General features: G+C 70.8%; 45 protein-coding genes and 2 pseudogenes. 28 read left to right on the plus strand and 19 right to left on the minus strand.

The window, feature by feature from the left end; translation table 11 throughout:
* Positions 1 to 92: 92 nt before the first annotated feature.
* Positions 93 to 566, minus strand: a pseudogene (locus ACZ6QQ_RS25250) (LysE/ArgO family amino acid transporter); the annotation flags it as partial.
* A 72-nt stretch (positions 567 to 638) separates the two neighbouring features.
* On the opposite strand from ACZ6QQ_RS25250, the gene ACZ6QQ_RS25255 reads away from it, so the two are divergent.
* The 4 genes from ACZ6QQ_RS25255 (at position 639) to ACZ6QQ_RS25270 (ending at position 4,675) form a co-directional block, all read left to right on the plus strand.
* Positions 639 to 1,532 (plus strand): LysR family transcriptional regulator ArgP, encoded by an 894-nt coding sequence (locus ACZ6QQ_RS25255; RefSeq protein ID WP_465879582.1) that lies wholly within the window; start codon positions 639 to 641, stop codon positions 1,530 to 1,532.
* 44 nt (positions 1,533 to 1,576) lie between these two features.
* Positions 1,577 to 2,575 carry a sigma-70 family RNA polymerase sigma factor gene (locus ACZ6QQ_RS25260; protein ID WP_465879583.1) on the plus strand — a complete coding sequence of 333 codons (999 nt, stop codon included), beginning with the start codon at positions 1,577 to 1,579 and terminating at the stop codon, positions 2,573 to 2,575.
* A 30-nt stretch (positions 2,576 to 2,605) separates the two neighbouring features.
* Positions 2,606 to 3,928, plus strand: coding sequence for a hypothetical protein (locus ACZ6QQ_RS25265; RefSeq protein WP_465879585.1), 1,323 nt, complete (start codon positions 2,606 to 2,608; stop codon positions 3,926 to 3,928).
* A gap of 63 nt (positions 3,929 to 3,991) precedes the next feature.
* Positions 3,992 to 4,675, plus strand: a complete 684-nt coding sequence (locus ACZ6QQ_RS25270; RefSeq protein ID WP_465879587.1) for an alpha/beta fold hydrolase — start codon at positions 3,992 to 3,994, stop codon at positions 4,673 to 4,675.
* A 35-nt stretch (positions 4,676 to 4,710) separates the two neighbouring features.
* Here the strand turns inward: ACZ6QQ_RS25270 and ACZ6QQ_RS25275 are convergent, their stop codons facing one another.
* Positions 4,711 to 5,739, minus strand: a complete 1,029-nt coding sequence (locus ACZ6QQ_RS25275) for a hypothetical protein (protein ID WP_465879590.1) — start codon at positions 5,737 to 5,739, stop codon at positions 4,711 to 4,713.
* 194 nt (positions 5,740 to 5,933) lie between these two features.
* Between ACZ6QQ_RS25275 and ACZ6QQ_RS25280 the strand changes: the two genes are divergently transcribed.
* From ACZ6QQ_RS25280 to ACZ6QQ_RS25305, 6 genes are all read left to right on the plus strand, one after another.
* Positions 5,934 to 6,275 carry a hypothetical protein gene (locus ACZ6QQ_RS25280; RefSeq protein WP_465879593.1) on the plus strand — a complete coding sequence of 114 codons (342 nt, stop codon included), beginning with the start codon at positions 5,934 to 5,936 and terminating at the stop codon, positions 6,273 to 6,275.
* 99 nt (positions 6,276 to 6,374) lie between these two features.
* Positions 6,375 to 6,767 (plus strand): YybH family protein, encoded by a 393-nt coding sequence (locus ACZ6QQ_RS25285; RefSeq protein ID WP_465879594.1) that lies wholly within the window; start codon positions 6,375 to 6,377, stop codon positions 6,765 to 6,767.
* A 736-nt stretch (positions 6,768 to 7,503) separates the two neighbouring features.
* On the plus strand, positions 7,504 to 8,505 hold the full coding sequence (locus ACZ6QQ_RS25290) for an ABC transporter substrate-binding protein (RefSeq protein ID WP_465879596.1): 1,002 nt from the start codon (positions 7,504 to 7,506) through the stop codon (positions 8,503 to 8,505).
* Between the two features lie 7 nt (positions 8,506 to 8,512).
* Positions 8,513 to 9,442 (plus strand): ABC transporter permease, encoded by a 930-nt coding sequence (locus tag ACZ6QQ_RS25295; protein ID WP_465879597.1) that lies wholly within the window; start codon positions 8,513 to 8,515, stop codon positions 9,440 to 9,442.
* Entirely contained in the window at positions 9,430 to 10,254 is an 825-nt protein-coding gene (locus tag ACZ6QQ_RS25300) for an ABC transporter permease (RefSeq protein WP_465879598.1), read from the plus strand. The genes ACZ6QQ_RS25295 and ACZ6QQ_RS25300 overlap by 13 nt, the downstream gene beginning before the upstream one ends.
* Complete coding sequence (locus tag ACZ6QQ_RS25305; protein WP_465879599.1) at positions 10,251 to 11,348, plus strand: ABC transporter ATP-binding protein; 1,098 nt, start codon at positions 10,251 to 10,253, stop codon at positions 11,346 to 11,348. The genes ACZ6QQ_RS25300 and ACZ6QQ_RS25305 overlap by 4 nt, the downstream gene beginning before the upstream one ends.
* Before the next feature lie 225 nt (positions 11,349 to 11,573).
* Here ACZ6QQ_RS25305 and ACZ6QQ_RS25310 read toward each other — a convergent pair whose 3' ends face one another.
* The 5 genes from ACZ6QQ_RS25310 to ACZ6QQ_RS25330 form a co-directional block, all read right to left on the minus strand.
* Positions 11,574 to 12,488, minus strand: a complete 915-nt coding sequence (locus ACZ6QQ_RS25310) for an NADP-dependent oxidoreductase (RefSeq protein WP_465879601.1) — start codon at positions 12,486 to 12,488, stop codon at positions 11,574 to 11,576.
* Positions 12,489 to 12,546: 58 nt separating this feature from the next.
* Positions 12,547 to 13,302 carry an NUDIX domain-containing protein gene (locus ACZ6QQ_RS25315; RefSeq protein WP_465879834.1) on the minus strand — a complete coding sequence of 252 codons (756 nt, stop codon included), beginning with the start codon at positions 13,300 to 13,302 and terminating at the stop codon, positions 12,547 to 12,549.
* A 92-nt stretch (positions 13,303 to 13,394) separates the two neighbouring features.
* On the minus strand, positions 13,395 to 14,180 hold the full coding sequence (locus tag ACZ6QQ_RS25320) for a hypothetical protein (protein WP_465879603.1): 786 nt from the start codon (positions 14,178 to 14,180) through the stop codon (positions 13,395 to 13,397).
* Positions 14,181 to 14,251: 71 nt separating this feature from the next.
* Entirely contained in the window at positions 14,252 to 15,205 is a 954-nt protein-coding gene (locus ACZ6QQ_RS25325; RefSeq protein ID WP_465879605.1) for a 5'-methylthioadenosine/S-adenosylhomocysteine nucleosidase family protein, read from the minus strand.
* Positions 15,205 to 16,968, minus strand: coding sequence for a hypothetical protein (locus ACZ6QQ_RS25330; protein ID WP_465879607.1), 1,764 nt, complete (start codon positions 16,966 to 16,968; stop codon positions 15,205 to 15,207). The genes ACZ6QQ_RS25325 and ACZ6QQ_RS25330 overlap by 1 nt, the downstream gene beginning before the upstream one ends.
* 631 nt (positions 16,969 to 17,599) lie before the next feature.
* Between ACZ6QQ_RS25330 and ACZ6QQ_RS25335 the strand changes: the two genes are divergently transcribed.
* Positions 17,600 to 18,886: an SGNH/GDSL hydrolase family protein gene (locus ACZ6QQ_RS25335; RefSeq protein ID WP_465879609.1), complete on the plus strand. Its 1,287-nt coding sequence runs from the start codon at positions 17,600 to 17,602 to the stop codon at positions 18,884 to 18,886.
* A 112-nt stretch (positions 18,887 to 18,998) separates the two neighbouring features.
* Here ACZ6QQ_RS25335 and ACZ6QQ_RS25340 read toward each other — a convergent pair whose 3' ends face one another.
* From ACZ6QQ_RS25340 to ACZ6QQ_RS25360, 5 genes are all read right to left on the minus strand, one after another.
* Entirely contained in the window at positions 18,999 to 20,696 is a 1,698-nt protein-coding gene (locus ACZ6QQ_RS25340; protein ID WP_465879611.1) for a S8 family peptidase, read from the minus strand.
* Between the two features lie 209 nt (positions 20,697 to 20,905).
* Complete coding sequence (locus tag ACZ6QQ_RS25345) at positions 20,906 to 21,730, minus strand: SWIM zinc finger family protein (protein WP_465879612.1); 825 nt, start codon at positions 21,728 to 21,730, stop codon at positions 20,906 to 20,908.
* The gene (locus tag ACZ6QQ_RS25350; protein WP_465879613.1) at positions 21,727 to 24,558 is read right to left on the minus strand and encodes a DEAD/DEAH box helicase; all 2,832 of its coding nucleotides are present in this window, start codon (positions 24,556 to 24,558) and stop codon (positions 21,727 to 21,729) included. Before ACZ6QQ_RS25350 ends, ACZ6QQ_RS25345 begins: the two co-directional genes overlap by 4 nt.
* Complete coding sequence (locus tag ACZ6QQ_RS25355) at positions 24,555 to 25,349, minus strand: ABC transporter permease (RefSeq protein WP_465879835.1); 795 nt, start codon at positions 25,347 to 25,349, stop codon at positions 24,555 to 24,557. The genes ACZ6QQ_RS25350 and ACZ6QQ_RS25355 overlap by 4 nt, the downstream gene beginning before the upstream one ends.
* Positions 25,350 to 25,378: 29 nt before the next feature.
* Positions 25,379 to 26,362, minus strand: coding sequence for an ATP-binding cassette domain-containing protein (locus tag ACZ6QQ_RS25360; RefSeq protein WP_465879615.1), 984 nt, complete (start codon positions 26,360 to 26,362; stop codon positions 25,379 to 25,381).
* Positions 26,363 to 26,457: 95 nt separating this feature from the next.
* Between ACZ6QQ_RS25360 and ACZ6QQ_RS25365 the strand changes: the two genes are divergently transcribed.
* Entirely contained in the window at positions 26,458 to 27,255 is a 798-nt protein-coding gene (locus ACZ6QQ_RS25365) for a TetR/AcrR family transcriptional regulator (RefSeq protein ID WP_465879837.1), read from the plus strand.
* Here ACZ6QQ_RS25365 and ACZ6QQ_RS25370 read toward each other — a convergent pair.
* From ACZ6QQ_RS25370 to ACZ6QQ_RS25380, 3 genes are all read right to left on the minus strand, one after another.
* Positions 27,197 to 28,867 (minus strand): M16 family metallopeptidase, encoded by a 1,671-nt coding sequence (locus tag ACZ6QQ_RS25370; protein ID WP_465879616.1) that lies wholly within the window; start codon positions 28,865 to 28,867, stop codon positions 27,197 to 27,199. The genes ACZ6QQ_RS25365 and ACZ6QQ_RS25370 overlap by 59 nt on opposite strands.
* A complete protein-coding gene (locus ACZ6QQ_RS25375) occupies positions 28,864 to 29,814 on the minus strand; it encodes a hypothetical protein (RefSeq protein ID WP_465879618.1) in 951 nt (316 codons plus the stop codon). Before ACZ6QQ_RS25375 ends, ACZ6QQ_RS25370 begins: the two co-directional genes overlap by 4 nt.
* A gap of 79 nt (positions 29,815 to 29,893) precedes the next feature.
* Positions 29,894 to 31,117: a cytochrome P450 family protein gene (locus tag ACZ6QQ_RS25380; RefSeq protein ID WP_465879620.1), complete on the minus strand. Its 1,224-nt coding sequence runs from the start codon at positions 31,115 to 31,117 to the stop codon at positions 29,894 to 29,896.
* A gap of 118 nt (positions 31,118 to 31,235) precedes the next feature.
* On the opposite strand from ACZ6QQ_RS25380, the gene ACZ6QQ_RS25385 reads away from it, so the two are divergent.
* Complete coding sequence (locus ACZ6QQ_RS25385) at positions 31,236 to 32,315, plus strand: TetR/AcrR family transcriptional regulator (RefSeq protein ID WP_465879621.1); 1,080 nt, start codon at positions 31,236 to 31,238, stop codon at positions 32,313 to 32,315.
* Positions 32,316 to 32,332: 17 nt separating this feature from the next.
* Here ACZ6QQ_RS25385 and ACZ6QQ_RS25390 read toward each other — a convergent pair whose 3' ends face one another.
* Together ACZ6QQ_RS25390 and ACZ6QQ_RS25395 are read right to left on the minus strand one after the other, a co-directional pair.
* Complete coding sequence (locus ACZ6QQ_RS25390) at positions 32,333 to 33,052, minus strand: hypothetical protein (RefSeq protein ID WP_465879623.1); 720 nt, start codon at positions 33,050 to 33,052, stop codon at positions 32,333 to 32,335.
* Positions 33,053 to 33,180: 128 nt separating this feature from the next.
* The gene (locus tag ACZ6QQ_RS25395) at positions 33,181 to 33,924 is read right to left on the minus strand and encodes a hypothetical protein (protein ID WP_465879624.1); all 744 of its coding nucleotides are present in this window, start codon (positions 33,922 to 33,924) and stop codon (positions 33,181 to 33,183) included.
* A gap of 104 nt (positions 33,925 to 34,028) precedes the next feature.
* On the opposite strand from ACZ6QQ_RS25395, the gene ACZ6QQ_RS25400 reads away from it, so the two are divergent.
* From ACZ6QQ_RS25400 to ACZ6QQ_RS25420, 5 genes are all read left to right on the plus strand, one after another.
* Positions 34,029 to 34,787 (plus strand): hypothetical protein, encoded by a 759-nt coding sequence (locus tag ACZ6QQ_RS25400; RefSeq protein WP_465879625.1) that lies wholly within the window; start codon positions 34,029 to 34,031, stop codon positions 34,785 to 34,787.
* A gap of 86 nt (positions 34,788 to 34,873) precedes the next feature.
* Complete coding sequence (locus ACZ6QQ_RS25405) at positions 34,874 to 35,413, plus strand: hypothetical protein (RefSeq protein WP_465879627.1); 540 nt, start codon at positions 34,874 to 34,876, stop codon at positions 35,411 to 35,413.
* A 463-nt stretch (positions 35,414 to 35,876) separates the two neighbouring features.
* The gene (locus ACZ6QQ_RS25410; RefSeq protein ID WP_465879628.1) at positions 35,877 to 37,070 is read left to right on the plus strand and encodes a helix-turn-helix domain-containing protein; all 1,194 of its coding nucleotides are present in this window, start codon (positions 35,877 to 35,879) and stop codon (positions 37,068 to 37,070) included.
* Positions 37,067 to 37,363, plus strand: a complete 297-nt coding sequence (locus ACZ6QQ_RS25415; protein ID WP_465879630.1) for a hypothetical protein — start codon at positions 37,067 to 37,069, stop codon at positions 37,361 to 37,363. Before ACZ6QQ_RS25410 ends, ACZ6QQ_RS25415 begins: the two co-directional genes overlap by 4 nt.
* Before the next feature lie 240 nt (positions 37,364 to 37,603).
* Complete coding sequence (locus ACZ6QQ_RS25420; protein ID WP_465879631.1) at positions 37,604 to 38,788, plus strand: lactonase family protein; 1,185 nt, start codon at positions 37,604 to 37,606, stop codon at positions 38,786 to 38,788.
* 492 nt (positions 38,789 to 39,280) lie between these two features.
* On the opposite strand, the gene ACZ6QQ_RS25425 is transcribed toward ACZ6QQ_RS25420, so the two are convergent.
* Complete coding sequence (locus tag ACZ6QQ_RS25425) at positions 39,281 to 40,294, minus strand: helix-turn-helix transcriptional regulator (RefSeq protein WP_465879632.1); 1,014 nt, start codon at positions 40,292 to 40,294, stop codon at positions 39,281 to 39,283.
* Positions 40,295 to 40,353: 59 nt separating this feature from the next.
* Between ACZ6QQ_RS25425 and ACZ6QQ_RS25430 the strand changes: the two genes are divergently transcribed.
* The gene (locus ACZ6QQ_RS25430) at positions 40,354 to 40,716 is read left to right on the plus strand and encodes a nuclear transport factor 2 family protein (RefSeq protein ID WP_465879633.1); all 363 of its coding nucleotides are present in this window, start codon (positions 40,354 to 40,356) and stop codon (positions 40,714 to 40,716) included.
* A gap of 56 nt (positions 40,717 to 40,772) precedes the next feature.
* On the plus strand, positions 40,773 to 41,414 hold the full coding sequence (locus ACZ6QQ_RS25435; RefSeq protein ID WP_465879634.1) for an NAD(P)-dependent oxidoreductase: 642 nt from the start codon (positions 40,773 to 40,775) through the stop codon (positions 41,412 to 41,414).
* A gap of 530 nt (positions 41,415 to 41,944) precedes the next feature.
* On the opposite strand, the gene ACZ6QQ_RS25440 is transcribed toward ACZ6QQ_RS25435, so the two are convergent.
* Complete coding sequence (locus ACZ6QQ_RS25440; RefSeq protein ID WP_465879635.1) at positions 41,945 to 42,412, minus strand: nuclear transport factor 2 family protein; 468 nt, start codon at positions 42,410 to 42,412, stop codon at positions 41,945 to 41,947.
* Positions 42,413 to 42,694: 282 nt separating this feature from the next.
* Between ACZ6QQ_RS25440 and ACZ6QQ_RS25445 the strand changes: the two genes are divergently transcribed.
* The 8 genes and pseudogenes from ACZ6QQ_RS25445 to ACZ6QQ_RS25480 form a co-directional block, all read left to right on the plus strand.
* Positions 42,695 to 42,973 (plus strand): hypothetical protein, encoded by a 279-nt coding sequence (locus ACZ6QQ_RS25445; protein WP_465879636.1) that lies wholly within the window; start codon positions 42,695 to 42,697, stop codon positions 42,971 to 42,973.
* 14 nt (positions 42,974 to 42,987) lie between these two features.
* Positions 42,988 to 44,172 carry a sensor histidine kinase gene (locus ACZ6QQ_RS25450; protein WP_465879638.1) on the plus strand — a complete coding sequence of 395 codons (1,185 nt, stop codon included), beginning with the start codon at positions 42,988 to 42,990 and terminating at the stop codon, positions 44,170 to 44,172.
* Positions 44,169 to 44,846: a response regulator gene (locus ACZ6QQ_RS25455; RefSeq protein WP_465879639.1), complete on the plus strand. Its 678-nt coding sequence runs from the start codon at positions 44,169 to 44,171 to the stop codon at positions 44,844 to 44,846. Before ACZ6QQ_RS25450 ends, ACZ6QQ_RS25455 begins: the two co-directional genes overlap by 4 nt.
* 138 nt (positions 44,847 to 44,984) lie before the next feature.
* Complete coding sequence (locus tag ACZ6QQ_RS25460; protein WP_465879640.1) at positions 44,985 to 45,920, plus strand: ABC transporter ATP-binding protein; 936 nt, start codon at positions 44,985 to 44,987, stop codon at positions 45,918 to 45,920.
* A complete protein-coding gene (locus ACZ6QQ_RS25465) occupies positions 45,920 to 46,771 on the plus strand; it encodes an ABC transporter permease (protein ID WP_465879641.1) in 852 nt (283 codons plus the stop codon). Before ACZ6QQ_RS25460 ends, ACZ6QQ_RS25465 begins: the two co-directional genes overlap by 1 nt.
* 283 nt (positions 46,772 to 47,054) lie before the next feature.
* Positions 47,055 to 47,693 carry a zinc metalloprotease gene (locus tag ACZ6QQ_RS25470; RefSeq protein WP_465879642.1) on the plus strand — a complete coding sequence of 213 codons (639 nt, stop codon included), beginning with the start codon at positions 47,055 to 47,057 and terminating at the stop codon, positions 47,691 to 47,693.
* 166 nt (positions 47,694 to 47,859) lie between these two features.
* Entirely contained in the window at positions 47,860 to 48,018 is a 159-nt protein-coding gene (locus tag ACZ6QQ_RS25475) for a hypothetical protein (RefSeq protein WP_465879644.1), read from the plus strand.
* 290 nt (positions 48,019 to 48,308) lie between these two features.
* A pseudogene (locus tag ACZ6QQ_RS25480) lies at positions 48,309 to 48,569 on the plus strand (RICIN domain-containing protein); the annotation flags it as partial.
* Positions 48,570 to 48,698 lie beyond the last annotated feature (129 nt).

A 48,698-nucleotide genomic window follows, 5' to 3' on the forward strand; every position in this document is an offset into this window, starting at 1 on the left:
TGCCACCCCGACAGCCTTGACCCACGCCGGGTCCGCGCCGGGACCCCGGCCGGCGTGTCACCCAACCCGGCCAACGTTTGTGGCCACAGCACTAGGGCTGTCATCAGGGTGGCGATCAGGGCGTCGAGGATCCGCCAGGCGTCGGGGCGGGCCAGTGTGGGGGCGAGGCGGTGCGCGCCGAAGCCGAGGGCGGTGAACCATATGGCGCTGGCCGCGACCGCGCCGGTGCCGAACAGCCACCGGCTGTCGTACTGGTTGGCGACCGAGCCCAGCAGCAGCACCGTGTCCAGGTACACGTGCGGGTTCAGGTAGGTGAAGGCGAGACACATCGCGATCGTCGTACGGAGTGCGACCGGTGGGCGGTCGGTCGGCGCCAGGGTGCCGGGGCGCAGCGCCCGCCGGGCCGCGAACAGGGCGTAACACAGCAGGAACACGGCACCGGCGAAGCGGACCGCCAGCACGTGCTGCCGGCGCAGCCCCTGACGGAGGACGAAGGCGTTCTGGGCACCGATGGCGGCGATGAGCCCGATAGAGGCGGTGAAACCGGCAAGCGTCGAGGTGAGCACCGAACCGACGGTACGGACCACCCGTACCGCACTCCAGCTGAAGAAATTCGTGCCCGATTAGCATTGCTTAACATGGCGCTCGACTCCGGCCAGTTGGCGACCCTGCAGGCGGTGGTCGACGAGGGCAGCTTCGAGGCCGCGGCCCGCGCCCTGCACATCACCCCGTCGGCGGTCAGCCAACGGATCAAGGCACTCGAACAGGCCGCCGGTCAGGTCCTGGTTCGGCGTACGAAGCCCTGTCAGCCCACCGAGGCGGGACGGCCACTGGTCCGGTTGGCCGGTCAACTCGCCCTGCTGGAACGGGAGGCGCTGGACGCGGCGCGTGGTCCGCTGGGCGGGCGGCAACCCCGTACCCGGATCGCGGTGGTGGTGAACGCCGACTCGCTCGCCACCTGGTTCCTGCGTGCGCTCGCGCGACTGCCGAGCGACCTCGCGTACTGCTTCGACCTGCACCAGGACGACCAGGACCACACCGCGGACCTGCTCCGCGACGGATCGGTGATGGCGGCGGTGACCGCCCAGCGGGTCGCCGTGCAGGGGTGTCGGGTGCACCGGCTCGGCGCCATGCGCTACCTGGCGATGGCCTCGCCCGAGCTGCACCGCACCCACTTCGCGGCCACCGACATCGTCTCCGCGCTGGCCACCGCGCCCATGCTCCGGCTCGACCGCAAGGACGAGTTGCAGCACCGCTTCGTCGGCCGGCTGACCCGTCGACGGCTCGACCCGGCGATCCACTACCTGCCGGCGGTGGCGGCGTTCGTCGAGGCGATCCGGCTCGGGCTGGGCTGGGCCATGGTGCCCGAACAGATCGCCCGGGAGGACATGGCAACCGGCCGGCTGGTCGAGATCACCCCCGGCCGGCATCTCGACGTGCCCCTCTACTGGCAGTCCTGGCGACTGGAGTCGACCGCGCTGACCGTCCTGACCGGGGCCGTCCAGGCGGCAGCGGCGACCGCGCTGCGCTGAGCGGCCGGCGGGAAGTGTCGGAGAGCGGTCGTAGGGTCGACCAGATGGACGCGAACCCGCTGGAGGCGAAGCTGCTGGCGGCGGCCCGGTCGGGTGACCCGGACGCCTTCGGGCAGCTGGTCGATCCGTTCCGCAACGAGTTGCAGACACACTGCTACCGGATGCTCGGGTCGGTGCACGACGCCGAGGACGCGATGCAGGAGTCGCTGGTCCGCGCCTGGCAGGCGCTGGGACGGTTCGACGACCACGGCTCGATCCGGCCCTGGCTCTACCGGATCACCACGAACCGGTGCCTCACCCTGCTGGAACGGCGACGCCGCCGGGAACTGGTCACCGATCTGCGACCCGGTGCGGTGCCACTGGCGGAGACCGCGTGGCTGGAGCCGTACCCGGACGCGCGGATCGGCTGGGCCGACCGGGACCCGGAGGCGCGCTACGTCGCGCGCGAGGGGGTCGAGCTGGCCTTCGTCGCCGCGCTCCAGCATCTGTCGGCCGGTCAGCGGGCGGTGCTGATCCTGCGCGAGGTGCTCGGCTTCTCCGCGCGTGAGGTCGCCGACCTGCTGGAAACCACGGCCGCCGCCGTCAACAGCGCGCTGCAACGGGCCAGGAAGGCGCTCGACGGTCGGGCACCCCGGATCACCCAGCAGGCCACCCTGGCCTCGCTGGGCGACCCGACCGTACGGCAGCTCGCCGACCGGTACGCGACCGCGTGGGAGAACGGGGACGTGGAGGCGATCGTGGCGATGCTGACCGACGACGCCCGGTACTCCATGCCGCCGCTCGCGCAGTGGTACGAGGGACCGGACCGGATCAGGGCGTTCCTGCTCGAAAAGCCGCTGACCCTGCGGTGGCGGTTCCTGCCGGCGTACGCGAACGGGCAGCTCGCGTACGGCACCTACCTCTGGGACGACGAGCGGGGCGTCTTCGTGGCGGCGGCACTCGACCTGATCCAGTTGCGGGGTACGCGGATCGCCGAGGTTGTCTCGTTCCTCATGCCGGAGATCTTCGGCCGATTCGGCCTGCCCGACGAGGTGCCGGAGTAGTCGGCCGTTCAGGAGAGGAAGTGGGAAGCCGTGGAGCACTTCGAGCGGCTGTTCGTGTCGTACCACCAGCTTCAGGTCGCCACCGGGACCCGGCTCGCCGACCTGCCGCTCTACGCGGTCGGCGACGACCTGGTGCAGTTCACGGGCGAGAACGTGCTGACCGTGCTGACCGGGCCGCACACCGGCTGGGTCCACGTCCGGGCCACGGCGATGTCCCGACCGCCGGACGACCGCGCCGACGGTTGGGCGGCGGTGAGCGAGGCGACACTGTGGTGCCCGGAGGGGCTGATGTGGGTTTGCGGCCTGATGGGGGACTCCCCCGAACCGCTGCGGGAGATCGGGCTGCCCCGACCGGGACTCGTCCGGGTGCAGGTCCGGGCCCGACACCGCAGCCGAGTCGAGGGTGACGCCCGGCCGCCGGAACCCCGCGAGGAGTACGAGATCCTCGCCTGGCCGGTGACCGAGGACGTCGGCGTACGCACCGTGCGCGCCGACGACCTGCGGCCGGTGACCTGGATGCCGGGACCGGACCGGGCCGCCGGGCCGGCGATGGTACGGATGGTCGACCGGGCCAATCCGAGCGCCCGGGAGGCGAACCTGCTTGCCCACTCGGGGATCACCGAGCGGCGGTACGACCGGGTCGACGTACGCCGTGCCCGAATGCTGCCGGCGACGGCGGCCGAGACACTGGTACGCCGCCCGGCGGACTTCCTCGGTGCAGTGGCGGTCGGCGGCGCGCTCGTCCTGCCGGCCGGCCCGGTCGAGGCCAGGCTGATCCCCGTTGCCGAGTCGGCTGAGTCGACTCAGCCGGCCGAGTCGGCTGAGCCGCCGGTGGCGGCCCAGCTCGCCCGCGACCGGCACGAGGCCCTGCGGTGGGGTGGTCGACTGCCGTCGAGGCGGGTGCGGGAGTTGCCGGCCAACGCCCTGGGGCTGGCCCGGCTCGACCGTGGACTGTTGGACGCCCTCGCCGAGGCGACACCCGTACGGCAGCGTCACCTCGCCCGCTGGGCCGCCCGCCGCGCGTGTACGGTCGCCGGGCTGGTCGGCGTCGACTGGATCGCCGCCGGGCTGCGGGCGGTCGAGCAGGGGCTTCCGCTGCCCGCGCCGCTCGACGACGAGGTCCACGCGTGGCAGGTTCTGTGGGCGGACGACCGGGTGCCGGCAACGACGGTCACGAGTCCCGACGGCACCCCGAACTACTCCCAGCAGGCCCTCGCTCTGCCCGCCCTGTTCGCGGCCACCCGTGACGATCCCCTGGTCGCCGCCGTCGACGCGGTGCACGCGGCGGCGTGCGCGCACGGCGACGACCATCGCGACCTGCTCGCCGCCGCCGGGGCCGTCCTGGCCGGCTGAGGCCGCCGCCTCCGGTCAGCCCACGGTCGTCGGCGACGGGACGCGGCGAGCAGAGTGGGGATCATGTCCGCGATGCACACCCCGAAGCTCTTCACCGCCCTGCGGGACAGCCGAAACATCCTGGTCGCCGGTGCCGGTGGCGGCTCGACGTGTACGCCGGACTCCCGCTCGCCCTGGCACTACGCGACACCGGCGGGCCGGGCCCATGTGGTCGGGCTCTCCCTGGGCGGGTACGTCACCGTGCGGCTCGCCGCCGACTGGCCGGACGTGCTGGAGAGCGCCCTGGTAAGTGGAGTCAACGTGCTGCCGTTCCCCCGGCCGGGGCTGATCCGGCTGGCTGGTCTGGTGATGGCACCGCTCATGACCAGCGGCCCGGTGCTGCGCGCCAACGCGAAGGCGCTCCGGGTGCCGGCCGAGGACTTCGCCGAGTACGCGGCGTCGGCGCGGGCGGTGGTGCGGGGAACGTTCCGGCGGGTCGGGGACGAGGGGGTCGCGTTCCGGGTGCCGACCACCGCGGCCACCTCACCGTGCCGACTGCTGGCGGTCGCGGGCGAACACGAGCAGGACCTCATCCTGCGGTCGCTGCTGGAACTGGCGCACGTCTTCCCGAACGGACAGGCCCGGATCGCACCCGGTGTCGGGCACGGCTGGGTGGGCGAGGCACCCGAACTGTTCGCCGAGATGGTGCGGGCCCAGGTGGCGGGCGTCGAACCACCGGCCGGGTTGCGCACGGCACCGACCAGGTAGGCGCGGCGCCGGCCCTGCCCAGCACGCTGCTCCGGTCATCCGCTGACCGGCAGTGGTGCCCGCTCGGCCGGCGGTTGGCGGTCCCGCCGGAGCCGTCGCACACTCACCAGAATCAGGGCGATCGCCGTGACCGTGAAGAGAATGTCGCCGATCAGCTCCTCCGTCGCCGAAACGGGTCGCCACGGACTCAGGTGGAAGCCGTCCCACGCCTGGGTGAGCAGCGCACCCCCGGCCAACGCCAGCCGGTGTCCCCGGGACCACTGCGGACTGCGCGACCACCGGGCGACCAACCAGGCCATACCGGCGAGCAGGGCGAGGCTGGACGCGACACCGAACCAGTTCGCCGGCATCCACAGCAGGCGGGACACGACGAACGCGATCAGCAGGACCGCCGGCCGGCGTCTCGGTGCCCGGACGTCGGGCCGGGTCGGGCGGTGCCGCAACCGGAACGCGGTCACGACGAGCACGACCGCGAGCGTGGCGGCGACGGTGAGCTGGAGGGCACCGGCGTGGAAGCCCTCCGTCGTCTGTAGCTCGGCGTAGATGAAGGCGCCGCCGAGCAGGTACAGCCCCGCCGCCATCACCAGGCCGGGCGTACGCAGCCACGGGGTGGTGGCGCTGCGCTCGGGCACCAGGGACTCGATGATGGCGATCGGTACGCCGATGCTCCAGATGGCGTGTCCGGTGACGAACACCAGCCCGAAGTAGCCACTCACGTGCAGGCCGGGAATGTGGGCGACGCTCTGGAAGTCCATGCCCGCGTAGTCGGGGTTGAACAGCGACTGGTCGAGCAGTCCCGCCTCGATGACCCCGTAGGCGAGCCCGAGCAGCAGCATCGTCGGCCAGCCCCGGCCGGTCCGCCGGGCCACCTCGCGGATCAGCAGCGCACCGCCGCCGTACATCGGCACCAGGAAGACGATCAGCGGGAGGTCGCGGATGCCGTGGCTGCCCATCAGGTACTCGCCCACCCACGGCGCGAGAAAGGCGAGGCCGAGGGCGGGCAGCACGCGGCGACCGAAGCGGGGCGGTGGAACCGGGACGATCGGCGCGGACTCCTGGGTCATACCGACGAGTCTGGATTCCGGCCCGGTACGCGCACCACGAACCGAAGTCGCGTACCGCGACGACTTCGGTCTACCGCGCAACAGTGGATCGCCACCGAAGGCTCCGGTCGGGGCGGCGTGCGGGTCCGGCCGGTCGGATCGACGGTCGCGAGCCGGGGCATCGCGATGGTCATGGATGGGGAACAATGTCGGGCGTGGAACCCCTACGCCTGGTGCTGCTCTACGTCCACCTGATCGGCTTCGCCCTGCTGCTGGGTGGTTCGATCGCCCAGTACGTCAGCGGCGTACTGCGGATCAACCCCGCGATGCTCTGGGGCGCGGGCATCCAACTCCTCTCCGGCCTGGGGCTCGCGGCGCCGCTGCGCGACGGCGACGAGCCGTCGCCGGCCAAGCTCCTCACCAAGCTGCTGATCGCGGTGGCGATCTTCGTGATGGTGTTCTTCTCCCGCAAGCGCGACGCCGTCAACCGGGGACACTTCCTCGGAATCATCGTCTTCACCCTGGCCAACGCCGCGGTGGCCGTTTTCTGGCGCTGACCGGCACCCGACGTTCCCACCCGGTCCGGTGCGCCCGCCGACTCGTTCCGTCCGGTGGTTCCCCGGCGGCCGGACCGACTGACTGGCACACTGCCCGACATGGAGCGGGATCGGGTGGCGGACTGGGTGGCGGCGTACGAGCGTGCCTGGCGGACACCGGGGACCAGGTCGCTCGCCACGATCTTCACCGACGACGCGAGCTACCTCCAGCGGCCGTACCGCGCGCCGGTGCTGGGGCTGCCGGCCATCGCCCGGATGTGGGAGGCCGAACGCGAGGGGCCGGACGAGGCGTTCCGGATGACCAGCGAGGTGGTCGCGGTCGACGGTGACACCGCCGTCGTACGCGCCGAGGTGCACTACGGCGAGCCGACCCATCAGGAGTTCCGCGATCTGTGGATCCTGCGCTTCGCCGACGACGGCCGGTGCCGCGCGTTCGAGGAGTGGCCGTTCTGGCCGCCGAGCCCCGGCGACCCGTCATCCGGCCGGGACTGAACATCCCCCGGACAGGTCCGGCGACCGGCCGGCAATACCCGACCCGGCCGGGCAGCGTCACTCGGTACGGAATTGATTGCGCAACGTCGCCCCGGCGGAATTCGGTGGGCGTGGGGAACCGACACGCGTCACCGGCCACGGGTCACCCGAATTCCTTATGAGCACCGCACTCGCCGCCGCCGCACATCCCACGATCCACCGCCTTACAGGGCGTGTCCAGCCTGCCTCGACAATGGCACGACAAGGAACGGCGACGACCATCGATATCAACAGAACCGGGCCTGTGACGGCCGTTACACGCAATCCGCCAACGGAAGCGTAATGATGCGCACGGAAGGCGGGCAGTGCCCGTACTTCCTGGTGACAGCGCTGGCGCTGGCAATTTCGGTCAGTCGGCGAGCAGTGGACCGATAGCGCGCACATCCGCCACCGGAGCGCCGATCGTTCCACTGAACAGCGCCGTACGTTCATCAGGGCTTTGATTTGGCACGGTGGCCGGAGGATTGCGGCCGGGCATGATGTTCGGGGCCAGTCATGAGGGTACAACTGCCCAAAAGGGCGCAGTCCGTGCTGGCCCAACGCCGGACCCGGCGTAGAAGGAGGAAGTGTGCGAATCTCGGTTGCCCGAACAGTTGCGCTACTCGCGGCGTCCACCGCGGCGCTTGCCATTACCGCGTGCTCGCCCCCGGAGAAGGAAAGCGCGGGGTCGAACAGCGACGCGGCGAAGGCCGTCAGCGTGACCGATTTCGGCGGACTCGACAAGCTCGTCGAGGAGGCCAAGAAGGAGGGGCAGCTCAACGTGATCGCGCTGCCGCCGGACTGGGCCAACTACGGCGAGGTCATCAAGGCGTTCACCGCCAAGTACGGCATCAAGGTCAACTCCGCTCAGCCGGACGCCTCCAGCCAGGACGAGATCAACGCGGCGAACCAGCTCAAGGGCCAGGACACCGCGCCGGACGTGTTCGACCTCGGCGGCGCCGTGGCGTCGGCCAACACCGCGATGTTCGCCCCCTACAAGGTGGCGACCTGGGAGGACATCCCGGACGCGCTGAAGGAAGCCAACGGCACCTGGGTCAACGACTACGGCGGCTACATGTCGATCGGCTACGACAGCAGCAAGGTCCCCGCGCCGACCAGCGTCGCCGACCTGCTCAAGCCGGAGTTCAAGGGCAAGGTCGCGCTCAACGGCGACCCGACCCAGGCCGGCGCGGCGTTCAGCGGCGTGGTCATGGCCGCGCTGGGCAACGGCGGCTCGGCCGACGACATCAGCAAGGGTGTCGACTTCTTCGGCCAGCTGAAGAAGGCCGGCAACTTCCTGCCGGTCGACCCCACCTCGACCACCGTCGAGTCCGGTCAGACGCCGGTCGTCATCGACTGGGACTACCTGAACGTCGCCCAGGGCGCCAAGCTCCAGGGCAAGCTCGACTGGAAGACGGTCGTACCGGCGAACGCGGTGGTCGGCTCCTACTACGTGCAGGCGATCAGCAAGGACGCCCCGCACCCGGCCGCCGCGCGGCTGTGGCAGGAGTTCCTCTACTCCGACGAGGGCCAGAACCTCTGGCTCGGTGGTGGCGCCCGGCCGGTCCGGGCCGACGCGATGGTCAAGGCCGGCACGATCGACCAGGCCGCGTACGGCAAGCTGCCGACCACCAGCGGCGAGCCGGTGTTCCTGACCGACCCGCAGACCGCGAAGGCCAAGGAGAGCCTGGCCGCCAACTGGGCGAAGGCAGTGGGCTGAGCCCACGATGACCGTCGTCACACCGCACCCGGACCCCGTGGCGCCCACGCCCGGGGTCCGGCCCGCCCCGGCCGCTCGGCGCCGGGGCGGCCTGCCGGGCCGTAACCTGCTCGGCGTCGTACCGTTCTTCGCGTTCGTCGTGGTGTTCCTGGCGATCCCCACCCTGGTGGTGGTGATCGGCGCGTTCACCGGCGACGACGGCGGCTTCACCCTCGACAACCTGTCGGCGGTCGCCACCTCGTACATCCTCGAGGCGTTCGGACGCAGCATCCTGCTCTCCGCCGTGACCGCGGCGGTTGGCGCGGTGCTCGGCGCGCTGCTCGCGTACGCCCTGGTCACGGCGAAGCCGGACGGGGTGCTGCGCCGGGTGGTGACCTCGGCCGCCGGGGTGCTGGCCCAGTTCGGCGGGGTCACCCTGGCGTTCGCGTTCCTCGCCACCATCGGGCTGAGCGGGTTCGTCACGGTGTTCCTCCGCGACCACCTCGGCGTCAACATCTACGCCCACGGGGTGTGGCTGTTCGAGCTGCCCGGACTGCTGCTGGTCTACACCTACTTCCAGGTGCCGCTGATGGTGATCGTGTTCCTGCCCGCGCTGGACGGCATCCGTCCACAGTGGCGCGAAGCGGCGGAGAGCCTGGGCGGCTCGACCTGGCAGTACTGGCGGCTGGTCGCGATGCCGCTGCTCGCCCCGCCGTTCCTCGGCGCGACGCTGCTGCTGTTCGCCAACGCCTTCTCGGCGTACGCGACCGCCGCCGCGCTGGTCAGCCAGGGCAGCCCGATCATCCCGTTGCAGATCCGGGGCGCGCTCACCAGTGAGGTCATCCTCGGTCAACAGAACCTGGGCAAGGCCATGGCGCTCGGCATGATCGTGGTGGTCGCGCTGGTGATGTGGCTCTACGCGGTGCTACAGCGAAGGAGTTCACGATGGCTGGGGTGACCCGACGCCGCGCCCGGCGCCAGCGGGCCTTCCGCTGGACGATCGTCACCCTGCTCGGCGTCTTCTTCCTGCTGCCGCTGCTGGCGATGCTGGAATTCACCACCCGTGGCCCGAACGGCACGTACACGCTGGAGACCTGGAAACTGCTGGTCGACTGGGGTCAGCTCGGCGAGACCTACCCGGACCTGCTGACCGGCGTCACCAACTCGTTCGGGCTGGTGCTGCTCACCGTCGCGCTCACCCTGCTGCTGCTGGTGCCGACCGTCGTCTGGGTCCGGCTACGGCTGCCCCGGCTGCGCCGGCTGGTGGAGTTCCTCTGCCTGCTGCCGCTGACCATCCCGGCGATCGTGCTGGTGGTCGGGCTCGCCCCGGTGTACGCCTGGGTCACCTACTTCCTCGGCGGTTCGGCGCTCACGCTCACCTTCGCGTACACGATCCTGGTGCTGCCGTACGCCTACCGGTCGATCGACGCCGGACTGTCCGCGATCGACGTACGGACCCTGGCCGAGGCGTCCCGGAGCCTCGGGGCGAGCTGGGCGACGGTGATCTGGCGGGTGGTCCTGCCGAACATCCGCTCGGCGGTGCTCTCGGCCGCGTTCCTCACCGTCGCGCTCGTGCTCGGCGAGTTCACGATCGCGTCCCTGCTCAACCGCAGCAACCTCCAGGTCGCCATCAACCTGCTCGGCAAGAGCAGCGCCACGACGTCGGTCGCGGCCTCGCTGACCGCGCTGGTGCTCGCATTCGTCCTACTGATGCTCTTGTCCCTCGTCGGCGGCGGCCGACGCCGGACTTCCCCGAAGGAGACACGGTGACCGGTAACACCAGCGTCGCCGCCACGCCCGGCGCCCGCGACGGTGCCCGTCAGGGCGTCACGGTACGACTCGAATCGCTGCACCGGCGGTTCGGCAACACCTCCGCACTGGACGGGCTCGACCTCGAACTCGCCCCCGGTGAGATGGTCGCCCTGCTCGGCCCGTCCGGCTGCGGCAAGACCACCGCACTGCGGGTGCTCGCCGGCCTGGAGGAGGCCGACTCGGGCCGGGTCCTGGTCGACGGGGAGGACATCACGAACCGGCCGGTCAACCGGCGCGACATGGGGATGGTCTTCCAGGCGTACAGCCTGTTCCCGCACCTGAGCGCGCAGGAGAACGTGGAGTTCGGGCTGCGGCTGCGCGGCCGTCCCGCAGCCGCCCGGCGCGAGCGGGCCGGCGACATGCTCGACCTGGTCGGCATCGGCGGCCACGCCGACAAGTACCCGCACCAGCTCTCCGGTGGCCAGCAACAGCGGGTGGCGCTCGCCCGCGCGCTCGCCATCCAGCCCCGGGTGCTGCTGCTCGACGAACCGCTCTCCGCGCTCGACGCGAAGGTACGGGTCCAGTTGCGCGACGAGATCCGGCGGATCCAGATCGAGGTCGGTACCACCACCCTGTTCGTCACCCACGACCAGGAGGAGGCGCTGGCGGTGGCCGACCGGGTCGGTGTGATGCGCGGTGGTCGGCTGGAGCAGTTGGGGCCGCCGGCGGAGATCTACCTGCGTCCGGCGAGCGCGTTCGTGGCCGACTTCGTCGGGCTGAGCAACCGGCTGCCCGGCCGGGTCAACGGCGGCAACGTGGAGGTGCTCGGTGCCACCCTGCCGCTGGTGGAGCCGGCCGACGCACCAGCGGACCCGACCACGCCGGTGACCGCGCTGGTCCGCCCGGAGGCGGTCGACGTGGTCGCCGACCCGGACGGCAGCGGCCGGGTCCTCGCGGCCAGCTTCCTCGGCCCGATCAGCCGGGTGACCGTCGCGATGCCGGACGAGACCCTGGTCGTCGCGCAGGTCTCCAGCGCCCGCCTACCCGAGTTCACCCCCGGCACCCCCGTCCGCATCACCCTCCACCCCTCCCCCGTCGCCCTCGCGCGCTAACCCCCGCCCCGCACCCCGCACCCCCGCCCCCCCCCCCCCCCCCCCCCCCCCCCCCCCCCCCCCACCCCCCCCCCCCACCCCCTCCCCCCCCCCCCCCCCCCCCCCCCCCCCCCCCCGCACCCACCCCGTGCCTCATGTAGAGAAAGAGTGGCAATCCGAGCCGTAATTGCCACTCTTTCTCTACAAGAGGCGGCACCGGGGGCGGGGCGGCGGTGGGCGGGCGGGTTAGGGGGTGAGGGTTAGGACGATTTTGCCCTTGCCGTGGCCGGTTTCCAGGGAGCGGTGGGCGTCGGCGGCTCGGGACAGGGGGAAGGTTTCGCGGATGTGCAGGCGGAGCAGGCCGCGCTGGTGCAGGTCCACGAGTTCGGCCAGCCGGGCGGCGGAGCGGACGGCGGGGTTCACCCGGATGCCGAGCTGTTCGGCCCGGTCGTGCTCGACCAGGGTGAGGATGCGTCCACGGTCGGGCACCAGTTCCAGCGACACCCGCAGCGCGTCACCGCCGGCACCGTCGAGCGCCGCCGAGACACCGCCGGGCGCGAGGGCCCGGACCCGGTCGGCCAGGCCGTCGCCGTACGCGACCGGGGTGGCGCCGAGCCCGCGCAGGTAGTCGTGGTTCTCCTCGCGGGCGGTGCCGATGACGGTGGCCCCCGCCAGTCGGGCGAGTTGCACCGCCACGGTACCGACCGCGCCGGCCGCCCCGTGGATTAGCAGTACGTCGCCTTCGCCCACGGTCAGCGTCTCCAGGGCGATGTGGGCGGCCTGGGCACCGCCGCTGAATCCACCCGCGACGGTCCAGGGCAGCGAGTCCGGCTTCGGGGTGATCTGGTCGGCGGAGATGACCAGGTATTCGGCGTAGCAGCCGAGTTGGCCGAAGCCGAGCACCTCGGCGTCGACCGTGACGCCGTCCACCTCCGGCCCGACCTGGTCGACGACTCCGGCGAACTCGTTTCCGGGGATCCGGGGGAATCCGGGCGCCACACCGGGTGGGGTCCACCCGCTGCGGATCGCATGGTCGTACGGCTGGACTCCGGCTGCCATGACGCGTACCCGTACCTGGCCGGCGCCCGCCCGCGGGGTGTCCAGTTCCATCAGCCGGAGTACCTCCGGTCCGCCGAACTCGGTGAACGCGGCTGCTCTCATCGCCACCCATTCCTCTCGTCGTGGAGAGGAAAGTCTCCAACCTCAACAATGGTTGAGGTCAACCGTGCCGGGTGGTGCCGTCCCGTCCCGGCCGCAGCATCGCCGGGTGCAGCAGGGGGGCGGTGCCGCGTTCGTACAGCATCGCCGGCCGACCGGTCGGCGGCAGCCGCCGCTCGTCGGTGGCCTTCACGAAATCCTTGACCCCGGTGACCTTGCGGTGGAAGTTGCGCGGATCGAGCTGTACGCCCCAGACCGCCTCGTAGACCGCGCGCAGGTCGCTGATGGTGAACAGGTCCTGGCAGAACGCCGTGGCCAGGGGTGAGTACTCCAGTTTGTTGCGGGCGCGTTCGATGGCGTCGCGCAGCAGCACGTCGTGGTCGAAGACGAGCCAGCCCCGGCTGAGCCGGTCGTCGTCGACCGGTTCCCAGTGGGCGGTCGCGGCGTCCGTGCCGGCGACCGGGGTCGGCAGGTCCGGGGCGATCGCCAGGTACGCCACCGAGGCGATCCGCCCGCGCGGGTCCCGATCCGGGTGGGCGTAGGTGCGCACCTGCTCCAGGTGGAGCTTGCCACCGTCGATCCCGGTCTCCTCGGCCAGCTCGCGTACGGCCGTGTCCCACAGGTCCTCGCCGGCCCGGACGAACCCGCCGGGCAGCGCCAACCGGCCCTCGAAGGGTTCCTTCCCGCGCTCGATCAACAGGACGTGCAACCGGTCCTGACGGATGGTCAGGATGATCAGGTCGATGGCGATCCGGAACGGACTCGGCGGACGGGACGGCACCCTGCGAGAGTATCCGTAGAACCCGCCCGTACCCATCATCCGGTACGCCGTCGGCGGGTACGACGGTCCCCGGTTGACGCGGACCGTACCCGTGCGTCGGGTCGGCCGGCTCGGTCCGGCGGTGGCGGTCATGCCGGTCCGGGGTCGGTCCGGCGCCGGTCGCCGCCGATCGGTGCCGGCTGCCCGCTGGCCCAGATCAGGTCGAACTCGCTGGCGAAGTGGCGGTACCAGATCGGGTCCCGGCCGGCGTTGAGGGCGACCACCGCCTCCGGACCGGCCGGCCGGTGGGAGTAGATGTCGACGCAGATCCGGCCGTCCGCCTTCGCCGGGTCCACCAGGGTGAGGCCGAACGCCGGAACGAACTGGAGGAAACGTACCTCCAGCCGGCCGGTCACCTCGGGGCCGGCGGCCAGATGTTCAAGCAGGTCGATGGTCGGCTGCAACCGGTGTTCGAAGACCCTAGCGTCGTCCGGCACCGCGTTGCGGCGGGCCGCCTCGCGCGGGCCGGGGCCGTCCGGGTCGAGGATCGCGACCCGGACCGACGCCCCGGCCGCCAGTCGACGCTCCAGGTCGTGCAGGTGGCTGCGGATGGTCCGGCTCAGGGTGACCCCGACCAGCCGGATGTCCTGCGCCTCGTCGATCCGCAACGCGGTTCCCGGCCCGGCGGCCGTGATCAGCCGGTCCACCGATTCGGTCAGGCCCACCTCGCCCAGCGAGCGGGCCAGTTCGCGGATCGACGAGTCGATCCGGCGCAGCCGCCGCCGCCCGCTGAACAGGTCGAAGACGATCAGCCCGAGGATCGACAGGGTGGCGGCGGAGACCACCGCCGGGCTCGCCACGTCGAGCAGGCTGAGCAGGCCGACGGCCAGCGCCAGGCTCGCGGTGAGGTACGCCTCCAACTCCCGACCGGCCAACTGACCCCACCTGGGCCGCCGGACGGGTGTGCGCAGCTCTCCCCGACCCGGGCGGTGGCCGCCGGCCGGCGTCACTGTCCGGCCTCGGTCAACCGGAGGTACGGCAGCAACTGCTCCATCACCGCGGCGGCGTGCCGGGCGGCGAGGTCGTGATGGTCGTGTCCCTTGTGCCGGTCGGCCATGTCGGAGATGCCACGGATGGTCAGCCAACCGCGCAGCGTCTGGTCGACGTCGATCTCCTCGTAGAACGCCTGGGCGACTCCGCTCGCCTCGGTCTCCACCGCGAGCGTCCGTTCGTTGAACCGCTGCAGGTAGTCCCGGATGTCCGAGTCGGCGTCGGTGATGACCGCGTCACCGGAGCCGATCGGCCCCCGGTGCACCCGGAACTGGTCCGCCGGGTCGAGCTCGACGATCCCCCGGTGCCGTACGAAGAACTCGTTGAGCCGGCGCAGCAGGACCGGCGCGATCTGGTGTGTCTGTCCCCGGCGCCGGGTGCCGGCCGGTGTCTCCCGGCGGGCGTCGTAGTAGATCACCTCGTCGGAGATGACCACGTCGCCGATGTTCAGCTTCGACCGGATGCCACCGGCGATGCCGACCAGCAGCACGATCGGCGGCTGGTAGTACCCGCGCAGGTCCCGGTAGGCGACCGCGGCGGACTGTGTACCGTGCCGCAGGGTCTGCATCGCGACGGTACGGAGGTTGCCGCCGTCGGTGCGTACGGACGCCTCGTGCACCTGGGCCCCGCCGAACATCTGGTACGAGCGGTAGTCCCGCATCCGTTCCAGCACGTCGACCACGGCCACCATCTCCGACTCCAGCACGGTGAGGATGCCGATGTCGGCCCGCCGGCCAGCGTCGCGTTCCCGGCCACCGGATGCGGCTGCCCGACGGGCGGGCGGTTCCGCGGTCTGGTAGATCTTCTGGGAGCCGATGGCGGAGCCGCCGACGGTGATGCTGCCCGATCCGCTGTTGTACGCCCCGATGTTGCGCGGGCCGCGGTCCTCGTTCGCGACACTTCCTCCCATCACGCACCCGTGCCGGCGGTGGCGGGGGCGGGTGGCGGTGTGCCGCTCCCCTGCTGCTGGTTGCCGATGGCGTCGCCGTAGACGTTGATGCTGCCGTTGCCCGTGACCACCGCGCCAGCGCTGAGCAGGGTCATTGCCCGCTGGCGGTACTCGCTGGTGTCCACCCCCCGGACTTCGAGGAAGTCGAGGACCGCGGCCAGCACCCGGCGCTCGATGACCCGCTGGTACTTGGCGATGTCCTGGGTCTGGATGTGGTTGCGGGTGTCCATCGCGGTCCCGAGTTCCCGTACCGAGAACAGGGCGCCGTAGTCGTAGCCGACGGCCACCTGGTCCTGCCCGGCCGGGCTCGTGCTGCGGGCGAACGAGGCGACGATGTTGTCGTAGGCCGCGCGGAGGAGGTTGAGCGGGGCCAGGCCGATGATCTGCGGGCTCTCGGCGATGCTGCGCAGGATTCCCTTGAGGTAGGCCATGGAGCCCGTGCCGTCCACCTGGTCGACGATGCGGTACTGCTCATGGCACGGCGGCAGCGCCATCGAGGTCAGTTCGGTGTAGAGCGACTTGCCCTGGACGGCGAAGTGTACGTAAACGGTCGTGACCAGTTCTCCCCGCCAGGAGACCACCTGGCAGACCAGGTAGTGCCGAGCCGGCGCGGTGGGGTTCCGGACGATCTGGTCGACCTGCTCCTGCGCCATGTACGGCACCAGCCGGCTGGCCTCGGTCCCGGCGAGGAACACCCGGTCGGAGACGGTCAGCCCCGGTAGTTGCTGTTCCGGGCTGGTGGCGACGGTCAGGCTCGTGAGGTGGTCGCGAACGTGCCCGATGATGTCCTCGGCGGAGAACGGCGGCTCGCCGAACTCCCGTTCGGCCTCCGCACGGGCCAGTCCGAGCGGATCGGCGCTGCGCACCAGCCGCTGGGCGAAGCCCCACGATTTCAGGATGGTGCCGGAGCCGACGAACGGCCAGTAGCCGGAGTAGATGACGACGTTACCGCCGTTCTGCCGGTGGATCTCGTCGAATCTCGGCGTCGGCTCGACGGTTTCGGACGGCTGTCCCGGGGCGAGCCTGTCGAGGCGCCCCTGTCGCCACACGCTCGTGGCGATCGGCGCTGCGAACAGCAGGGGTACCAGCACGAAGGTGCCCACTTGGAGGGCGCCGAACACGGCGGAGGCGCTTTCCAGACTGTCGCCGGAGGCTTCGGCGAGGTAGAGCGCGAGAAAGCTGATCACCGTCAGGGCGACCGAGGCGATCACGAACTGGAAGACCAGCAGCAGCAGCCGGTTGAAGACCGTCAGCCCGCTGAGCGGATGATCGCTCTGCATCTCCCGGACGGTGTTGCGCAGCACCCGCCAGACGGCGACGGTGAGGTAGATGGTGATCAGTGTGTAGACGGCGGCCACCAGGGCGAGCGGCGCGGCGCACAGGGTGATGACCAGCAGGGCGACGATGATGCCGTCGCGGATGTTGGCCATCTTCGCCGCCCGCAGGCAGTGCCCGAGCACGGTGATGACGTCGTAGCCGTACGAGGGTGCGACCAGCCGCCTTGCCTGGTGGTAGACCTGGTTCAGGCTGGCCCGGCGGAACCGGTCGTCGAGGTACGCCCCGGCGCTGAGGTGCCGGGTGGCGCTGGATACGGCGTGGGCGGGGACCGGTCCACCGGAGTTGGTGGGCCCGCCGTGGAGGGTGAACGGTGGCGCGGGTGAGGTCCGAAACTGGTCGGACCCGGTTGCCTGGTGTGGGAGTTCCGGATTCGTCATGACGTCCATCCATCGACTGTCGATTGTGCCGGGAGGTTTACCGGGACCTGCGTCGTGGAGCTGGCGTTGCGCTGTATCGCCGGGACGACGGGCGCGGGCTTGCGGTGGAACGACCCCGCCGTTTTCGTCATTCTGACACTAAGTCGAAGGTAGAAGCTGACCCGAGTTCATGTCAAGTAGACGATTAGGGGTTTGGCAGCGACGACGACCGCACCCGTTCAGCGATGCGCGATAACGTAACCACCGATAGTCATCGGCTGCGTCGGGCGAGCGGGCGGCTTGCCGACCCCGACAAGCGGCCGACGGGGTCCACCGCGTCGGCCCGTACGGCTGATCGATGTGGTCGGACGCGCCGGTCGTACACCGTCCCACCTCGGTCGTTGGCGAAGACGACCCGTCCGCGACGGTCGCCCGCACCCGTCTGCGGAGCACCGTCCACCACCCGGACCAGTGACGACCCCGCCGGTCCCACCCACCGGTCCCGCGCGGCCCGTCCGGCGGTGTCCACGACGGACGGACCAGGTTCGGTCGGATCATCGACAAAACCATGTGGATCGATCGTTGACGACAGGCGCGGAGCGTGGTCTGATCGCGGTCGCGAAGATATCTCGCATTCTGCGATCAGCAGGGAGGACACCCCATGTCCATGTTCCGTCGTACCGCGCTCGTGGTCGCCCTCGTCGCGACCCTGAGCTCGGTCGATGCGCTGTCGGCCACCACCTGGGCCCGATCCGGCGCGGCAGCCAGACCGGTCGCGGAGATCGCGGCCCTACCGACCGCCGCGGTGGCGCTCGGCGACAGCTTCGTCAGCGGCGAGGGCGCCGGGGCGTACACCCCGGTCGTCGACGTCAACGGCGTGGCCCAGGGCTTCCCCGGCTGGTCGGCGCCGAACAACAACGCGTTCTTCTGCCACCGGTCCGCCAACGCCTCGCTCAACCAGGCGAACCTGCCCGGCATCCAGGCCCGGTTCAACCTCGCCTGCTCCGGCGGCCAGCCGCACGACATCGCCACCGCCTCGGTCAACCGGGCCAACGGCCGGACCGTCGCCTCCCAGCTCGACCAGCTCCGCGCGGTCGCCCAGACCCACGACATCGACCTCGTGCTGATCGGTCTCGGCTCGAACAACAGCTCGTTCACCTTCGGCGACGTCGCGTCGAAGTGCGCCAACCGGTTCGTGGCCGACGCCTGGACCGGCTGGTGGGAGTTCTGGGCCTACCTCGGCGGCCCGGTCGAGCAGGCCCCGTGCAGCTCCGGCGACCTGGCCACCCCGGCCATGGTCAGTGCCGCCACCGCCGAGACGACCACCGCCGTACGGCAACTGCTCGCCACCCTCGACCAGATCGACCCCGACGGGCAGCACCGGGTCGTCTTCCAGGACTACACCAACCCGCTCCCGTTCGACCTGGAGTCCCGGTTCCACGAGGAGGACGGCCGCGACGACAGCCGGGACAAGTTCCGTGACCTCGGCGCCGAGCGGTACGCGGCCGGCTGCCCGATCCACCGGGCCAGCCTCGCCGCCGGTCACCTCTTCTCCGGCAACCTCGGCACCCTGGTCCAGTCGGTGGCGAACACGATGCGGTCCGAGTTCCCGGCCGACGACCTGGTGTACCTGAACGTGCAGCGGGCCTTCGACGGCGCCCGGCTGTGCGAGGCGGCGACCAGCCCGACCGGCACCCTCGCCACCCCGATCCGGCTCCAGGACGGGCCGACCGGCTCCTTCCTGACCAGCCTCTCCGGCTACGACAAGATCGCCATCCAGCGGATCGCCAACGCGTGTGTGACGTACTTCCAGACCTGCCAGGAAAGCTGGCACCCGAACGCCGCCGGACACGCGGTGCTCGGGCAGTGCCTGACCGGGGCGGCGGCCACGGTCAACCGCACGGTGGCGTGCGTACGCTCCGGCAACGGGGCGATCACCGTCTCCTGATCCGTACCCGACGGCACCGGCCGCCGCTGCCCCGTTGACGGGCGGGTGGCGGCGGCCGGTGCCGTTCGGTCGGTCGGGTGCGGTCAGGCCGGTGCGGCCGAGCCGGCTCGGGTCAGCTCCACGGGTTGGCCGGCTGGTCGTTGATGTACGCCCAGAACCGGGTGTTGGCCGCCGGGGTGCCGTGCGCCCAGATGCTCCAGCCGCTGCGGAGTTGGAACCGGCCGCCGAAGTAGTAGACGCCGTCGTGGAACTCGGCCATCCGCCAGCCGGCGCCGAAGTTCGCGGCGCAGATCGCGTCCGCCGCACCGAGGCTGGTCAGTTGCGAACCGAACACCGGGGCGGTGATCCGTACGTTGCCGCTGGACCAGCCGGCGTACTGGTTGGTGACGACGCCGGGCGGCAACGGCGCACCGGTGACCTGGAGGCAGAGCAGCGGCAGCGCGGCGCTGGCCGGGGTGTCGCCCTGGTAGGGGTTGGTCAGTTCGTCGGCGCCGACCCGGACCACGTTGTCGGCGCGCTGTTCCAGCACCCGCCAGGTCATGCCGGCGTGCGACACCGCCACGGTGCCGGTGAACAGGAGCAGGTTCGGCGAGCCGGTGCCGACGTTCGCCAGCACGTTGGGGGTGGCCCGGCCGAGGATCGCCGAGGTCACCGTGGCCGGCGTGGCGGTGGGGTTGGTGCTCAGGTAGAGCGCGGCGGCACCGGCCACGTGCGGGCTGGCCATCGAGGTGCCGCTGATCGTGTTGGTGGCACCGTCGCCGGTGGACCAGGTCGAGGTGATCGCGGTTCCGGGGGCGAACAGGTCGAGGCAGCCGCCCCAGTTGGAGTACGTCGTGTCCCGGCTGTCGGCGCTGGTGCTGGCGCCGACCGTGATCGCCGTCGGGGTGCGGGCGGGAGAGAAGGCGCAGGCGTCGGTGTTGTAGTTGCCGGCGGCGACCACGTACGTGACCCCGGAGTTGATCGAGTTGGTGACCGCGTCGTCGATCGGCTGGTACGCCCCGCCGCCGAGGCTCATGTTCGCCACCGACGGCCCCGAGCGGTTGGCCGTGACCCAGTTGATGCCGGCGATGACGGTGGCCGCCGTACCGCCGCCGGCGCAGTCGAGCACCCGCACGGGGACCAGGCGCACCGCCTTCGCCACCCCGTACGTGGTGGAGCCGATGGTGCCGGCGACGTGGGTGCCGTGGCCGTTGCAGTCGTTGGTGCCGTTCCCGTCGCCGATGGCGGTGTAGCCGGGGAAGACCCGCCCGCCGAACTCGGCGTGGGTGGGCCGGATCCCGGTGTCGATGACGTACGCGGTGACGCCGGCGCCGGTCTGATCGTAGTCGTAGGTGTTGTTCAGCGGCAGGTTCCGCTGGTCGACCCGGTCGATGCCCCAGGTGGCGGGCGTCTGCGCGACGTCGATGCCGACCCGCTGGTTCGGTGCCAGGTAGGCCACCGAGGGGTCGTCGCGCAGGGCGGCGACCTGGGCCGGGGTGAGCCGGGCGGAGAAGCCGTTGAGGGCGGCGTCGTACCGGTGCTCGACGGTGACGCCCAGCGCGGCCGCGCGGGAGATCGCGGCGCCGGCCCGCGCGGCGTCGACGGTGCCGGGCTTCCCGTTGAGCACCACGATGTAGCTGCCGGGGATGGTGGCCCCGGTCGCGGCGACCAGCGGCGCCGGGCCGGTGACCCGGCCGGGGGCGGCACCGGCGGCGCCGGGCGCGGCCAGGCCGCCGGCCACCAGCGCGAGGGACAGGGCGACGGACGCGCCGCCGCGCCATCGGGCGTGGCCGGGGCGTCGTGCGGTTGCCGGTTGCTGACTGTCGTGCATGGACGGTCCCTCCTCCGTGGTCGGCCCGCCGGCCCGGCAAGGATCCCACCAGGGCTTTTCCGGGTCGACAGGAAAGCGATGGTCATCAATTTACGGCCACACTTTCTCATCGATCCGGGCTCGGGTCACCACATTGGACGGTACCGGTTGTCGATCTATCACCATCAATGGCAACCGACAATTGCCGACAGACGAGCCACGGCGGTGGATCAACCCACGCGCAGCACCCGTGCCCGGTGCGCCGCGTCGGCGACCAGCCGCCGCAGCGACGCCGGATCCACCCCCGGCCCGGCCACGACCGCCGGCAACAGCCCGTCGGGGTCCGGCTCCGGCAGATCCGGCGGTACGGACGGCAGCTCGGCCACCGGCCGCCCGAACACCCCCACCGCCGGTACGCCGGCCGGCGCCGCCCCCACCTCCCGCTCCGGGACCGGTGGCTGCCGGCGCAGGTCACCGAGGAGCCCGGCCGCGCCCCGACCGCGCAGGAGCAGCAGCACGAACGGATCCGCGTCGATCAGCCACGCCGACTGGTAACAGAGTGCCGCCGCGTGCCGGCAGGGAAACTCCCAGTCCGGGCAGGAGCAGTGCGGTTGCAGGTCACCCGGACCGGGCAGCAGCCGTACGTCGACGTCGTGGGCGGCGTCGACCAGCTCGTGCGGCACGTCCCCGTCGAGCAGGGCGGCGAGGTGACCCGCCTTCGCCGTGACCGCCCCGAGCAGCCGCTCCCACTGCCGGTCGGTGAGCCGCTCCACCTCCACCACGGTCCGGTACGTCGCACCCGCGTCGTCGTACACGGTGGCGGCGAGCCGCCCCGGACTGACCGTGATCGAACCGACGTGCCCCCCGTACGCGTACCGCCGGCCCTTGCGGAGTTGGATGCTGTCCAGCGCCGTCTCCTCCATCGCGGTCAGCCAGGCCCGCCCCCACCACGAGCGGGCGAAGCGCGGGATCCGGCGCAGCCCCTTCGGGAACGCCGGGAAACCCAGCACCTCGCCGCCGGTGCTCCTGCCCCCGCCGCCGTTGCCGTCGGTCATGCCGTCTCCCGCAGGGCCACCAGTTCGGCCAGTTCGTCGTCGGTCAGCTCGGTCAGCGCCGCCGCCCCGCCGGAGAGCACGGCGTCGGCCAGTCCGCGCTTGTCGGCGATGGTCCGGGCGATCAGGTCCTCCACCGTGCCCTCCGCGATCAGCCGGTGCACCTGCACCGGCCGGGTCTGCCCGATCCGGTACGCCCGGTCGGTGGCCTGGTCCTCCACCGCCGGGTTCCACCAGCGGTCGTAGTGGATCACGTGGTCGGCGCGGGTCAGGTTGAGCCCGGTGCCGGCGGCCTTCAGCGAGAGCAGGAAGACCGGGATCTCACCGGCCTGGAACCGCGCCACCAACTCCTCCCGGCGGTGCACCGGGGTCCCGCCGTGCAACAGCCGGGTGTCGATCCCGCGCCCGGTGAGGTGCCGTTCGAGCAGCCGGGCCATGGCCACGTACTGGGTGAAGACCAGGGCCGCTCCCCCACCGGCGAGGATCGTGTCGAGCAGTTCGTCGAGCAGTTCGAGCTTGCCGGACCGGCCGCGCAGCCTCGGTTCGTCCTCGTCGAGGTACTGGGCCGGGTGGTTGCAGATCTGCTTGAGCGCGGTGAGCAGCGCCAGCACCAGCCCGCGCCGGGCCATCCCGGTGCTCTGCCTGATCTGGTCGAGGGTCTCTCGGACCACCGCCTCGTAGAGTCCCGCCTGCTCCGGCGTCAGCGTCACCGGGCGGTCGGTCTCGGTCTTGGCCGGCAACTCCGGGGCGATGCCCGGATCCGTCTTGTGCCGGCGCAGCAGGAACGGGCCGACCAACCGGGCCAGCCGGTCCAGGTACGGCGTCGCGTCCGGGCGCACCCACCGCTCCCGGAACGCGGGCAGCGGCCCGAGCAGCCCCGGCGTGGTCCAGTCGAGGATCGCCCACAACTCGGTCAGGTTGTTCTCCACCGGGGTCCCGCTGAGCGCCACCCTGGCCCCGGTGGTGATGGTCCGCAGCGCCTTCGCGGTGTCCGACGCCGGGTTCTTGACGTGCTGGGCCTCGTCGGCGACGACCATCGCCCAGCGCTCGCCGGCCAGCCGGGCGGCGTCGCGCCGCATCGTCGCGTACGTGGTCAGGGTGAAGCCGTCGGCCGGGTCGAGATCCCGTCCGGTGCCGTGGAAACGGCGTACGGCCACACCGGGGGCGAACCGGCGGATCTCCCGCTCCCAGTTGCCGAGCAGCGAGGCCGGGCAGACGACCAGGGTCGGCCCGGCGGTCTCCGGGTCCCGCTGGCGGTGCAGGTGCAGGGCGATCAGGGTGACGGTCTTGCCGAGTCCCATGTCGTCGGCGAGGCAGGCGCCCAGACCGAGCGAGGTCATCCGGGTCAGCCAGCGCAGCCCCCGCAGCTGGTAGTCGCGCAGCGTCGCGGTCAGCCCCGGCGGGGCGCGGAGCGGCTCGGTGCCGCCTTCGGCGTCGGCGACCCGCCGCCGCAGTTCCTCCAGCCACCCGGTCGCGCCGACCGGCACCGCCCGCCCGTCGACGTCGACGGTGCCGGTCAGCGCGGCGCCGAGGGCCGCAACCGGGCTCAGCGCCGGCAGGATCCGGTGCCGGGCCCGGCGTACGGTCTCCGGGTCGACCAGGACCCACCGTCCGCGCAGCCGGGCGACCGGCCGGTGTGCCTCGGCGAGCCGGTCCATCTCGGCCGCGCTGAGCGGGATCCCACCGAGCGCCACCTGCCAGTTGAACTCCAACAGCCGGCCGTCGCCGAACAGGGCGGAGGTGCCGGCCGGCAGGTCCCGACCACCGCCGAGCAGCGCCGTGGTGCTCAGGTCGGCGGCCAGTTCCCGGGGCCAGTGCACGGCCACCCCGGCCGCCGCCAGCCGACCGGCGGCACCGCCGAGCAGGTCGGTGACCTCGTCGTCGTCGAGGACCAGGGTGTCCGGCACCGCGTCGTCGAGCAGGCGCAACAGTGGCGGGAACACCCGCCCGGCCCGGCGTACGGCCAGGCTGGTGCCGGTGCGCGCGGTCTCCGGAAGGGGCGTCGTGGCGTCGGGCGCCCAGAGCGTACGGGCGTCGACCAGGTAGGCCGGGTCGTCCCGGTCGGCGACCTGGAGTACGGCCCGCAGCGGCCCGGAGCCGACGTCGTCCGGATCGGCCTCGATCCGCAGCGACAGCCGCAGCCCGCCGTCCACCGCCGCGATCTCGCCGGCCCAGTCGCGCAGCTCGTCGACCCGCTGTGGCGCGTCGGCGGCGTAGACGGCGGTGGTGTCGGTGTGCCGGGGCAGGGTGTCGGCGACCGCGTCGAGGAACGCGCGTACCAGCGCGACCGCGTCGGGCAGCCGGGGCGGGTCCTGCGCGGGCAGCGGGACCGCCCGCGCGGCGGCCGGCATCGCGGCCCCGAGCGCGGCGACCCGTTCGAGGTCGGAGGCGTCGAACGGGCCGATCCGCCAGGCGTCGAAGCCGGCCGGGGAGATGCCCGGCAGCAGCCTTCCCCGGCCCACCAGGTGCAACGCCTCGTCGGCGACGGCACCCCAGAACACCGCCGCCGGGTGGGCCGCACCGCCGCCCCGTCGGGCCCGTACGAGCAGCGCCAGGGCGTCGCGTACGGGCAGCCGGCGGGCGGGCACGGTGCGTACGGTGACCCCGGTCGGGTCGGCCGGATCCGGGGTGAGCACGGTCAGCGGGCCTGGCTCCCCCACCGGCTCCGGGGCCCCGTCACCGGTCCAGAACGCCACCGTGCCGGCGCGGGGCGGATCGGCCGGTTCGAACAGGACGGCGCACCGGGCGAGTTCCACCGTCGCCCCCTCGTCCCCGTCGGCACCGGCACGGTCCGGTACGCCGCGCGCCGCCACGGCCATTGTCCCGGTCACGCGCCGAGCCTGCGGTAACGGCGTACGGCGAGGGGGAAGAACACCGCGATCAGCAGGGTGGGCCAGAGTACGGCCATCAGCAGGGCGTGCTGGGCGATCCACGAGTCGCCGCCCCAGCCGGGGTTGCCGAACAGTTCGCGGGTGGCGGCGACGGTCGAGGAGAGCGGGTTCCATTCGGCGATCGCGCCGAGCCAGCCCGGCATGGTCTGCGGTGCGGCGAAGGTGTTGGACAGGAAGCCCAGTGGCCAGACCAGGATCTGTACGGCGACCAGTGCCTCCGGGCCCCTGGCCAGCAGGCCGAGCCAGATACCGACCCAGAGCAGCGCGAAGCGCAGCAGCAGGAGCAGCCCGATCGCGGCGGCGGCGCGTACCGGTCCGTGGTGCCAGGACCAGCCGACGGCGAGCCCGCAGCCGATCATCAGGAGCAGACCGACGATCGAGTTGAGCAGGTCGGCGGCGCCTCGGCCGACGACCACCGCCGAGGGTGCCATCGGCATCGACCGGAACCGGTCGGTGACGCCCCTGGCCGCGTCGGTGGCGACCGCGGCGAACGTGGTCTCCAGCCCGAAGACCATGGTCAGGGCGAACATGCCGGGCAGCAGGAACTCCCGGTAGTCGCCTCCGCCCGGCACGGTCATGCCGCCGCCGAGCAGGTAGCCGAACATCAGCACGGTCAGCACCGGGAAGAGCAGCGCGATGACGATCTGCCACGGCTGCCGGGCCCAGTGCGACAGGTCGCGGTGGGTGATCGTCCAGCCGTCGACCACCGCCCAGCGCAGGCGGCCGAGCACCGATCGGGGTGGGGGCGGGGCGAGCGTGGTCACGCGGTCACCTTCTCGTCGGTCGAAGCGGCACCGGTGGTGGGTCGCCCGGTGAGATGGAGGAAGACCTCGTCGAGGGTGGGCCGGCGCAGCGCGATGTCCTCGGCGTCGATGCCGGCGGTGTCGAGTCCCCGGACGACGGCGGAGAGCGCGGTGACCCGCTCGGCGGCCGGGGCGCTGATCCGCCGGGTGTCGGGGTCGACCTCGGCCTGCGCGCCGACGCTCGCGGTGACGACCGAGGCGGCGACCGGCAGCTGGTCGCGGTCGCGGACCACCACGTCGATCCGGTCCCCGCCGAGTCGCGACTTGAGCTGGTCGGCGCTGCCTTCGGCGATGGTCCGGCCGTGGTCGACCACCGAGATCCGGTCGGCGAGCTGGTCCGCCTCGTCCAGGTACTGGGTGGTGAGCAGGACCGTGGTGCCGCCGGCGACGAGGCCCCGGACGGCGTCCCAGACCTCGGCCCGGCTGCCCGGGTCGAGCCCGGTGGTGGGTTCGTCGAGGAAGAGCACCGTCGGGGCGAGGATCAGGCTGGCGGCGAGGTCGAGGCGCCGGCGCATGCCGCCGGAGTAGCGCCCGACCGGTTTGTCGCCGGTGTCGGCGAGACCGAAGCGGGCGAGCAGTTCGTCGGCCCGGCGTCGGGCGGTCGCGCCGGGCAGGTGGTAGAGCCGACCGAACATGACCAGGTTCTGCCGGCCGCCGAGGATCTCGTCCACGGCGGCGTGCTGGCCGACCAGCCCGATCCGGGTGCGTACCGCGACGGGGTCGCGTTCGACGTCGTAACCGGCGACCCGGGCCCGGCCGCCGTCGGGTCGCAGCAGCGTGGTGAGGATGCGTACGGCGGTGGTCTTGCCCGCCCCGTTGGGCCCGAGCAGCCCGTGTACGGTGCCGGGCTCCACCCGCAGGTCGAATCCGTCCAGCGCGGGGCGCCCGCCGTAGCGCTTGACCAGACCCTCGACCTGTACGGCTGCCGCTGTCACTGCCATCCGGACCCCTTAAGATTCGTACGGTGTACGGAACAGACCGTACACCGTACGGTTGGCAGGTGCCAACCCGATTCGCGGACGTCCTGGGAGCGGCGATGAGCACCGAGTACACCGGCAGCGGGGACCCGGCCCGCAGCATGGCCCTGCTCTGGCGGGGACCGGAGAAACCGGCCCCCCGGTCCGGGCTGACCGTCGACCGGATCGTCGACACGGCGATCGAGCTGGCCGACGCCGAGGGTCTGGCCGCGCTGTCCATGCGCAAGCTCGCCGAACGGCTCGGCGTCGGGGTGATGTCGCTTTACACGTACGTGCCGAGCAAGGCCGAACTGGTCGACATCATGCTCGACGCGGTGCTCGGCCGGATGGACCGGCCCGACCGGGGCGAGTCGGACTGGCGGACCCGGCTCGAACACATCGCGCGGGAGAACCTGACCACCTACCAGCGGCACCCGTGGATGTTGGAGGTGGCGGTGCAGCGCCCCCCGATGGGCCCCCACCTGATCGCCAAGTACGACTACGAGCTGCGGGCGCTGTCCGGCATCGGGCTGACCGAGGTGGAGATGGACTCGGTGCTCACCCTCCTGCTCGGCTACGTCACCGGCGCGGCCCGTGGCGCGGTCGAGGCCGACCAGGTGCAACGCCGGACCGGGATGACCGACGAACAGTGGTGGGCCGTGCAGGCACCGCTACTGGAGCAGGTCCTCGACCCGGACCGCTACCCGGTGGCGAGCGCGGTCGGCAGCGCGGCCGGCGAGGCGAACCAGGGCCCGTACGAGCCGACCCGGGCGTTCGAGTTCGGGTTGCAGCGGGTCCTCGACGGGATCGAGGTGTTCGTCAGTTCTGCCGGTCCTGCCACTTCGCGAGGAATTTCCGACCGAGGTAGCCGGCGATGATCCAGGAACCGATCGCGGGGAGCAGGCGGAACTCCACCGCCCCCAGGATCATGGCGACCGTGACGCCGAGGGCCGCCAGGCCCACCACGACGGTCACCAGCCCGATCGCGCCCACCTGGAGCCGGCGGGCCCCGCCCGTCACGGTCCCGGCCCCCGGTTTCGCGGTTCCCGGTCGCGGGATCTCGTCCGGCTCGCGGGCCGGCAGGTCGACCCGCAGCTCCGGCGCCACCTTCGCGTCGATGTCCACGGCGGTCGCGCCCTGGTAGAGGGTGGGTTCGATCCGGACCGTGATCGCATCGGCGCCGACGAGTTGGCGGGCCCCGTCCGGCCAGGCGAGCATCGCCACGCACCGGTCGAACCGTACGGTGTCCGGCTCGCCCTCCTTCGGCACCAGGCTGACCCCGGACTCCCCCACCACGAGCCGCGTCGACCGGTTACCCAGCCCCGGGTACGTCGTCCCCTCGACGGCCTCCTCGGAACCGGTCGGCGCGGCGACGAAACCGGCCCAGTCGGCGGTGCGTCCGGCCGGGGTCATCAACAGTGCCGAGTCGAGCGCGATGCCGGTGACCTCGCGTACCTGCTCGATGGTGACCGCCTTCAGCTCTCCGGCCAGTTCGTCGCTGGAGCGCAACGGGTGACCGGTGAGCAGGTTGAACGCCGCCGAGGGCAGCCGGGCGGCGTCGGCCTCGGCGGTGGTCAGCGAGTCGGTGGCCTTGGTGACCACGGCGGTCAGGTCGGCCTCGTCGATCCGGCCGATCCGCAGCTTCGCCAGTACGTCGACAAATCCGCCGAGTACGGCGTCCTGCTTCTCCGGCAGCGCGTCGGCGAGTGCGGTGACCACGGTGAAGCCGTCGCCGCGCGGGTCGTGGCTCGCCGCCGTCGTGTACGACAGCCCGCCCTGCTGCCGCAGGCCGCGGAACAGTTCCCGTTCGAGCACGCCGGTGAACACGGTGGCGACCGCGTTCCTCGGCACCACCGCGTCCCACCCGGTCGCCCGCGACGGTCCACGGAAGAACGCCGGGGTGGTCGGCAACGCCGAGGACGCCACGGGTACCGGTTGGCGCCGGCCGGACGGCAGGTCGAGGGTCAGCCCCGACGGGACCTCGTCACCGGCGATCCAGAGCACCGCGTTCTCGCGGGTGAAGTACCGGGCGACCCAGTCGCGCAGGTCGTCGGAGGTCAGCCCGGACAACCCCCACTCGGGGTAGCTGACCAGGCCGTAGTCGCTGGCGCCGTACCGCCAGACCGGCATCGGGTCGGCGGCCGAGCGGGTCCGGCCGCTCCACTCCGTACGCAGAATGGTCTTCTCGATCTCCAGCCGCTCGGTGGCGAGGTCGCGCAGGGACCGGCAGACCCCGACCAGGAAGGTGCCGATGTCGGCGGCGGAGCCCTGGAGGTGGAAGTAGGTGATGACGTTGCCGGTGGCGCCGTTGTAGTGGTAGTCGGCGGTGCCGGTCGGGAAGAGCACCAGGTGTTCGAGCAGGTGGGTGATGCCCCGGCGGGCGAGGGTCTCGTCGGCCTGCCCGACCCGGAACATCAGCCCGGCGTGCATCGGCCCGGTGGTGCCGGCGAGCAGCGTCGGTACGCCGTCGACCTCGGTCTGGCGGATCATCGCGCGCCACCTCTCTTGAGCGCCCGGTCGCGGCGCCGGGTGAAGACCGTGAGCGGGTTGCCGAGGTACTCCCAGGGTGATTCGCTGACCAGGTGTCCGACGGCGGTGAAGTGTCGGGCCGCCGCGACCTCGTCGTCGATCATGCCGAACATGAAGGCGAAGTAGTTCTCGACGGTCACCCAGCCGATCGTGCGCCGGTACGCCGGGTGCAGCACCGAACGGGCCGCCGCCTCCCGGATCTCCTCCCGCACCCGGTCGTTGCCGAAATATCCGGACCGCTCGGCGCCGGACAGTTCGAGCCAGTGTTCGAGGTGCGCCTCCAGGACGAGCAGCGCGTTCGGTGCCCCCTCGGGCGCGGCCAGCATCTCCGTACGGGCGAAGGTGTGCATCAGCTCCAGTGAGCCGCTCCACTTCGGGGCGATCTGCTGGAGGAACTGCGACTGTCCGGGCAGGTGGTGCGGGTCGTGCTCGGCGAGCCGGTCGTACCGGCGACGGGCCTCCGACCGGCCGAGTTCCAGTCCCCGCGCGGTGATGATCCGCTGCACCCAGACCGCCGGGTCGCTCGGGTCGTACGCGGCGGCGTCGATCAGCAGTTGTTCGGCCGCGCGCAGGATCGCGTGGAAGCGGTTGAACTGGTCTCGGCTGACGTGTGCCGCCTGGGCGCGGGTACGGATGTCCCACGCCGATTTGATCTGCCGCCCGGCGAACAGCGCGGCGGCGAGGGTGTCGCCCGGCTCGGCCTTCAACCGCAGTCGGGGCGACACGCCGCTTTCGGAAAGCTCGGCGGCCATCCGGATCAGTCGGGTACGCCCAGCCGGTTCCTGCCCGTCGATGATCTCCCGCACGCGGTCCCAGTCCAGGTCCCGGAAGGCGGTGTGCAGGCGGGCGAATTCCGGATAGGCGGCGGCCGGGTCCACGGTGGGCGCCAGGCTCGGGGCGGCGGGCATGGCGAAGATCATAAACAGCGCCGCCCCGATCCGGGTGCCCCCGGTGCGGGGCGGCGGTTCAGAGGGTCACGGGGGTCAGTCAGAGGGTCACGGGCAGCGCCGCGAGCCGCCAGGTGCCGGGATCGGGCAGCCGGCCGGGCCGGGTCGGCGAGCCGGCGAGCGCGAGGTCGGGGAAGCGACGGAGCAGCCCGGCGAGCGCGACCTCGACCTGGGTCCGGGCGAACGCGGCGCCGAGGCAGAAGTGCGGGCCGTGGGCGTAGCCGAGGTGGGCCGCCCCTTCGGCCGGGCGGCTCAGGTCGAGTGTCTCGGGGTCGGGGAAGGCGCGCGGGTCGCGGTTGGCGGCGGCGATCACGGCGGTGACCGCTTCGCCCCTGCCGATCTGCACCCCGGCGACCGCGACGTCCTCGCGCGCGTACCGGGGAATGGTCATCAGCTGCGGCCCGGCCCAGCGGGTCAGCTCCTCCACGGCGCGTGGCATCAGGTCGGGGTCCCGGCGCAGTGCGGCGAGTTGGCCGGGGTGGGTGAGCAGGGTCTCGACCGCGTTGGCGATGAGGTTGGTGGGGGTCTGACCGGCGAGGACGAGGTGCCAGACCAGGGTGACCAGTTCGGTGTCGTCGAGCCGGTCGCCGTCCTGTTCCCGGATCCGGATCAGGTCCGAGATCAGGTCGTCGCCGGGCTCGACCCGGCGGTGCGCGACCGCCGACCGGGCCCTGGCCATGATCTGCGGAATCGCCTCGGCGAACGCCTGCCCCCAGCCGGTGGCGACGGCGGCGCCCCATTCTCTCCACTGTGGACGGCTGTCCTCGGGGATGCCGACCAGTTCACAGATGACGTCCATCGGCAGCGGCCGGGCGAAGTGCAGCAGCAGGTCCACCGACCCGTCCCCGGCCCGTGCCGCCCGCTCGGCCAGGTCGTCGAGAAGCCGGTCGACGATCGGTTCGATCCGGGGCCGGAACTCGGCGGCGCGGCGGGCGGTGAACGCGGGCGACACCAGCCGGCGCAGCCGCAGGTGCTCCGGGCCGTCCATCTCCTGCATGGTCCGCATGTAGGCCAGGCAGTGCTCGGGTACGTCGGGACGGGCGTAACTGGCCGAGGTCAGCTCGAACCTCGGGTCGCCGAGCATCGCCCGGGCCTCCTCGTGCCGGGTGAACGCCCAGATGGGTCCGAATCCGGGTGCCTGGATCCGGGCCAGTGGCGACCGTTCGCGGACGTCGCCGTACGCGGCGAACGGGTCACCCAGCACCTCGGCGCCGGTCAGGTCGATCTCGGGTACGGCGTTCGTCGGGGTTCCGGTGCCGGTCAACGGTGCTCCAATCTCAGATGTTCGCAACAGATGATGGGATCATCTGAATGGTGACGGTATCTTGAACCGGTGGCACTCGGCAACGCCGGGAGTGTCGGCGCGACGGCGAAGGAGAACGATGGGCCGGCTCAACAGGGCGCAGACGCAGGAACGCAACCGCGCGAGGGTGCTCGCCGCCGCCCGGGACGAGTTCGTCGAGCGCGGGTTCCGGGACGCCAAAATCGACAGCATCGCCGAGCGGGCCGAACTCACCAGGGGCGCGGTCTACTCCAACTTCCCCGGCAAACAGGCGCTCTACTTCGCCGTACTCGCCGAGGAGGTCGAGCGGGCGCCGGAGCCGCCGTACCGGGATCCGGGCACCTCACCGCGTACGGCACTCGCCGAGTTCGCCCGCGCCTGGCTCGCCCGACTCCCCCTCGCCACCGACTCCTCCGGCACCGCCCGCCTCGGCACGGACCTGATCCCGGAGATCCTCGCCGCCGAGCGGACCCGGCTGCCGTACACCCAGTTGGTGCACCTGGACGCGATCGTGCTCGGGCTCGCCCTGGAACGGCTGCACCGCACCGGAACACCGACCGGCCGCCGGGTACGGGTGGCCGAGGCAGCGCTCACCACCCTGCACGGCGCGACCCAGCTGGCCGCCGCCGCGCCCGGATTCGTGGAACCGTTCAGTGTGGTCAGTGCCGTCGCCCAGCTCGCCGACCTCGACCTGGACGATCGCTGGGACGCGCCGCACCTCACCCAGATCCCGCAGGCGCGCCCCACCGACGAACCCTGGTCGCCGCCGGCCGCGACCGACGCCCTGCGCGACGAACCCGCCCGACTGGACGGCGACGGGGTGGTGGCCGTCCTCGGCCTGCACCGGCTCTCCGCCATCGAAGAGGCCGTACGCGCCGCCCCGTCCGGCGCCGACGTCACGGCGGTCCTGGTCAGCAGCGCCCCGGACGAGTTGGCGCCACTGGCCCGGCTCACCGTCGCCGAGCTTCGGGGCTGCCTGCGCCAGGCGATCCGACCATCGGCCTGGCCACGGCTGCGGGTCGTACACGATCGGCACGCGCTGGTGGCGGCGGCGGCGGGCGTACCCTCGGTCAGCGACGCCACCGAGACCGCCGTCGCGGTCCGGGCCGGCCGGATCGTCGCCCGCGCGGACGGCTGGGGCGCCTGCCACGCCGCCGCGTCCAGCGGCGGCCCGGCCTGACGGCTACTTCCTCGCTGTCAGGAAATGAAGTCCTGCGCGGTGAAAATGCCCTTCCGCGCCAGTACGACGGCCTTCTGCAACCTGCTCACGGTGAGGAAGGGGATGAAGCTCGGGTCGTGGAGCGGGCCGTTCGCGTCGAGGTCCTTGACCGCCCGCGATCCCGGCAGCGCGTTGCGCTGGAGCGCGTACCACTGGTCGACGACGAAGGCGTTCGGCCCCCAGGTCCGGTAGTCGCTCAGTGTGCTGTCCTGCGCGCGATCCACCACGATCAGGGCGTGCGCGGCCTCCCCCGGGGTGGCCATGAGAACGACCTCGATGGTGCTGGTCGGGTTGAACAACGCCCTGAACTGCGAGCCCAGGAGTGCCACCGCCAGGCAACAGATGTCCAGGCAGGTGCCGACGGCCGGCGTCTTCTTCGCCGCCAGGAGGCGCTCGTTCCCCATCCGCAGGTACGCCTGCCCGAGGGCGGCGTAGATCTCCGGGTCGCTCTTGGTGCGAAGTGCGAGGTCCAACCCGAGCTTGATCTGGTTGGTCAGGGGTTTCAGCTGGGCACCGGGGCCCATGAGCGCCGGCGCCCAGGCGTTGAACCCGCTCTGCGTCACCAGGTTGTTCTGGTTCAGCGTGTTCCACGGGTTGGCCACCACCACGTTCACCAGCACCGAAGCGTCGATGGCGTCCTGCACGTCGGCCATGATCTGCGCCTTCGTCTTCGTGACGTTGTGAACTGCCTCGGCCATCGTGCACTCCTCAAACGGCGCGGTCTAGGGAGGGATTCCGCGCCCAACCCCCACCGCGTACGCGGCTCAGGTATGTATAGCCTCACCGCCCGTGGTGTCGGCCGGACAAGTCGTATGGGAGACAACGACTACAGACCGACAGTCGACCCCGCCGACAGGTCACGAACGACGAACTGTGCGGCCCGGTCGGGATCGCCTCCGGCGCGGTCAATCAGGCCCTCGACCCACCACAGCCGCGGCTGGGTGGACGCCGCCCCGAGAACGACCTCGATGTGCAGGCCGAGCTCGAAACGTTCGGCGTACAGCGCTATCCCGGCTTGGGGCAGGCGCGCGTGCAGGGCGTCGAACAGCGCGAAGGCGAACGCGTCCCGGCGAGCGCGAAGGACCGGGTCGCACTCCCGTACCGCCACGGCCACACCCCGGTCGGCCGCGTCGAACTTGTTCAGCAGCGGCAGCAACACCGGATCAGCCAGGAACGCCGCCGCGTCGAAGGTCAGGACGTGGGCGCTCGACTGCGCCAACAACCCGGCCAGCAGCGAAAGCGCTCGCGAGTCCCGCCGCCTGGCCAGCCCCCGAATACCTTCCTCACGCGCCTCGTCGTAGCTGTCGGTGGTGCGCTCCCAGGGCGCCTGCCGGACCCGGTTGCCGTCAGCGTTGGTCTGCCAGCCGAGCCCGAACGTCGCCCAGTTGCGTACCTCCCGGTCGGGGTCGGCACACAGACCAATCAACGCCTCCACACCCGGACCGTCGACAGCTTCACCGATCGCGGCCGGCAGGGACCGCGCAACCCGAAGCCGTACGTCGGAATCGGCGTGCCGGGCAAGGGTTACCAGCACCGGGATCGTACGGGAATCGACATCAGCGGAATCCACGGGTGGATGGTGTCACGCGGGTCCCGGACGACGACAAAGACCTGTACCTGCCAACAGAACCGCACGCGTCACTGTGTCGCGGCGAGACGGTTACCCTCGTTGGGATGCAGCCACTCGGGGGACTCGTCAGCATCCATCGGGTCGACAACGGCCGGCGCTGGGCTCTGGGAATCGGGGCGCTCCTGATCGCAGGCGCTCCGACGGGTGGGGTGGCGCTCCTGCTCGCCAACAACTGGCTCCCCACCAGTTTCGGCCGGCTGATGGGCTACTCGTTGGTTATCGTCGTGGCAGCACTGCCGCTCGCACTGACGCAACTGGCGAAGGCGATACGTGGCGGCTTCGCCGAGTCGTACGAGATCCACGAGCGCGGTTTCGTGCATGTCAGCTGGGGCAGCCGGCGGACCTGGACCTGGGAGCAGGTCTACGGGGTTGTCGCGACCGAGAAGTCCGGCAGTTCCCGGTTCGGCTGGGACTTCGGTTGTCTGGTCAGCTTCCACGGCGGCGGCCGATTGCAGTTCAACGGTCTCACCCGTGATGCCAGGGCAATGGCGGAGACGCTGAAAAGCCGCTGCCCGCAGACGGTCGGCAGACAGCATGAATCCCGCTGGGTGGGCATCCTGCTCTGGCTGGCCCCCGTCCTCGCCGTCGCCTTCGGCTGGACGACCTGGTGGGCCGCGAATTTCATCATGACGAACGACGAACAATCCGACGAATTCTCGCCCGGCTACGTGGAGGGGGTCGAGCAGTTGAGCGACGCCGCGCTCGGCGGGCTCAGTATCCTCATTCTCGCCTGCGGGCTGGGCTGCATCACCGCCACTATCACCGCCATCTGGCTGATCGTCGACCGCATACGCTTCCGCTGACGATCTTCCGACCCCGGCCGAGCCGGCGTGGCCGATTGTTGCCACCGGGGTGCCCCTCGCCACGCCGAATTGGTCGGATGGGAACCATGGCACACAAAGTCGAACTCGCCCGTTGGCTGGTCGCCGCGCCGGTCGTACTCGCCCTGGCGGGGTGCGGGGCCACCCCGGAGCCCGAGCCCGCCGGCCCGACCGCGCCGGCAACGTCAGCCACCAGCCCCGCTACCCCGTCCGCACCGTCGCCATCACCCACGCCCGCCCCGACCGCGCTGCCGGTCGCGGCGGACGGCACCCGGCTCGACGCGTGCGGGGACGGGAGCTGCGAGGTGACCGTGATGCCGTCGAACATGTTCAAGCTCGATCGGGGTTCCGGGGTGATGTCGATTGCCGTCTCCTCGATCGAGGAGGACGAGGCCATCCTGCTGATCCCGGTGGCCGGTGGCCCCGCCAGGTTCAGTTGCGACGTGCCCATCACCTGTGAGGTGTTGGTGGTCGGCGCGTCGGCGTCGGCTCCGGCGAGCGGCAGGTTCACCGTGCGTCCGGGGGCCCGGTTCACCGTCAGTCAAACCCAGTTCGAGGTCGTGGCGGTCGCCCAGAAGCAGGCCGTACTCCGGATAGCTCGGGCCTAGGCACGAGCCAGCCCGGCCTGACGGCATCCGTACGGATTCGCCGTACCCCCCAACACCACCAACACCGGCACGCCGAAGCGCCCTGCCCCGCGATCTAGGGCAAATGGTGGTGCAGGGAGATCAACTCACACGTATTTGCCCTAGATCACGGGCTGTGGGGACTTTTTGGCGGTTGATGGGGCGGCTTCTCGGGCTGGGAGGGAGGGCCATCGTACGGTGAGCACGACCGAGTCTTCTTCGGCCTGCCATGAGTGATCGATCCCCGGTCCCCAGACGGCGTAGTCGCCCTGGCGCTCAAGTAGGACGCTGCTCAACGACAGGTCGACACGGAACCTTCCACTCACCAGCAGGACCAGGGTGGTTCGCCGCTCGTCGGTCGACCACTGCGGTCGCGCCTGGCCTGCGGGGTGGACGCCCCACTTCACTTCGAGGGCGTCCGTTGCTCGGATGCCTTGCGCGGAAGATGTCCCAGCAGGTGTTCGCCGATCGGGTCGGTAAGTCGAAGAGCTGGGTCGACAAGGTCGAGCGGGGTCAACGGCGGCTGGACAAGTTCTCGACCCTGCACGAGCTGGCCACGGTGCTACAGGTCAGCGTGGACACCCTGCTCGGCCGTGCGTCGAGCACCGCCCGGCTGACCCCGACCGACCCGATCGACCTGGAACGGCTGCGAGCGGCCCTCGCCCGCTACGCCCCGGCCGCCCGGCCGGGGAGTTCCGCTTCCGGTCCTGAACCGGACGGCCCCGAGTTTTACGGTCCGGCGTTGGACGAGCTGGCTCGCGCGGTCCGGCACACGTGGCTGGCGTTCCAGCACGCCCGGTACGACGCACTGGTCCCGACACTGCCGACGCTGCTGCGGCAGGCCAGGGCTGCGCAGGCGTGCCACAGTGGCGACAGCGCCGTGACGGCCGCGCGACTGCTCGCGCAGGTGTACCAGGTCAGTTCGTCGATGACGCGCAAGCTCGGGGCCTTCGACCTGGCCCGACTGACCGCCGAACGGTCGATCGCGCTCGCGTCGTACGCGGACGATCCGCTGCTGGCCGGCACCGGCACGACCCGGTTCGCCAACGCGCTGCTGGCGGCCGGCGACGACCGGGCCGCGTTCGAGGCGAACGTCGTCCTGGCACACCGGCTCGCGCCGGACGGTTCCACCTGGTCGGATCTTGATCGAGTATCGGTGTACGGGTCGCTGCTGTTGCAGGGGACGATGGCGGCGGCGCGGATGGGCGACGATGCGAGCGTGCGAGAACTGCTCCGGGAGGCGACGGTCGCCGCCGACAGGTTGGGGGCCGACGCGAACCGGTACTGGACGTCGTTCGGGCCGACGAACGTCGAGCTGCACCGTGTGGCGGCGGCGGTCGAGTTGGCTGAGGGCCGGCAGGCGGTGACGATCCACCGGGGTCTGAGCCCGAGGCTGTTCGACGCGCTGTTGCCCGAGCGCCGGGCGCAGCACCTGCTCGACGTGGCGCGCGGTCACGTACTGGTCGGGGACCTGATCCGGGCCGGGAACACGTTGGTGGAGGCCGAGCAGCACGCTCCGGCCGAGATTCGTACCCGACCGGTCGCGCACGAGGTGGTGACGGGGATCCTCCGGCGGACCAGAGGTGTGCCGCCGGCACTGGTGACGGACTTGGCCGACCGGATGGGAGCGCGGGTGTGACCGGGGAGCAGGAGACCAGCGACGACGTGGCCGATGACCCGATGGGGGCGCCGCATCGGCCGGGTGAGGACTGGCTGTGCCGCGACGACGCCGAGGAATGGCCCTGCCAGGTTTTTCGCCGACGGATGTGGACGCTGTACCGGCACAACCGCCGGCAACTGGTCGAGGTGATGGGACGCTTCCGGGACCGCGCGGTCCGGGATCTGGACGAGCTGAGCCCCGAGCAGGTCGACGCCCGGTTCGTCGGCTGGATTACCGACCCCCCGGTCCGGCGCCGACTCCGATCGGTCTGACCACCGCGGTCCGGTTTATCGACCGTCACCCCGGTTATCGGTACGCCCTATTACCCGGCGCATTCTACGGCCTGCGCGACCGATCAGTGCCGTGATCGGCTGAATCGGGTCATGTAACAGGCACGCTCCCCCCTCGGGTGCATCTTTCGGGGAAGCGGCCCTGACTCGCCGATACCTCGCCCTAGCCTCGAAACAGGAAAACTCTTCCTATTCACGTTTCGAACGTTAGAGGGATGACTCATGCTCCGAAAGCGGATTCTTGCTGCGGTCGTACTCAGCGGGCTGGCCGGGGGGTTCGCCGCTTCCACGCCCGCGTACTCGGCCCGCGACGACGGCCCGGCGTGGGACGGCTCGCACCGGGACGGCGGCGGCCACCACGACAAGGACGGCGACGACGGCGCGGTCTTCGTCCAGACCAACAAGCCTCTCGGCAACACGATCCAGGTCTTCGACCGTGATGACGCTGGTGTGCTCACCATGGCCGGTGAGTACCAGACCGGCGGCCTCGGCGGTGCCACCATCGGCCCGCCGGTCGACGCGCTCGCCTCGCAGGGCTCGCTGATCTACTCCGACGGTCTGCTGTTCGCGGTCAACGCCGGCAGCAACACCGTCAGCCTGTTCCGCGTCGACGGCGACAAGCTGGAACTGCTCGACGTGGTCTGGTCCGGCGGTCTCCTGCCGGTCAGCATCTCCGTGCACAAGCACCTCGTGTACGTCCTCAACGCGGGCGGCGCCGGCTCGGTACAGGGCTTCCGGATCGAAGAGGAGAAGCTCGCCCGGATCGAGGACTCGACCCGTTCGCTCGACCTGAACAACGCCAACCCGCCCGCGTTCGGCAGCGCGCCCGCGCAGGTCGGCGTCGACCCCGAGGGTCGGGTCGTACTCGTGACCACGAAGAGCAACAACGTGATCGAGGCCTTCCGGATCGAGGAGGACGGCCGCCTGTCGAAGGAGCCGGTCAGCAACCCCGACCCGGGCACCCCGTTCGGCTTCACCTTCGACGAGGACGGCAAGCTGCTCGTCGCCGAGTCGGGCACCAACGCGGTGACCCGCTACCAGGTCAGCGGTGACGGCACGCTCACCCAGATCGGCCCGTCGGTGCCGAACGGGCAGACCGCCTCCTGCTGGATCGAGCGGGTCGGCGACTACTTCTACGTCGCCAACGCCGGCAGTTCCACGATCAGCGCCTACACCGTCGGCGAGGACGGCAACCTGGTGCTGGTCGCGGCGGTCGCCGCCGACACCGGCGGTGGCTCGATCGACATGACCACCGCCGACGGAGTCCTCTACGTCCAGAACGCGGGGGCCGGCAACGTGCAGGGGTACAAGGTCAACGAGGACGGCTCGCTGACGCTGATCACCACCGTCACCGGGCTGCCGCAGTTCGCCAACGGGACCGGCATGGAAGGCATCGCCGCCTCCTGAACCCGGTCTTTCCCAGCGTTGGGCCCGGTCACCGACCGGGGCCAACGGCACGTCGAGGAAAGTCGGTGGCCTGTCGTACGTTCCCGCCCATGTGGGAAGGACTGACCCGGGTCGAGTGGGCCGCGCTGGAGCACGCCTACGGTTCGGCTGGCGACGTACCGGAGCAGTTGCTCGCCCCGCCGCGGTGCTTGCCCGCTGCCTTGACATAGACATCAGCGGCGCCGTGGTATGGCAGCGCGCAGCAGCGGGCGACTGGCACGCGTACGCCGCCCGCACCGCCGACCACGAGACCGTGGTCCTGGGTCGTGTTCGACTCACGGTACGAGATTGCGGTGCCCCACGTGGACCGTCAGGTCGTCACCGCTGGCTCGAAGCCGGGTTGGCTTGTGACACAGTGTCCTGTCGCCGCTCGACCTGTTTGGCGTCCGTGGCCGTTGTCTGGTCCCCTCCCTCGGGAAGGCCGGTGGGCCTGTCCGGTGCGACGTCTACTGGTTAGGGCTCGCTGCCTTGGTTGCCTTCGAACAGGTCTCGGGCACGGCGTAGCAGTGCCTGCCGTACGTCGTCGGGTGACAGCACGTGGAGCGGGACGCCGAGGCCGAGCAGGTATCGGGCGAGGCTGTCGGCTGTGGAGCCGCCGATCTCGACGATGGTGGCCTCGGGTCCGTCCGCACGGTGGGTGCCGATCGTGGGCGGGACCAACTGGAGCGCCCGGTCCATGGGTAGCGGGAGGCGGATCGTCGTGTAGTGCGCGTACACGCCTTGTGTGAGACCTTGCGCGACGAGGAGGGCCGGGTCGGGTGGGTTGATGATTTTCACCACCTGCCCTGTCGACTGGACCTGTATTACTCGGTCGGCACGAAATGTGCGCCATTCACCTTTTGTGACGTCGCGGGCGACGAGGTACCAGCGGTGTCCGGTGCGCACGAGGCGATATGGGTCGACGTCCCGGACGGTGGCCTTCCCGCTCAGGGCCCGGTACGACAGGCGGGTTCGTTCGCTGCGGCGACACAGGGTGGCGAGTTCCAGCAGTATTCCGGCCGTGATGTGGTGCTCGTCGGGCCTGGAGGTGTGTACGAATGCGGCGTCCATCGCGTTCAGCCGGTCCGCGATCCGGTGCGGTAGGCCCTGTTGCAGTTTCAGCAGGGCCGACAGTGCGGCCTGGTCGCTTCCGAGGATGCCGCTGAGTGCGGCCTCGCGTAGTGCGACGGCCACGGCGAGGGACTCTTCCTCGTCGAGGATCAGGGGTAGTGCTCGGGTGCCCTGGCTGAGGCGGTATCCGCCCTGGGGCCCGGGGTCGGACTCGATGCCGTATCCGAGTTCCCGCAGCTTGGCGATGTCGCGTCGTACCGTGCGGTCGGTGATCTTCATCCGGGCGGCCAGTTCGCCGGATGTCCAGGACGGTCGCGCCGAGAGCAGCGAGAGTAGTTGCAGCAGGCGGGCTGAGGTACCGATCACATCCTGGATCTTCCACCATGACCCGGACCGGAGTTGTCCTGATTCCCCCATAGCCTTTTTTCGAGAGCCGGGAATGCCCGACCAGGACCCAGATTTTCGGAGGGATTGCCATGAACGCCCAGGACGTTGTCGAGCGCTTCTTTGTCGCCTTCTACTCGGGCGACGTCGACGCCGCTCGTGAGACCGTCACCGAGGACTTCACCCTGGTAGGGCCGTTCGCCAGCGCGCGTAGTGCGGACGAGCTGTTCCAGCTCGGAAAGGGCCTGCTGGAGATCGTTCGCGGACACCGGGTCCTACGGTGGGTTGTCGACGGCAATGATGTCGCGGCGCTGTACGAGATCCTGCTTCAGGGTCCGGCTGGTGTGGGCGCGTTGACCACCGGTGGGTGGTTCACTGTTGTCGATGGACGTGTGTCCAGCGGTCAGCTGATCTACGACAGCGCGGCGTTCGGTGCCATCGTCTCTGGCGCTTGACTCTCGCCATTTGTGAGCGCTATCCAGCAATCAACGATCACAGCAAAGGAAGAACCATGTCTACGATTGTCATTTTCGGAATCACTGGTTATGCCGGCGACCACATCGCCAATGAGCTACTTGAGCGCGGCCACGACGTGATCGGCGTCGCCCGTAATACCGCCGAGGTGGCCCCGAGGGAACGCCTTGAGGTGCGGGCCGGGTCCCTCTACGACTCCGCGTTCCTCACCGAGACCGCACAGGGAGCGGACGCGGTCGTCGTGGCCATCCGACCCCTGACCGACGGGCACGAGCTGGCGACGGCCGTTCCGGCGCTGTTGGGCGCTGCCGAGGCCAACGGCGCGCGTCTCGGTGTGGTCGGAGGGGCCGCGAGCCTGTTCGTCGCCGAGGGCGGTCCGCGGGTGATCGACGCGGGCTTCCCGGAGGAGTACAAGGCCGAGGCAGAGGCTCATTCCCGTGCTCTGGACGCGCTGAAGGCGGCGGACACCACCGTCGACTGGTTCTACCTCAGCCCGCCCGGGAACTTCGGCTCGCACAACCCCGGATCGAAGACCGGCACCTTCCGCCTCGGAACTGATGTCATCATCGTCGGGGCCGACGGTAACTCCGACATCTCCGGCCCGGACTACGCCACCGCCTTCGCCGACGAAATTGAAAAGCCCGCACACCACCAAACCCGTTTCACTTTGGGCTACTAGGATCGGCATCGAACCAGTCAAAGCCATTCGTTGACCGCAGCGAGATGGATCGTGGCCTGGTAGCGCACGGCGAGCTTGTCGAAGCCGACGGCCACGACGCGGTTGCGTTTGAGCCGGTTGATGTCGCGCTCCACCGCATGGCGTTGCGGACTAGATCCAAGGGGTCGAAGGCTGGCGGTTGGCCGTCCTTCGACCCCTTGGCACAGTCCGCCTTACCTGGGATGGCCTTACCTGGGATGGTTGCCTTGATGCCTCGCTGGCGTAGATGTCGCCGGTTGGCCCCCGAGATGCACGCCTTGTCGGCGCGGACCCGATTCGGGCGGGTCCGCAACCGGCCGCCGTTCAGACGGACACCCGGACGCCCCGCAGGACCGTGATGAACTGCGGGCCGGCACCGCACTGCCAAGCGGGAGCACCACCGACAACAGCTTCTGACCCTACTCGCAGCTCAGGTGCGTCTCGTGGTCAATCCACCGCGAGAGGGCACCAACGCAGCACGTGGACCAAGTTCGCGGGTTGACAGCACTGCCCTACTGGCTGGCACCGGGGCGTATGTGGTGGCTGACGTCGCCGAAGAAGTCGGCGGTCACCTGCCGTTCCACGAAGCGCCACTGCCCGTCGCGACGCTCGAAACGGTCCCGGCAGCGACCGGAAACCACCGGTTGCAGCGGGAAGTCCGCAAGTGCCTGTAGCGCGGTGAAGTAGGACCGGGAGAGGGCGGTGCCCGCCTCCTCATCAATCTCGATGATGACGTTGGTGACGAGGTGTCGGGTCCGCGGTGTGCCGTCCTCATGGACCATCGTGGTGTCGGTCAACTGCTTGACGACAGCGTCCCGACCTCTGGCGGGAACGCCGCCGTTGAAGGTGAAGGTGGCATCCGCGAGCAGGTCACCAAGTTCGGCGAAGTGGCCGTCGTCGATGAGTTCGGCGTACGCGGCGATCAGGTTTTCGATGATCCGCTCGCTGGACGGGGCCCCGGCCGCCGCTGAGTTGGACATGGTCCTACTCTCCCGCACCGCAGGCCTGGACGGGTCGCTTCGCCGAATCCGCCAGTGGTGCGTGAGGTGGGCACCCGACCGGAAGCCGCGCGGGCCTTGTGCCGCCATCCGGAGCGTGCGGCGCACTGGCCCCAGTGCGCCGCATCGGGTGGCCCTACCGACGACCCACCGTAGGGGCCGCCGCCATGGCAGCCGCCCCAGGCAATTCACACCATTCTGATATCCGACGGTGCCAGCAACATCTTCCACCAGAGCACCAGGTACGAGGCGAGTGCGTACACCGTGCCGAGTGCGGCACCCGAGTTGGCGGACGGCGAGGACGGCGAGGACCGCTACACCTACTACGGTTCGCTCTCCGACCAGGACCAGCGGCGGGTGGCCGCCCACATCGAGCTGGCCGTCTACGGCGCGGTCCGGGCCGGCACGACGCTGTTGCGGACCCTGCTCCGTGACGACGACGCTGAGATGCGCACGGCGGCGGCGTACGCCCTGGGTTGGTTCGGGGATGCGTTCGTACCTGTCCTGATCCTCGTCGCGCTGGGCAGGCTCACCCGTCGTTGACGTAACGTCGCGGTATGTGGGATATGGGGTGGTGGCGGCGTACGGCCCGGTTCCACCCCTATGCCCTTGATGCCGCTGCCGCCGTCGGGCTGTTCGCGATCAGCGTCGGCGAACCGCTGGTCGACCCCGCCCCCACCCGGGGCGAACTGAACGCGGGCGAGATCGCCTTCAGTGCGCTCGTCTGCGCGGCCGTGGCGCTGCGCCGTCGCTGGCCGCTGCCGGTGCTCGCGTTCTGCAGTGCCGCGACGGCGGCGTCGATCGCCTTCGGTGCCGCCCGCAACCTGGCCACCTTCGCGGTCGTGATCGCGGTCTACACCGTCGCCGTGACCACGAACCGGGCCACCGCGGTCATCGCCGGCACGTTCACCGCCCTGCTGCTGGTCGTCGGCGCCATCTACTCCTCGTCCAGGGGTTCCTGGCTCGACTCCGAGAAAGTCGTGCTGGCCCTCTGGAGCGGTCTCGCCACCGCCGTCGGTGACGCCGTCCGCAACCATCGCGACTACATCGTCGCCGTCGAGGAGCGCGCCACCCGGGCCGAGCAGAGCCGGGAGGAGGAGGCGCGGCGGCGGGTCGCCGAGGATCGGCTGCGCATCGCCCGCGACCTGCACGACGTGATGGCGCACAACATCGCCCTGATCAACGTGCAGGCCGGGGTGGCCGGGCACGTGTTGCGTACCAACCCGGAGGCGGCCGAGGAGGCGCTCGGGCACGTACGTCAGGCGGGCAGGGCGGCCCTGGACGAACTCGGGACCGTGCTGGGTGTGCTGCGCCAGTCCGACGACGCCGCCGCACCGACCGAGCCGACTCCGACGCTGAACCGGCTCCAGGAACTGGTCGACTCGTTCCACCGGACCGGGTTGGCGGTGAAGTGGCGGTTGTCGGGGCAGCCGTACCCGCTGTCCCCGGCGGCGGACCTGGCCGCGTACCGGGTGGTGCAGGAGGCGCTGACGAACGTGCACAAACACGGCGGGGAGTCCGCCCGGGTGCGACTGGGGTACCAACCGGACGAGTTGACCATCGTGGTGGAGAACGACGCCGGGCGGGAGGAGCCCGCGGCGAATCCGACGACGGGCACCGGGCACGGCCTGCTCGGCATGCGCGAGCGGGTGACGGCGGTCGGTGGCACGATGCACGCCGGACCGGTGCCGGGTGGCTTCCGGGTACGGGCCGTGCTGCCCGCGCGGCAGGAGATGCCATGACGATCCGGGTGCTGCTGGCCGACGACCAGAACCTGATCCGGGCCGGGTTCCGGGTGCTGGTCGACTCCGCCCCGGACCTTGAGGTGGTGGGTGAGGCGACCACCGGCCTGGAGGCGGTGGCGCTGGCCCGGACGACGCGGGCCGATGTGGTGCTGATGGACATCCGAATGCCGGATCTGGACGGGCTGGGCGCAACCCGACAGATCACCGAGGACGAGAGCCTGTCCGGCGTACGGGTCCTGATCCTGACCACCTTCGAGGTCGACGAGTACGTCCTCCAGGCGCTCCGGGCCGGCGCGAGCGGCTTCCTCGGCAAGGGGGTCGACCCGGCCGAGTTGCTGGACGCCATCCGGGTGGTGGCACGCGGCGACGCGCTGCTCTCCCCGGTGGCCACCAAGGGCCTGATCGCCCGGTTCCTGTCCCAGCCGGAGGATTCCGCCTCGGTGCCGGCAGAACTGGATCTTCTCACCGAACGTGAGCGCGAGGTGCTGGTGCTGGTGGCCGCCGGGCTCTCCAACGACGAGATCGCCGAACGGCTCGTGGTCTCGCCGCTGACCGCGAAGACGCACGTCAACCGGGCGATGACGAAGCTCGGCGCACGGGACCGGGCCCAGCTCGTGGTGATCGCCTACCAGAGCGGCCTGGTACGCCCCAGCGACCCACCATCACGCTGAGTCACTGATCCGATATACCACCTCCGTAGTACGTCAGGTGTCTACGGGCGGACGACGACGCGCACCCCGAGCAAAAGCGATGGTTGTTGCCATGCGCCGCTGCACGCGGCACCGCCCCGACGAGGAGCACCCGAAACCATGATCGAAGTCAAGAACCTGGGCAAGCGGTACGGCGACAAGGTCGCCGTCGACGATCTGAGCTTCACCGTGCGACCCGGCATCGTCACCGGTTTCCTGGGTCCGAATGGTGCGGGCAAGTCCACCACCATGCGGATGATCGTCGGTCTGGACGCTCCCACCTCGGGCTCGGTGACGGTCAACGGCCGCCGGTACGCCGACCACGTCGCGCCGCTGAACGAGATCGGCGCCCTGCTGGAGGCGAAGGCGGTGCACACCGGGCGGTCGGCGTACCACCACCTGCTGGCCATGGCCGCCACCACCGGAATCCCGAAGCGACGGGTGGACGAGGTGATCGACCTGGTCGGCCTGCACGAGGTCGCCCGCAAGCGGGCCGGTGGCTTCTCCCTCGGCATGGGCCAGCGCCTGGGCATCGCCTCCGCGCTGCTCGGCGACCCGCACACGGTGCTGCTCGACGAGCCGGTCAACGGGCTCGACCCCGAGGGCGTGCGGTGGATCCGCAACCTGCTCAAGGGGCTGGCCGCCGAGGGTCGTACCGTCTTCATCTCCTCGCACCTGATGAGCGAGATGGCGTTGACCGCCGAACACCTGGTGGTGGTCGGCAAGGGCCGCCTGATCGCGGACGTGTCGATGGACAAGTTCGTCGAACTCTCCTCCGGCAGCCGGATCCGCGTCCGCTCCCCCCAGTCGCACCTGCTCAGCGAGTTGCTCGTCGGGCCGGACGTGACGATCAGCAGCGCCGAACGCGGGGTGCTGGAGGTCACCGGACTCAGCACCGAGCAGATCGGGGAGCGGGCCGCCCTGGCCGGCGTCACCCTGCACGAACTCTCCGTGCAGCAGGCCTCGCTGGAAGAGGCGTTCATGGAGCTGACCCACGACTCGGTCGAATACTCCGCGACCAGCACCGAGCCCGTACTCGCCGGAAAGGCCGCCTGATGAGCACCGCGATCCTCGAACCCCGACTGGTCGGCACCACCGCCACCGCCCGTACCCGCACCGCCGTGACCGGTCGGGTCACCCTCGCCCGCGTCGTCCGCTCCGAATGGATCAAGCTGCGGTCGCTGCGGTCGACGGTGGCGGGACTGCTCGCCGCCGCCGCCATCGTGGTCGCGCTCGGCCTGCTCTTCACCGGCGTGGTCTCCGGAAGCATCGGCGGTGAGTCGATGGACCTCGGGCCCGGTGGCACGAGCGACCCGGTCGGCTCCAGCCTCGGCGGGGTGCAGCTCGGTCAACTGATCGTCGGCGTGCTCGGGGTGCTCTTCGTCGCGAGTGAATACTCCACCGGCATGATCCGGTCCACTCTGGCCGCCGTACCCCGGCGGCTGCCGGTGCTGTGGGGCAAGGCCATCGTGTTCGGCGGGGTGACCCTGGCCGCGACGCTGGTCGCGGTGCTGGCCGCGTTCTTCGGCGGCCAGGAGATCCTGGGTTCCCAGGGCGTGAGCGTGCTCGACTCGGGCGTGTTCCGCGCGGTGGTCGGCGGGGCCGTCTACCTGACCGGGGTCGGCCTGCTCGGTCTGGCACTCGGCACGCTGCTGCGCGGGACGGCCGCCGCGATCGGCGCCCTGTTCGGCGCGATGCTGGTGGTGCCCGGTCTCTTCCCGCTGCTGCCGAGCAGCTGGAACGACGCGGTCGGTCCGTACCTGCCCTCGCACGCCGGAGAGTCGTTCATGGCGGTGACGCCCGGCGCCGGAATGCTCGGCCCGTGGGCCGGACTGGCGGTCTTCGTCGGCTACGTCGTGGCCGCCCTCGCCGCTGCCGCGATCATGCTGAAGCGCCGCGACGCGTAACGGGAGCGGGAGCGGGAATGACTCCGCTCGGACGCCCGAACGATTCCTGAAGCCGCCCGACGCACCGGATCGAAGCGTCGGGCGGCGGGCCGCCCTCCACCGTGGACGCCACGGCACTCCGTTCCCTTGGTATAGTTTCGTTTACCCGGCGTTTGAATGGTGTCCACGACAAAGCCCCCAAGAGGACGATCACGTCGGGATGGCAGAATTCCACAAGGTTTATCCAAGGCCCGTTTCGAAGACTTGTCCACAGTCATCCCCTTGAGGACGGAGTGGACAAGCCATGACCACGCAATCCACGAATGCGCGGGCCACGCGGCCCGCACCGGCCGGGACACGAGGAAGTCGAACACGACGCATCCTCGCGGCCGTCGTCCTGATGCTCGGCATCGTCGCCGTCCCGAGCAGCGCCCAGGCCACCGCCTTCCCGGAGACCCTGTACGCCGACAGCGCCGGGCACTCCTTCTGTTTCACCAGCAGCTGGAACGGACAGCCCGCCCAGCACGCGGACCGGGTCCGGTGGGCGATGAACCAGCTGGACGTCCAGACGGACCTCTCCGACATCGAGGAGGCGTGTCTGGGCGGCACCGACATCGTGTTCGTCCACGGAGATCTCCCCGGGGGCTCGGGCCAGGCGAGTTGCCTCACGTTCATTTCCGGCTCTACCACTCGGTGCGACCAGTGGCGGGTCACGCTCGACTTCGCGGAAATGAACATCGGCAATTACGACGTGGAGGACCAGCAGGCTACCATCCTGCACGAGATTGGCCACACGATCGGGCTCGGCCACCACTCCGTCGGCGGCGCACACCAGCACGACTGCCCCATGTACGTCGCGGTCGACCCACCGGCACCTGCCACTGATATGCAGTGGCGGTCGTTTCACGCTCACGACATCATGCACATCAACGCCTACTACTGAGTCGGGCGGCAGCGCTCCACAAGGCTGCCACTGAATCGCCGCCGATGGGCGACCCCCGGAGCACCAACGGGAGCCGCCCATCGGCCTGTGCGCCAGTTGACACACCCGGCACGGTCTCGATCCGGCGACGGCGGGCGAGCACGACACGGCAGCGGGAGCCGCCCCGGTGGTCGGCGTCGACCAGGTCGCCGGGGCACGGCTCGGTGCCGGTGGAGCCGTCGCCCTCGATCACGCCGACGCCTGTCCGGCGGAGCAGTACCGCTCCACCGGGGTCGACCAGGCATTGAGCTTCGCCATCTACTGTGCACAACAACCTTCAATATGATAAGCCGGACATCCTTTGACCGAGCAACACATCAACTTTTGGTTACAAGTGCAAAAGTTTTACGACTGAGCACGTAACTTGCGCTTTACATGAACGTCATAAATGCCTAGTCTTCGATGCCAAGGGTCGCCGGATGCGGGGGTGGCGCGGATGACGGACGCACGCACAGCGGCAATCGACAACGCATCTGACCAGGTGATACTCCGGATGACCGGGATCACCAAACGGTTCTTCGGGGTGACCGTACTGGACCGGGTCGACCTCGACTACCGTCGAGGACCCTCACCGCCACCCACAGCGGCAAGCTCGCCGACGTCAACGGGGTGTCCACCGTCAACAGCACCGGGATCACCCGGGTCACCTGCGGCACCGCGGCGAGTCAGCGGTGGCAGCCGGTGGCGACCTCCACCGGCGTGTACGAGTTGCGGACCGCCCACTCCGGCCTCTGCCTGGACGTCAACGGCAGCTCCGTCGCCGACGGCGCGACCCTGATCCAGTGGACCTGTGGCGGTGGCGCCAACCAACGCTGGCGCCTCACCCAGGTCGCCTGACCTTTCCTCCCCCGTCCCGGGGGGGGGGGGGGCCCCCCCCCCCCCCGAAGCCCCCCCCGGAAGGGGGGGGGGGGGGGGGGGGGGGGGTTTTGGCCCACTGCCCCCGCGGGAACCGCCCGCCTCTATCCG

It is taken from the genome of Micromonospora sp. NPDC049529 (assembly GCF_055586685.1).

Coding starts and splice junctions, on each gene's coding strand:
- ACZ6QQ_RS25440 (WP_465879635.1), bottom strand. CDS start 42,412: ATGTCCAACTCAGCGGCGGCCGGGGCCCCGTCCAGCGAGCGGATCATC.
- ACZ6QQ_RS25360 (WP_465879615.1), bottom strand. CDS start 26,362: ATGGCAGTGACAGCGGCAGCCGTACAGGTCGAGGGTCTGGTCAAGCGC.
- ACZ6QQ_RS25385 (WP_465879621.1), top strand. CDS start 31,236: ATGGGCCGGCTCAACAGGGCGCAGACGCAGGAACGCAACCGCGCGAGG.
- ACZ6QQ_RS25435 (WP_465879634.1), top strand. CDS start 40,773: ATGTCTACGATTGTCATTTTCGGAATCACTGGTTATGCCGGCGACCAC.
- ACZ6QQ_RS25310 (WP_465879601.1), bottom strand. CDS start 12,488: ATGAGAGCAGCCGCGTTCACCGAGTTCGGCGGACCGGAGGTACTCCGG.
- ACZ6QQ_RS25450 (WP_465879638.1), top strand. CDS start 42,988: ATGTGGGATATGGGGTGGTGGCGGCGTACGGCCCGGTTCCACCCCTAT.
- ACZ6QQ_RS25330 (WP_465879607.1), bottom strand. CDS start 16,968: ATGGACGTCATGACGAATCCGGAACTCCCACACCAGGCAACCGGGTCC.
- ACZ6QQ_RS25470 (WP_465879642.1), top strand. CDS start 47,055: ATGACCACGCAATCCACGAATGCGCGGGCCACGCGGCCCGCACCGGCC.
- ACZ6QQ_RS25260 (WP_465879583.1), top strand. CDS start 1,577: ATGGACGCGAACCCGCTGGAGGCGAAGCTGCTGGCGGCGGCCCGGTCG.
- ACZ6QQ_RS25455 (WP_465879639.1), top strand. CDS start 44,169: ATGACGATCCGGGTGCTGCTGGCCGACGACCAGAACCTGATCCGGGCC.
- ACZ6QQ_RS25410 (WP_465879628.1), top strand. CDS start 35,877: ATGTCCCAGCAGGTGTTCGCCGATCGGGTCGGTAAGTCGAAGAGCTGG.
- ACZ6QQ_RS25425 (WP_465879632.1), bottom strand. CDS start 40,294: ATGGGGGAATCAGGACAACTCCGGTCCGGGTCATGGTGGAAGATCCAG.
- ACZ6QQ_RS25460 (WP_465879640.1), top strand. CDS start 44,985: ATGATCGAAGTCAAGAACCTGGGCAAGCGGTACGGCGACAAGGTCGCC.
- ACZ6QQ_RS25300 (WP_465879598.1), top strand. CDS start 9,430: ATGGCTGGGGTGACCCGACGCCGCGCCCGGCGCCAGCGGGCCTTCCGC.
- ACZ6QQ_RS25400 (WP_465879625.1), top strand. CDS start 34,029: ATGCAGCCACTCGGGGGACTCGTCAGCATCCATCGGGTCGACAACGGC.
- ACZ6QQ_RS25465 (WP_465879641.1), top strand. CDS start 45,920: ATGAGCACCGCGATCCTCGAACCCCGACTGGTCGGCACCACCGCCACC.
- ACZ6QQ_RS25430 (WP_465879633.1), top strand. CDS start 40,354: ATGAACGCCCAGGACGTTGTCGAGCGCTTCTTTGTCGCCTTCTACTCG.
- ACZ6QQ_RS25255 (WP_465879582.1), top strand. CDS start 639: ATGGCGCTCGACTCCGGCCAGTTGGCGACCCTGCAGGCGGTGGTCGAC.
- ACZ6QQ_RS25405 (WP_465879627.1), top strand. CDS start 34,874: ATGGCACACAAAGTCGAACTCGCCCGTTGGCTGGTCGCCGCGCCGGTC.
- ACZ6QQ_RS25315 (WP_465879834.1), bottom strand. CDS start 13,302: ATGGGTACGGGCGGGTTCTACGGATACTCTCGCAGGGTGCCGTCCCGT.
- ACZ6QQ_RS25335 (WP_465879609.1), top strand. CDS start 17,600: ATGTCCATGTTCCGTCGTACCGCGCTCGTGGTCGCCCTCGTCGCGACC.
- ACZ6QQ_RS25275 (WP_465879590.1), bottom strand. CDS start 5,739: ATGACCCAGGAGTCCGCGCCGATCGTCCCGGTTCCACCGCCCCGCTTC.
- ACZ6QQ_RS25295 (WP_465879597.1), top strand. CDS start 8,513: ATGACCGTCGTCACACCGCACCCGGACCCCGTGGCGCCCACGCCCGGG.
- ACZ6QQ_RS25420 (WP_465879631.1), top strand. CDS start 37,604: ATGCTCCGAAAGCGGATTCTTGCTGCGGTCGTACTCAGCGGGCTGGCC.
- ACZ6QQ_RS25370 (WP_465879616.1), bottom strand. CDS start 28,867: ATGATCCGCCAGACCGAGGTCGACGGCGTACCGACGCTGCTCGCCGGC.
- ACZ6QQ_RS25390 (WP_465879623.1), bottom strand. CDS start 33,052: ATGGCCGAGGCAGTTCACAACGTCACGAAGACGAAGGCGCAGATCATG.
- ACZ6QQ_RS25270 (WP_465879587.1), top strand. CDS start 3,992: ATGTCCGCGATGCACACCCCGAAGCTCTTCACCGCCCTGCGGGACAGC.
- ACZ6QQ_RS25365 (WP_465879837.1), top strand. CDS start 26,458: ATGAGCACCGAGTACACCGGCAGCGGGGACCCGGCCCGCAGCATGGCC.
- ACZ6QQ_RS25325 (WP_465879605.1), bottom strand. CDS start 15,205: ATGGGAGGAAGTGTCGCGAACGAGGACCGCGGCCCGCGCAACATCGGG.
- ACZ6QQ_RS25340 (WP_465879611.1), bottom strand. CDS start 20,696: ATGCACGACAGTCAGCAACCGGCAACCGCACGACGCCCCGGCCACGCC.
- ACZ6QQ_RS25285 (WP_465879594.1), top strand. CDS start 6,375: ATGGAGCGGGATCGGGTGGCGGACTGGGTGGCGGCGTACGAGCGTGCC.
- ACZ6QQ_RS25345 (WP_465879612.1), bottom strand. CDS start 21,730: ATGACCGACGGCAACGGCGGCGGGGGCAGGAGCACCGGCGGCGAGGTG.
- ACZ6QQ_RS25375 (WP_465879618.1), bottom strand. CDS start 29,814: ATGCCCGCCGCCCCGAGCCTGGCGCCCACCGTGGACCCGGCCGCCGCC.